This is a genomic window from Arthrobacter tecti (assembly GCF_054511355.1).
Genome location: NZ_JBTNCT010000001.1, coordinates 459983 through 517377, shown reverse-complemented (window position 1 = coordinate 517377; position 57395 = coordinate 459983). Strand labels below are relative to the sequence as shown.

Sequence of the window (57395 nt, the reverse complement as noted above, 5' to 3'; positions counted from 1 at the left end):
AATCCGCAATCTTGAGGAACGCAGCGCGCTGTGGGTTGGAAAGCACCTCGTGATGGCAGGCCGCCTGATCGATGATGACCCCGAGCTCGCCTTCCAGCATGCCCTGGCTGCGAGCAGGCGGGGTGGCAGGCTCGCCGTCGTCCGCGAAGCCGTAGGGCTTACGGCTTACGCAGCGGGCCATTACGGTGAGGCGCTGCGCGAATTCCGTACCTACCGGCGTATTAGCGGTTCCAATGACCATTTGCCCGTCATGGCCGATTGCGAGAGAGGCCTCGGGCGTCCGGATCGGGCGTTGGATCTCGCCCGCTCGGAGGACGCCACAACCCTCGACGCCGCCGGAAAGGTTGAGCTCGCGATCGTCGTCTCCGGGGCGCGGGCTGACCTCGGGCAGCTGGAGGCGGCGGTGGCTGCCCTCGAGATTCCGCAACTGACCAAGAATCGTGCCTTCAGCTACAGCCCCCGACTCTTCCGCGCCTACGCGGATGCTTTGGAGGCAGCAGGAAGAAACGAGGACGCTGCGTCGTGGCGGCGTCAGGCCGAGGTCGCAGAGAACGCGCTCGGAGTCGGAGCGTTCGCGGATCCGGACATCATTGACCTCGTGGGCGACGAGGAAGAGCCGGAGCTTGACCGCAGGGCGGCCGCAGGCACAGTCCGGAGCATCGCTGCGGGGGAACCCAATGCCGATGCCACCCCGCGTGTATCTGACGACTCACACGCAACAGAGGAACCTGTAACAGAGGAACCCGCAACAGAGGAACAGGGCGAAGGGGAACAGGCAGTGGAGACGCCCGCAGAAGAGACGCAGGGCATGCCCAATGTGGCGGATGAGCCGAAGCAGCGTGACAGTGAGCAGTAACAGCGCAGCCACCCTGGTCCAGGGGTTCAAAGCGTTGCTCGCAGACCTCGACGGCGTGGTATACGCCGGTCCTGCGGCGATTCCCGGTGCGGTAGACGCTCTGGAGGAACTAGGGGACGTCGGCGTAGCGCTCGCTTACATCACGAACAACGCCTCGCGGTCCTCCGCCGAAGTCGCAGGCCACTTGCGCGAGCTGGGTGCTCCGGCCGAGGCCCGGCAGGTTTTCGGTTCTGCCCTGGCGGGCGCGGAACTGTTGGCCGGGATCGTGCCCCAGGGCGCCTTAGTGCTCGTTACGGGCAGCGCCATTCTCGCGCAGCACGTGGCGGAGCAAGGCCTGATACCGGTGTCCACAGCCGACCCGCTGCCGGATGCCGTAATTCAGGGTTTTGAGCCCACCCTCGGGTGGAAGGACCTGGCGGAAGCGGCTTTCGCTGTCGCTGGGGGAGCCGTCTGGGTGGCCACCAACACTGATATGTCGATCCCCCAGGCTCGCGGTATCGCACCCGGCAACGGCACGCTGGTTGCCGCCGTGAGCGCCGCGACCGGCAAGCAACCGTTAGTCGCAGGCAAGCCCGAAGCGCAGTTGTTCAGGACGGCAGCAAGCCACCTCGGCGTAGATAAGGCTCTCGTTGTCGGGGACAGGCTTGATACCGACATACTCGGTGGTAACCGGGCCGGTATGGCAACTGCCCTGGTGCTCACGGGAGTGGACACCGTTGAGAGCGCACTCGCGGCGGTATCCGACCAGCGGCCCACCTATCTGCTCGGCGATCTCGGTGAACTGCACAAGCCGTACCCGGTGATTGACGAGGAACACGGTGTCTTCACTTGCGGTGAGTCGAGTGCGCAGGTCCGGGACGGCGTCGTCATAATGGACGGTGAACGGGACAGCGTGGATGCCTGGCGTGCAGCTTGTGCCGCCTGGTGGGCGGCCGAACCACACCAGGACCGGGCATTGTTGCCACCCCTGGAGTTCGTCCGCGAACCGTCGAAGACCTATTGAGCGATTGGAAGCGAGGACCGGATATGGGGCCAGCTGATCCGTTCCCTTCTGAGCAGGGTTCGCTGTTGGAAGGCACACCGCCGACATTCCCCACGTCCGTGCCGGCCACCAATGATGCTGCAGTGAACGAGCTCATGGCTGGGCTGGCAGACATCGCGGATTTGGACCAGACAGCACAACCGGCAGCGTATGAACGTCTTCACGACGATCTGCTTGCCGAACTCAATTCCGACCAGGACTGAACGTGGCACGCCTGGACCAGGCCCTCGTCGCCCGGGGGCTCGCACGCTCCCGGTCACACGCAGCGCAGCTGATTGCGGACGGCCGCGTACGGCGTGACGGAGCAACACTGCACAAGGCCTCCCAGTCCGTCACGGAAACTGACGAATTGCTGGTGACGGACAGTGAAAGCCCCGACTTCCTGAGCCGTGCAGGGCACAAGCTCGACGGCGCGCTGTCCGCCTTCCCTGAGGTGCAGGTGCGGGACCGGAGATGCCTCGACGCGGGCGCCTCCACGGGCGGATTCACGGATGTGCTCCTGCGGCGCGGCGCACGCGAAGTGGTGGCGGTGGATGTCGGGCACGGCCAACTGGTGGAGCAACTGCGCACTCACCCACGCGTATCCGTGCACGAAGGCCTCAACGTCCGTTTCCTCGAATCGGCTGCGATAGGCGGGCAGGTTGACCTGACAGTCGCAGACCTGTCCTTCATTTCGCTGACCCTGGTGATGGAACCCCTGGCACGTGCAACCCGGAACGGCGGGGCGCTGGTACTGATGGTGAAACCGCAGTTCGAAGTCGGGAAAACCGCACTCAGCCGCACGGGTGTGGTGACGGACGAGACCCAGCGGCACGGCGCCGTCGTCGGGGTGGTCCGTTCGGCCATCCGGTTGGGCCTGGAAGTGGAATCCGTGGCGCGGAGTCCGCTTCCCGGCCAGAACGGAAATGTGGAGTTCTTCGTGTGGATAAAGGTGCCGGAGGGCGGAATCGTGCCTAGGATCGAGAAGGACGCAGCGACTCTTGCCCATGACATTGTTGGAGGAAGCGCTGCATTCGCGCCCGTCGGCAATGCGTGATGCCGTCCCCACCTGATACAACGGAACGTGATGACTAGACGCATACTGGTACTCGCCCATACAGGCCGCCACGACGCCATGGCCGCCGCCCAGGAGGCCTGTACCCGCCTGCACGCAGCGGGGCTGTCGCCGGTGATGCGGGCGGAGGAACTGCGCGACATTCAGGCAGAATATGGCATGCTCGCTGCCCCCACGGAGGCGCTGGGATCCGATGTCGAGCTGAGCGATATCGAGCTTGGCATGGTCCTCGGCGGTGACGGGACCATACTGCGAGCCGCTGAACTGGTGCGCGGTACCGATGTGCCACTGCTAGGCGTCAACCTCGGCCATGTCGGTTTCCTCGCAGAGAGCGAACGCGCCGATCTCGCGGAGGCAGTCCGGTGGGTTGTGGACAAGGACTACACCGTGGAAGAGCGGATGGCCATCGACGTCAAGGTGTGGCGCGGAGATCAGCTTGCCGCACAGACCTGGGCACTCAACGAGGCAGCCATCGAAAAGGCAAACCGCGAGCGCATGATCGAAGTGGTCCTTGAGGTGGACGGGCGGCCCGTAAGTTCCTTCGGGTGCGACGGCGTTGTCCTGGCAACACCGACCGGGTCCACCGCCTATGCTTTCTCCTCGGGCGGACCTGTGGTGTGGCCCGAGGTGGAGGCGCTGCTCGTCGCACCGATCAGCGCGCATGCGCTCTTCGCTAAACCTCTGGTGGTGGCGCCGTCGTCGTTGCTTGCGGTCGAAATTCTGACGCGCACCGACGCCGCCGGCGTGCTCTGGTGCGATGGCCGCCGAACCGTGGACCTGCCGCCCGGAGCGCGAGTCGAGGCAACCCGCTCCGAGATTCCCGTCCGGCTCGCGCGGACCCATCAGACACCGTTCTCGGAGCGCCTGGTACGCAAGTTCGAGCTTCCGACCCAGGGGTGGCGCGGACCCATCAGCCATGAGGCGGAAGCAAAGCGATGATCGAGGAAATCCGAATCCGCGACCTCGGCGTGATCGCCGACGCCACGCTGTCCCTCGGTTCCGGTTTCAGCGTTGTCACCGGGGAGACCGGTGCCGGGAAGACGATGGTGCTCTCAGCGCTCGGCCTGCTGATGGGCGCGCGATCCGATGCCGGCGCGGTACGCCTCGGAGCCAAGGGAGCCTCCGCGGAGGCGGTGCTCAGGGTCGATGTCGAGGGCGTTGCGGCCAAGCGCGCGCTTGAGGCCGGAGCGGAGCTGGAGGAGTACGACGACGGCGCCGGCCTCATCCTCGCACGCACCGTAAACAGCGACGGACGCAGCCGCGCCTACGTCGGCGGCAGGTCCGCGCCCGCCGGCGTGCTCGCGGAGGTGGGGGAGAAGCTTGTTGTAGTCCACGGGCAGTCGGATCAACTTCGTCTCCGCGGTGCTGCCGCCCAACGCGAGGCCCTCGACAAGTTCGGTGGGCGTGAGCTCGGTCAGGCGTTGAGGAACTATCAGGCAACGTATCGGCGCTGGCGGGACGTGACCGCAACCCTAGAGGCGCTGCGCAGCGCGGAGCGGGACCGACGACGTGAAGCTGAGTCGCTGCAGGCCGCATTGGAAGAGATCGATACCGTTGACCCGCAGCCGCATGAGGACGAAGCCCTGAAGGCTGAGGCCATGAAGCTCGGCAACGTCGAGGAGCTTCGGACCGCCGCGGCGGCAGCGTACCAGGCGCTGGTTTCCGGTGAATTCCCCGAGGCAGGCGATGCCACCACCCTGGTGGATGCCGCCAAGCGGCAGCTTGTTGCGGTCGGTGCCCACGATGCAGAGCTGGCAGCCCTGTCCGAGCGGCTGGCCGAGGTCGGCTACATCCTTGCCGATATTTCCACGGAATTGGCGGGCTACGCTTCCTCGCTGGACTCCGACGGGCCGGGCCGGCTCGCGGAGGTCGAGGCGCGTCGTGCGGATCTGAACGTCCTGATCCGCAAGTATGCGCCAACAGTTCGCGAGGTGCTCGACTGGGCAGCCACGAGCCGCGAGCGGCTGGACGAAATCAGCGGAGACTCGGACCGGATTGAACTGCTTCAGCAGGAAGCCGCCGAGCTTGAAGCGCAGGTGCTGGATCAGGCCGGTGTGCTCAGCGCACTACGCCGGGCCGCGGCAGAGGTGCTCGCGGCCCGGGTCAGTGAGGAGTTGAGCGCGCTCGCCATGCCGGACGCTGAACTCATCATCGGGCTCACCCCGACGGACACACCGGGCGTCCTGGGGGCCGACGACGTCGGATTCTCCCTCCGTCCGCACGCCGGGTCAGCGCCGCGGCCGCTCGGCAAGGGCGCCTCCGGGGGTGAACTGTCCAGGGTGATGCTCGCGATCGAGGTGGTCCTTGCCGCCGTCGACCCTGTGCCGACCTTCGTGTTCGATGAGGTGGATGCGGGTGTCGGAGGTAAGGCCGCCGTCGAAATCGGCCGTAGACTCGCGATGCTCGCGCGGCACGTGCAGGTGGTGGTGGTGACCCACCTTCCGCAGGTTGCGGCCTTCGCCTCACACCACATCCGCGTCACCAAGAGCACGGCGGCCGACGGCGGGTTCACGGCAAGTGATGTCGAGGTGCTGCCGGAGTCGGAACGGGTTCGTGAACTGGCGAGGATGCTGGCGGGCCAGGAAGAGTCAGCGAGCGCGCAGGCACACGCCGAGGAACTTCTCCTGGATGCAGCGCGGACAGCTGCCAGGTGATAGGCTCGAACTCCGTGGTGCAGCAAACAATCTCCCGGTTCTCAAAGTCCTCCAAGACTACAAAGCACATCTTCGTCACCGGTGGTGTGGCGTCCTCACTGGGCAAGGGACTGACGGCTTCGAGCCTCGGACACCTGCTGAGGGCCCGCGGACTCACCGTGACCATGCAGAAGCTGGATCCGTATCTCAACGTTGATCCGGGCACTATGAACCCGTTCCAACACGGCGAGGTCTTCGTGACCGACGACGGCGCGGAGACGGACCTCGACATCGGCCACTATGAGCGTTTCCTCGACGAGAGCCTCGATGGCTCCGCGAACGTAACCACGGGCCAGGTGTACTCGACCGTCATTGCCAAGGAGCGCCGCGGAGAATATCTCGGCGACACAGTGCAGGTCATCCCGCATATCACCGACGAAATCAAGCGCCGCATGCGGCTGCCCGCGGAACCCACGGGGTCCCGCAAGGCTCCCGACGTCATCATCACTGAAATCGGGGGGACGGTCGGCGACATCGAGTCACAGCCCTTCCTCGAATCCGCGCGCCAGGTCCGCCAGGACGTTGGCCGGAACAACGTCTTCTTCCTGCACGTCTCCCTGGTGCCCTACATCGGCCCGTCCCAGGAACTGAAGACCAAGCCGACGCAGCACTCAGTCGCGATGCTGCGCTCCATCGGTATCCAGCCGGACGCGATCGTCATCCGTTCGGATCGCGAGGTTCCCGACGCGATGCGGGCCAAGATCGGCCGCATGTGCGACGTCGACATCGACGCCGTCGTCAACGCGGCAGACGCGCCGAGCATCTACGACATCCCCAAGACCCTGCACGCGCAGGGGCTGGACGCGTACATTGTCCAGGCGCTCGACCTGAAGTTCAAGGACGTGAACTGGACCAAGTGGAACAAGCTGCTGGATGCGGTCCATTACCCCAAGCACCATGTCGAAATTGCGCTGGTGGGTAAGTACATCGACCTTCCGGACGCTTATCTCTCAGTCACCGAGGCCCTGCGTGCGGGCGGATTCGCCAACAAGGCGAAGGTACAGATCCGCTGGGTCCCGTCCGATGAATGCGCCACGCAGGAGGGTGCCACCAAGGCTCTTGAGGGTGCAGACGCTATCTGTGTTCCCGGCGGATTCGGAATCCGTGGACTCGAGGGAAAGCTCGGCGCGCTGCGGTATGCCCGCGAGAACGGAGTACCTACCCTGGGCCTGTGCCTCGGCCTTCAGTGCATGGTCATCGAGTTTGCCCGCAACGTCGTTGGACTAAAGGGGGCCTCGTCCACTGAGTTCGAACCTGACACCGAATTCCCTGTGATCGCTACCATGGCCGAGCAACTCGACATTGTGGCTGGTGAAGGGGACATGGGTGGAACCATGCGCCTGGGTCTTTGGGATGCCAAGCTGCGGGAGGGCTCATTGATTGCCAAGACGTATGGCCGGACGGATGTCAGCGAGCGCCATCGCCATCGGTACGAGGTCAACAATGAGTACCGTGAGAAGCTTGAAGCGGCCGCGCTAGTGGTCTCGGGGACCACAACGGACGGCAAGCTGGTCGAGTTCGTGGAGTTGCCCGCGCAGACGCACCCGTACTACGTGTCCACGCAGGCACATCCGGAACTCAGTTCCCGCCCCACCCGCCCGCACCCGCTCTTTGCCGGACTGGTGAAGGCGGCGCTGACACGGCGCGGCGTCAAGGCCTAGCAGCCATGGAAGAGGAGCCGCGGACTACGGCGGTAGCTGACCGGCAAAGCCCCCGCAGCCTGCTGGAGACATCCACCGTTTTCGAGGGCAAGGTCTGGGATGTCCTTCGTGAGACTTTCACCCTGAAAGACGACGACGAGCCGATCACCCGCGAGTTCATCCGGCACCCCGGCGCCGTGGCTATCCTGGCGATGGACGAGAAGGAGCGGGTCCTGTTCATCCGCCAGTACCGGCACCCGGTCCGGATGGACCTCTGGGAGATTCCGGCAGGGCTGCTGGACATCGACGGCGAAGATTTTGTTGACGCTGCAGCCCGCGAACTCGCCGAGGAAGCGGACCTCACTGCGGACACCTGGCACGTCCTGACCGATCTCTTCCTTTCGCCGGGATCGTCCAGTGAAGCGCTGCGAATCTATCTGGCGCAAGGCGTCGCCGAAGTGCCGCACGAGGAGCGGCACACCCGTACGCATGAGGAAGCCGAGATTGAACTTGCGTGGGTTCCGCTGCAGGAGGCGGTGGATGCGGTGCTCGACGGGCAGATCCACAGCCCTTCTGCCGCGGCTGCAGTACTCGCGGCGGCCGCCGCAAAGCACGCCGGCTACAGTTCGCTCCGTCCGGCCGATTCAGCGTGGCCGGAGCACCCGAGCCAGCACAGGACGTGGCCCTCGGGCCCTGTATTGCGGGCATGACCACGGCCGAGGGCGTGCAAACGCCCGTCCAGGACGAGCTGCAGACCACTGTGCCCGGCAGGCTGATGGGCGAGTACCTGCAGCACATGCTGGTGGAACGGGGACTCTCGGCCAACACGCTCGCAGCCTATCGGCGGGATCTGCTGCGGTACCAGCGCTTCCTTACCGCGCAGGATGCGCATTCGATCGATGAAGTAACCCGTCAGGTGGTTTCCGCCTTTGCACAGGGCCTGGCAACCGGGGCAGATGGCCAGGCACCCCTGAGTCCCCGATCCGCTGCCCGCACGGTGGTTGCCGTTCGCGGCTTCCATCGCTTCCTGGCGCTTGAGGGAACCACTGCAACCGATCCCGCAGAGGACGTACACCCTCCGGTGGCAGGCCAACGGCTGCCGAAGGCGATCTCCGTGGACGAGGTGACCCGCATCCTGGAGGCCGTGGACACATCCACGCCGGCCGGGCTCCGCGACCGCGCGCTGCTTGAATTCCTCTACTCCACCGGTGCCCGAATCAGCGAGGCGGTGGGGCTCGACGTCGACGACGTTTCTGTTGATGAGGCCTTGGAGGGGCCCGCAGTCGTGCGGCTCTTCGGCAAGGGGTCCAAGGAACGGCTCGTGCCGCTCGGCTCCTATGCCGCCCGCGCCATGGATGCCTACCTCGTGCGCGCGCGCCCACCGCTGGCGACGGGTGCCAACGCGAGGAGCAGCGCGCCCGCACTGTTCCTGAACCTTCGTGGTGGGCGCCTCAGCAGGCAGAGCGCCTGGAGCATTTTGAAGGCAGCCGCCGAGCGCGCCAGCGTGACCGGGGAAGTCTCGCCACACACCCTGCGTCACTCCTTTGCAACACACTTGCTTCAGGGCGGGGCGGACGTCCGCGTTGTGCAGGAGCTGCTTGGGCATGCCTCCGTGACCACTACGCAGGTCTATACACTCGTTACCGCTGATACTCTGCGCGAGGTATACGCCGCAGCACATCCCCGCGCTCTTTAATTGAGGGACCTGTAACCTCATCCGGTTCTCCGGAAACAAGAGGAGTATGAACAGGGAACGGACACCAGGGGGGACAGTGTTGCAGCGATACGATGACGTTTTCGCAGCGGTCCACAGGGAACATCGCGAACGCGTGCTCCACTTCATTCACCGCAGGATCAGCAGCCGTGAGGCGGCTGACGAACTCACCAACGACGTGTTCCGCATAGCCTGGCAGCGGCAGGCCGATGTTGGCGAGGTGACTCCGGCCTGGTTGCTCACCGTGGCACGCAATGTCATCGGCAATGAGTACCGGCGCCGGGAACGCGCACAGCACCTGATGGAGCGGGTCCGTGAATCCGTGGTCATCGCAGCCCGTCGCGGGCATGGCGCCCAGCAACAGGCAGTAGCCGATGCGCTGCTGAGATTGCGCGAGAAGGATCGCGAGATTCTCCTCCTAGCCTACTGGGACGACCTGTCGATCGCTGAGATCGCCGAAGTGCTTGGGTGCAGCAGCCCGGCAGCCAAAGTTCGTTTGCACCGGGCTCGTACCGCGTTTGCACAGATGATGCCTGCCGCCGTCATGGCAGAGGAAGGGGCCTGAAATGGACCGCATTGAGAATTTGATCCGGGGGCTCGATCCGGTTCGCGCCGAGCGGGGCGCCCTGGGCGAGCCCACGGAAGTCATCGCTCCCGTAAGCTCCACCGATGCAGAGGGGCCGGACATGCTGCCGGAAGCCTTCAGCGACGACCGCCCGGTCGTAGTGCCGCTGCGGCGCCGTCGCCGGGTCGTGGTGGGAATTGCCGGTGCCGCTGCCGCAGCCGCGGTGGTAGGCGCCGTCGTCGTCGGCGGGTCGCTTAGAGCGCAGTCTCCGCTGCCGGCAGGAACCACCGACCCCACACCATCCCCGGCTCCGACCGGAAGCGCTTCCGGTGATCCGACGCCGTCAGCCGAACCAACTGACACCCCTGAACCGACGACGACGGCCGAACCAACCGGCGTCCCCACGGGCCCTCCAGCCGCCGAGGGATGCAACCCCTTGGACGTAAGCGTGATCGCGGAACAGGGCAGTGATTTCATGAGCTTGACCCCTCTGACAGGCAACCCGGAGTACTACCCGGTGGTTGGCTGTTCCGAGAATTGGATGGTTATGCAGTTGACCGACGAGGGCTACATGGCAAATCCCAAGGACGGGGGGAACGCCTGGTTCACCGTGGCACAACGAGTTGATGGACAGTGGCTGGTGGACCCGGAAACATACGGTTCAGTTTTGAATTGGGACACGTATGTCCATCCGGATGGACATACGCCGCAGGAAATGATGGACCAAAGATTCGTCGATGCGGGGATTCCGGTTGAGTTGCGGCCGGAGCTGGTAGGCGATGGTCCAGCTTTGTCGGAGCTGCGGGAGTATCACCAGCTACCCGACTTGGGGGTGGTCTTCGAAACCCGGGCCGATTGGGATGTTGTGCCTGCTTCACAGGGCGTGGATCTCGTCAACGCCGCGGGGCAGAAGGTGGCAAACCTGCAGCACTCAAGGTCCAGTGGCCTCGGTGGTGCATGCGCGCAGGATCCGGTGCCGTGGGAGGAAGTGGGCGAGGTGCCCATTTCGGTGACGGGTTCAGGAGGGGCTGAGGTTGATGCCCGGTTTGTGCTTCGCGTGTTCGAGGGCGAGCCTTTTCTTGCCGCACCGTCCCTGATTGCTGCCGACCAGCCTACTTCCGGAGAATCATGCATGCTCTATAACGTGATCAGCGCGCAAGAGACGGGACTATTGTCCCTGACGACCTCGTTCATGCTTTCACCGTATGAACGGGGAAGCGCACTCGAGTTCGACTCGATGGCTGACGCAGAGTCGTACGCGCAGTCTGATGAGTTCGCTCAATTGGCTGCTATCGCGGATAGCATCACCGTTACTGATTGATTCGGCGGTTCGCTGCCGGCGGCAGACGCACCTCGCTTGTTGAACGGCAAGCGAGGTGCGTTTGTCAGGTTCCGTTGCGGTACGGATACCTGTGATCCTTCGCATACGACTGAAAGACCTCCTCTGTGGATCCGCCGCTGTTTTTGAACTCGTCGCTGAGGAAGGCAGCGAGAGAATCCAGTGCATCGTGAAGGAGTGCGGCCGCCATTTTCACCGCGGGCCGCGAGGACTGCCCCGCGTGGTCAGCAAGATCGACAGCGTAGGACAATGAAGCAGGCAAAGACAGATCTTTGTTGGCTTCCCAGAAGTAGTAGGACTCCGAGGTTTGGGTGAGGTCGACCCTGATCTCCACCAGGTCTGCGACGATTGCTTCCAGCGTATTGGTTACGGCAGCAGCATCCAGTTGGTCCAGCTTTGAGGCGTAGCCGGAGTTCTGAAGCAGCGACAGCCGGATCGCGAGCGCACGACGGCGGGCAAGTGCTGGATAAATCTGCATGAACCACGACACTGCGGCCGTTAGCAGGGCGAAACCGGTCAATGCTTCCAACGGCGACAACAACCGGATGACGGGGTCCACCGCGACTACATCACCGTAGCCCAAGGTCGTCAAGGTGACTGCGGATATGTAGAGAGCCTCAGCAGAGTCGTTGTATCGGGAAGGATCAACGCCGGGGGAGTAGCTGAAGCCCTGCGGAATGTGAGGATAGATCAGCAGCGCCCAGCCGACCGCCTGTAGCGCTGCCCAGAAGAAAATGACGGACACCATTGCCAACGGTCCGGCCATCGAGGCGCCCTTGTCGCCCAGACGGCGGACCGTCCGCCAGACTCCCACGACGCACAATCGACTCAGCCTGCCACGGCCACTGGGATGAAGGAGGGTGTGGAAAACCTCTACAAGCCCGAGCAGGACGACAAGGACGCCAAGGATGGACAGCAACCACAACACGTTCGTTCTCCTTACTGCACGGCGATCTGGTCGTTGGGGCAGTCTAACGAGTCATCCGGCGGCCTGCCGACGGCGACCGCTAGCGGTGCAGATCGCACTACACTCAGGAAGCATGGCCCCTCGCCGCGTTGCGCTCTGTTTCCTGTTCCGCGAATCGAAGACAGGACGCGAAGTGCTGCTCGGCCTCAAACGCTCGGGCTTTGGCACCGGACGGATTGTGGCGCTGGGTGGCGGCATCGAATCCGGTGAAACGCCCGCCGAAGCAGCGGTGCGTGAGGCAGCGGAGGAGGCCGGCGTCGTCGTTGGTGTAGCTGATGTGAAAGAGCTCGGGCGCGTGCGTTGGAGATTTCCCTCGGATCCGCTGCTGGACATGGACGCGGTCATCTTCACCGCTGATCGATTCTCCCGGGAAGCAGCGCCCAGCGAGGAAATCGACCCCGCGTGGTATCCGGTGGGGGCTGTTCCCTGGGAGGGAATGTGGGAGGACGCCCAGCGTTGGCTGGGGCACGTACTGCGCGGTGAACCGCTGGACGTCACCGTTACCCTCAACTCCGACAACGAGACCGTACGCACGGCGGTCTTCGGAGAGCACACCGCCTAGGTTTATCCGTTTCGTTCCACCGCCGTTAGAATCGCAGCTCCGAGCTCGACGGGTTTGGTGAACTGGGGCCAGTGTCCCGTGGGAAGGTCCATGTACTCGACGTCCCGGATGCGCCCGAGTTCAGCCACGTAGGGGTGGTCCTGAGCGATCCATTCCACCAGCATTGCCGAAGGAAATTCGCATGCGATGACAGTAGCGGGAACATCGTAGCGGCGTTCGTTGCGGAGTGTCTGCTGATCGCAGGCAACTCCGCGCGGCTGGGGAATGGCCCGCTGTCGGAAGTCCTTCCGCAGCGCGTCGTCAAGATCAGTCAGGTCTGCATCATCGAACACGTCCCACGGCGGCAGCGGAATCTCTTCGCCGTCAGCGGGAAGTTCGTCGTTGATGACGCCGCCTTCGCCAAGCGGGCCGCTGTCCACGTAAACGGCCCGGACCACGCGGTCCGGACGTGCATCCACAACTCCGTGGATGATCGCGCCACCGCCTGAATGCCCCACGAGCACCACCTGACCGTCGATGCCGTCCACAACGGAGACCACCGCATCGATATGTGTCCGCAGCCCGATGCCTGCGCGCGGGGCGTCCTGCCCCTCGAGGCCAGGTAATGTCAACGGATGCACGGCGTGCCCTGCCTCAATGAGCGGCGGCGTGACCTCCGACCACGATGAAGCGTCCAACCAGAACCCGGGAACCAGAATGATATTCATGTCGGGAACCCTACCTTTCAAAGCAAAGCGCCGAAGGGATTGGACCGTTCATTGAGGACAGGTTCGGTCCTGGTTATGAGAGGTGGCGCTCGTCCTGTCCTTCATAGGCGCTCAACGGACGAATCAATGAGTTCGAAGCCCGCTGTTCCATGATGTGGGCGGTCCACCCGGTGATCCTGGCGGCGATGAAGAGCGGAGTGAACATTTCGGTATCGAATCCCATGAGGTGGTAGGTGGGACCGGCGGGATAGTCAAGGTTCGGCTTGATGCCTTTGGCCTCCTGCATCGCTGTCTCGAGGCCCTCGTAGAGTCCGAGAATCTCCGGGCGGCCATAGTGCTTGATCATGTCGTCCAGTGCAGCCTTCATGGTCGGCACCCTGGAGTCACCGCTCTTGTACACGCGGTGGCCGAAGCCCATGACCTTCTTCTTCTGCGCCAGCGCATCGTCCATCCAGGCCTTGGCACGTGCAGCGGCTTCCTGGGTGGACTCGTCCTCGCGGATGCCGATCTCCTCGAACGTATGCATCACGGCCTCGTTCGCCCCACCGTGCAGGGGCCCTTTCAAGGCCCCGATCGCTCCGGTGACGGCCGAGTGCAGGTCCGCAAGTGTGGAGGTGATGACCCTTGCCGTGAAGGTGGAGGCATTGAATGAGTGCTCGGCATACAGAATCATGGACGTGTTGAACGCGTCCACGACCTCCGGAGCAGCCTCCTCGCCAAACGTCATCCAGAGGAAATTCGCGGCGTAGCCCAAATCCTCACGCGGGCCCACCGCGTCGAGGCCGCGCCGGCGGCGCTGGTCATAGGCGACGACGGCGGGGAACGCGGCAAACAGCTCAGTCGCCTTCTCCAATTCCGCCTCGGGGGAGGAGTCCTCCGCCTTGGGGTGGTTGGCGCCCAGCACGGACACGGCGGTTCGGCCGACGTCCATCGGATGGCAGGTCAGGGGCAGCAGGTCAATGGCCGCTTTGACGTTGTCTGCAAGCGCGCGGTGGGAGCGTTCAAACGTCCGGAAGCTTTTCGCTTCCGTCTCAGTGGGCAATTCACCGTGCCACAGAAGCCAGGCGACGTTCTCGAAGCTGACTTCGGCGGCCAGCTCCTGCACCGGATAACCCCGGTAGAGAAGGGAGTTCGACTCCGGATTGACCTTGGACACCGACGTGGTGTCCACGGTGACGCCCGCGAGGCCCTTGTGGATTTGGGTTTCTGTCATGCCTGGGTCTCCTTGGTCTGTGCAGATGAGGTATGGGAGGTGCGTGGGTCAGTGCCCGCCAGGCACCTTGAAGTTGAACACCGAGGCATCGAACCGGTTGTACGCCTCGTAATCGACCAGCTCATAGAGCCGGGCGCGGGTCTGCATCGAGCCGACCGCGGCCTTTTGGGTGCCGTCGGCCTTGATCGTCTCCAGCGTACGCTCCGCCGCCCCCATCGCACTACGCAGGAGGGTAACGGGGTAAATCACCATGTTCACCCCGGCCGACTCCAGCTCAGTCAGGGTGAACAGCTCGCTCTTGCCGAACTCGGTCATGTTCGCCAGGATCGGCACGTCGACGGCGCTGCGGATGGCCTCGAATTCTGACAGGTCGCGCATGGCTTCGGGGAAAATGGCGTCTGCTCCCGCATCAACCAGAGCCTTGGCACGGTCCTGGGCGGCCGCGAGCGTATCCGTACCGCGGATGTCCGTTCTAGCCATGATCAGGAAGTTGGCGTCCCGCCGTGCATCCGCAGCGGCACGTATGCGCTTTGCGGCGGTATCGACATCGACCACGTTCTTCCCATCGAGGTGCCCGCAACGCTTCGGGTTGAACTGATCTTCGATGTGGCAGCCGGCGAGACCGGCGTTCTCAAGCTCCTGCACGGACCGCGCTACGTTCATGGGCTCGCCGAAGCCTGTGTCAGCGTCGACGAGGGCGGGTAGATCGGTCATGCGGGCGATCTGCCCGGCCCGGGTTGCCACCTCTGTGAGAGTGGTCAACCCAATATCGGGCAGGCCGAGATCGTTGGCGAGCACCGCACCGGAGATGTAGACGCCATCGAAGCCCTTGTCTTCGATCAGGCGCGCCGATAGCGGGTTGAACGCACCGGGGAACTGCTGGATCCGGCCGCTGCGAAGTCCGGCCTGCAGGACCTCCCGCTTCTGCCCGGGCGTGACCGAGGAATACAGCATCTAGAACAGCCCCTTCGGTGCCTCGGCCGTCAGGACTCCGGCGGCCGCCGTCAGGTTCAGCTGGTCGAGCTCGCCGGGCGCGAGGTGTGGGAGGCGCTGCACTACGTCGAGGAAGCGCTCCACCTCGGAATCGTCGACGACTCCGGCGGCGAGCGTCCTCAGCTTGGCAATGTACTGTTCGCGGGCGAACGGGCGGGCTCCCAGCGGGTGTGCGTCGGCGACCGCGATCTCGTCCGTGACCACAGTGCCGTCGGTCAGCGTGATTTCCACGCGACCCCCGAACGCCTTCTCGCTGATGTCGAGTGAGTGGTAGCGCCGGGTCCATTCGGCGTCCTCCACGGTGGTGACCTTCCGCCACAACTCGACGGTGTCAGGCCGGCCTGCGCGAACAGGTGTGTAGGAGTCCACGTGATGCCATGCCCCGTCCTGGAGTGCGACGGTGAAGATGTAGGGGATCGAGTGGTCGAGCGTTTCCCGGGATGCAGTCGGATCATACTTCTGCGGGTCGTTGGCACCGGATCCGATCACGTAATGGGTGTGGTGTGAGGTGTGGATCCGGATGCTGCTGACCTTTTCCGGATCCGTGACCTCCGGATGGGAGCCGTGGAGGCGCCGGGCAAGGTCGATCCAGGCTTGTGCCTGGTACTCCGCGGAATGTTCCTTGGTGTAGGTGTCCAGGATGGCGCGCTTCGCTTCGCCGGCCGCAGGCAGCGGCACTTCGTACTGGGCGTCCGGACCGTCCAGCATCCAGGCGATGACTCCGTCCTCACCCTCGTAGATCGGGGTGGGGGAGGTCTGGCCGCGCATCGCCCGGTCTACGGCTTCAATGGCCATCTTGCCGGCGAAGGCGGGGGCGTGCGCCTTCCACGTGGAAATCTCGCCCTTGCGCGACTGCCGGGTTGCCGTCGTCGTATGCAGGGCCTGGCCAACCGCCTGGAAAATGGTTTCGACGTCGAGACCAAGCAGCGTACCAATGCCGGCTGCCGCGGACGGGCCCAGGTGGGCGACGTGGTCGATCTTATGCTTGTGCAGGCAGATTGCCTTGACGAGGTCCACCTGGATCTCGTAGCCGGTGGCGATGCCGCGCAGCAGGTCTGCACCCGAGGCCCCGGTGTGCTGGGCCACCGCGAGGATGGCGGGGATATTGTCGCCGGGGTGTGAATAATCGGCGGCGAGGAAAGTGTCGTGGTAGTCCAGTTCCCGGACCGCCACTCCGTTGGCCCAGGCGGCCCACTCAGGACTTGACTTCTCATCGATCCCGAAGACGGCGGCGCCGCGTCCGTTGGCCGAAACCGCATGGCTTCCCGCCTGTGCGCGGGCGGCGATGATCGGCGCACGGTTCAGTGAGGCAACTGCCACGGAAGCATTGTCGATGATCCTGTTAATCACCATGTCGGTGACATCTACGTCGACGCCAACGGGGTCGGCCGCTACCTCAGCGATCTTCCAGGCGAGCTGGCCGGTACGGGGCAGGTTCTCGTCGCTGCGGTGGACACGGACTTGGTGGTGCTCAACCATAGGCGGTTTCCTCTCGGGTTGTGGATCCAGGGTCGATCCGGGCAGCCAGCAGGTACTGGAGGCTGTTATGGAGATGTACTTTGGTGGATGCTGAGGCGAGATCGGCGTTGCCCTGGGCGATCGAGCGGGCGATCTGCGCATGTTCGGTCGCTGAGGCGAGCAGGCGGGCGGCGTCGTCCCTGGCGAGCCGGCGCACACGTGACAGGTGCGTGCGAAGTTGCTTCTGAGCCTGCACCAGGTAGGGATTCGCGGCCGCTGTGTCAATGGCCGTATCGAGTTCAGCAACCAGCTTGTAGTACTCGTGTTGTTCGCTGGAGGAGCTCCCGATCAGCGCCGGAGCCGACTCAAACTTGGTCGTCAGTGTGTTGAAAACATCCTGATCCCCTCGCTTTGCGGCGAGAACTGCAGCCGTGCAGTCAAGTGAGATTCGAACGGCGAACAGTTCCGAAATCTTCTCCAAAGAAACGTCACTTACAACGACGCCGCGGCCCCGGTGAGCGGCCGTCAAGCCTTCCGCGGTCAACCGCGAGAGGGCTTCACGCAGCGGGGTTCGGGATACGCCGAGCCTTGCGGACTGCTCGAGTTCCCCGAGGACGGTGCCGGGACTCAGACGCCACTCGATGATGTCCGACCGAAGGGTTTCGTAGGCGCGATCACTCGCTCGCGCTGACCCTGCTCTGGACTCCTGCACACCCCCAATGTATACAGAACAGGCTCATAAGGGCAATGGCGCCGCTGCTTCGAGGGGACGCGCGCGGCTTGCTGTATACATTCACGATGCCATCATGCAACCACGACGACGACGGCACACAGGTGAGTGCCGCCGTCGTCGTTGGTGCCTGCCTGTGATCAGGCGTCCTGCGGGTACTTCTCCTGCACAGCCGCCCAGTCCCCGGTCTGCGCGATCGGATCCATCCAGAGGATCTCCCAGGAGTGGCCGTCCGGGTCCGCGAAGGTGCGGGAGCGCATGAAGCCGTAGTCCTGAGGCTTGCCCTCGGTGCCGCCGGCCGCCAGTGCCTTTTCGACGAGCTCGTCGATCTCTTCGGGGGAGTCGACGTTGATTGCATTCAGCACCGCCGACGTCGTCGTGGTGTCGGCGATCTCCTTGTCGGTGAACTGCCGGTAGTGGTCGTGGGTCAGGATCATGATGTAGATGTTCTCGCTCACCACGATGGATCCTGCATTGTCGTCGCTGAACGCCGGGTTCAGCGTCCAACCGAAGCTGGTGTAGAAGTCCTTCGACTTCTGCAGGTCCTTCACGGGGAGGTTGATGAATACGCTGGTCACTGTGCTCTCCTTCTAACGGGTTTCCGGCGGCGTGGATGCTCGCTTACCCAGTAGACGGCGCCTCTCGCGAAAAATCATCGGTTCAGTCACAAAATTCCTGCGAACTTTCCATGAAGTGCCACTACGCTCGGATTCATGCACTCCACGATGGACCCGGAGCGGGTGGAAAAGCCGGTCGCGTCGGTCGAGCAGGACCTTGAAACCTACCGGCGGGAACTGACCGGTTACTGCTACCGCATGCTGGGCTCCGGATCGGAAGCGGAAGACGCGGTCCAGGAGACCATGATCAAGGCGTGGAACGGCTGGGACTCATTCGGCGGACGCTCCTCCACACGGACGTGGCTCTACAGGATCGCCCACAACGTATGCATCGACATGTTGCGCAGCCCGCAGCGGCGCGCGCGCCCGATGGAGCTCGGGCCGTCAACACCCACGTCCGAAGCCGTGCTGGGCGCACCGTTGCCGGAGAGTGTCTTCGTGCAGCCGATCGCGGACGGGTTGGTCATCGATCTGACGGCCGATCCGGCCGACGTCGCGCTCGCAAAGGAATCCATCCGGCTCGCTTTCGTGGCGGCGCTGCAGCACCTGCCGCCCCTGCAACGCTCGGTCCTTATCCTGTGCGAGGTGCTGGCGTGGAAAGCCAGTGAGGCCGCAGCCCTCCTGGAACAGACGGTGGCGGCCGTAAACAGCGCGCTGCAGCGCGCACGGAAGACGCTGGCAGCCCGGCGCGGGCCGTCGTTGATGTCCACTATGGACAGTCGGCACACGGTTCTGCTCGAACAGTACGTCGAGGCCTTCGAGACCTACGACATTGACCGACTGGTGTCGCTACTACGTGATGACGCCGTCCTGTCCATGCCTCCGTTCAACCTGTGGCTCAGCGGGCCGGAGAACTGCGCGGCCTGGTTCCTGGGCAAGGGAATCGTCTGCAAGGACAGCAGGCTGCTGTCTGTGATGGTGAACGGCACCGCGGGATTCGGCGCCTACCACTTCGTTGAGCCCGGCCTGTGGGAGCCCTTCGCCATCCAGGTCATCGAAACGCGCGAGGGCAAAATAGTCGGCCACCACAACTTCCTCTACCCGGAGCTGTTTCCGGCGTTCGGACTGCCGGCGAAGGTGGACGAGCGCTAGCGGCTCCAGGTGTATTCAAGCTCAGGCCGGCCCCGGGTTCCATACCGCGGCATGCGCCGTGCGGACCCGCTGTCGGCCAGGTACTCAAGATACCGGCGCGCCGTTACGCGGGACAGCTCCAATGAGGACGCCACCTCCACGGCTGACACCGGTTCTTTCGCTGAGGAGAGGAAGGACACGACGGCGCGCAGCGTCTCGTCGGAAAGCCCCTTCGGAAGGCTACCCTGCGAGGGCGGCCGCAGTGCCGCAAGGGCGTTGTCGACTTCCGACTGGGTGGTCGACGACGCCTGCGCGTGGAGACTGTCCCGGAACTGCCGGTAGTTGCCCAGTTTCTCGCTGAACGCCGAGTAGGTGAACGGCTTGATCAGGTACTGCACAATGCCTGAGGAGATTGCCGACCGGACCACGGCAAGGTCCCGCACCGCGGTGATCGCAATGACGTCGACGGCACTGCCTGAGCCCCGGATCCGGCGAATGATGTCCAGCCCGTGCAAGTCGGGCAGGTTCATGTCGAGCAGCACCAAATCAATACCACCGACGACGCCGGCACCCGGCTCCCGGCCCCGGCGCAGCATGGCCAGCGCCTCCGAACCGGTACCTGCCGTGCCGGCAAGCTCGAAGCCGGTGAGGCGCTGGACGTACAGCGCATGGGCCTCGGCGGCGATTGGATCGTCTTCGACGACGAGCACCCGGATGGGGAGTTCCTCTGCGTTCTCAACCATGGGCGTCAGCTTCTCAACCATGGGCGTCAGCCTTCCGTCCGTTCGATCCTGCGGTGGGCAGGCTCACCGTGAAGCGGGCGCCGTCGTCGTTGGCTATCCGGACGGTGCCGCCCAGCCTGTTTACCGCCTGCCGGACCAGCGCGAGCCCCAGCCCGCGAGCGCCCGCAGCGCCCTTGGAACTGAAGCCAAGGGTGAAGATCTCTTCCTGCTCGGCATCGGTCAGGCCCGCCCCGCTGTCGGCTACCTCAATGATGATCATGTCGGGTTTATCCGCCGCGGCCCGGATGGACAGCGTGACTGCGCGGTTCTGCGAGGAGGCTGCGGCGTCGAACGCGTTGTCCAGCAGGTTCCCGATGATGGTGACCAGGTCCCTGGGATCCATGCCCTGGGTTTCCAGCCTCCCGGCAACGTCAATGGTCAGGCGCAGGCCGCGCTCGTTCGCCTGGGCGGCTTTGCCGACGAGCAGGGCGGTAATGAACGGCTCATCGATCGCAGCCACCACCTCATCGGTGAGCTGCTGAGACTGCTCCAGGTCCTTCGTCGCGAACTCGAGGGCTTCCGCGCGGCGGTCCAACTCGATCAGGGAGACGATTGTGTGTAGCCGGTTCGCATGCTCGTGCGTCTGGGCGCGCAGGGCGCCGGTCAAGGTGCGCATGGTCTGGACCTCATCGGACAGCGCCTCAAGTTCGGTGTGATCACGGATGGTGGTCACCGTACCCAGCGGTTTGGCACCGGTGTCCGGGATTGCGGGCTCCTGGTTGACCACCAGCACGCGGTCGTCCGTGACGTGGAACTCCCCGCTCGCACGGCGCCCGCTCGTGAGCAGGTCACTGATGGACGGCGGCAGCCCGACGCCGGCGGCGTGCCTCGGGTGGCCGGGAACGGCAGGCGGGAGATTGAGCAGGGACGCTGCCTGATCGTTGTACAGCACCAGTTCACCCCGCGGGTTTGTCAGAACCAGCCCGTCCCGGACGGAGTGGAGCACAGAGTCGTAGAACACGAACATGCGCGAAAGCTGTTCCGTCCCGAGGCCTAGCGTTGCCCGGCGCAGGTGACGGCTGAGCAGCAGTGACACGATCGTGCCCGCCGTCAACGCGCCAAGGGCAATGAGCCAGACCAGGGGAAGCTGCGCATTACGGGCAATGGACACGGTATCCACGGTCACGCCGGCCGAGACGAGGGCCGTGACGTCGTCGTCGTTCGTTAGGACGGGAACGATGGCCCGGACCGACGGGCCCAAAGTCCCCGTGAAGACTTCCACATGCGAGTCGCCGGCGAGCGCCTGATCGACCGAGCCGATGTACTCCCCGCCGATCTCACTTTCGTTGCGGTGCGTGTAGCGGGTGCGGTCGGTATCCATGATCGTTACGAAGTCCACGCCCAGTTCATCCATGACCTGGGTCGCGTAGGGCTGTAGCAGTGCGCTCGGATTGGTGCTCTGCACGGCGTTCAGGACGAACGGATCATTGGCGAAGGTCGTCGCTACATCGAGCATCCGCTGCGAGGCCGCGTCGAACGTGTTCTCCTCGGCATCGAGGTAGAGGACCCAGGAGATTGTCGAGGTCAACGCCAGAACGAAGACGAGCTGCCCCACGAAGAATTGACGGGCAAGACTCCACCTCTTCATCCTCACGCTCCTTTCATCCGTCGACGCCTCGGCTTATCGGCCCCGGCGAACAGTATGAACGCAATGGTGACCCACATCACTGTAACGCCGCACGATAGGTAGCGACCCGGCCAAAGGGCCGCCTACCAGCATAAGGAGTTGCACAATGGCGAAGACGCCAGCACAGGCTGCCTCAGCAGCAGCCAAACCCCGCAAGAGAGTGGACAAGACCCACACGCTCTACATTGCGGTCATCGCGGCCGTCATTCTTGGCGCCATCGTGGGCCTCGTGGCACCCGAGGTTGCCGTCTCACTGAAGCCGATCGGCACGGCCTTCATCGGCCTGATCAAAATGATGATCGCGCCGATCATCTTCTGCACCATCGTGCTCGGCATCGGCTCGATCGCCAAGGCGGCGACCGTCGGTAAAGTCGGCGGCCTCGCACTTGGCTACTTCATGCTCATGTCGACCTTCGCGCTCGGCATTGGCCTCGTGGTGGGCAACATCGTCCAGCCGGGCGCAGGCCTGGATATCTCCGGAGCAACCTATGACGACTCCCAGCTTGCCGAGTCCGAGGGCACCGTTGACTTCCTGCTCGGCATCATCCCTGACACGCTGCTGAGCTCGCTGACCGGAACCAGCATCCTGCAGACTCTCTTCGTCGCGCTGCTGGTCGGTTTCGCGCTTCAGAAGATGGGACCTGCAGGCAGGCCGGTTCTCCGCGGTATCGGGCACATCCAGGCCCTGGTCTTCCGGATCCTCATCATGGTCATGTGGCTGGCGCCCATCGGAGCGTTCGGTGCGATTGCCGCCGTCGTCGGGGAAACCGGGGTCCAGGCGATCGTGAGCATGTTCACTCTGATGGCCGCGTTCTACGTCACATGCATCATCTTCATTGTTGTGATCCTGGGCGGGCTGCTGAAGCTCGTCACCGGCGTCAACATCTTCAAGCTGATGAAGTACCTCGGTAGAGAGTACCTGCTGATCTTCTCAACCTCGTCTTCCGAGGCAGCGCTGCCCCGCCTGATTGCAAAGATGGAGCATCTGGGTGTCTCCAAGCCGGTTGTCGGCGTCACGGTTCCCACCGGATACTCCTTCAACCTGGACGGCACCGCGATCTACCTGACGATGGCCTCACTATTCGTTGCATCAGCCCTCGGCACACCGCTTGCCCTCGGCGAGCAGATCTCGCTGCTGATCTTCATGATTATTGCTTCGAAGGGCGCAGCCGGCGTCACCGGTGCAGGCCTGGCCACGCTGGCAGGCGGACTGCAGTCGCACCGGCCGGACCTGGTGGACGGTGTGGGACTGATTGTTGGCATTGACCGCTTCATGTCCGAAGCACGCGCACTGACCAACTTCACCGGCAACGCCGTCGCCACCCTTCTGATCGGTACCTGGACCAAGGAGATTGAGCGTGGCCAGGTGGACGAGGTGCTCGCAGGACGCCTCCCGTTCGACGAGTCGACCATGAGCGCCGGACACTTCGAGGACGCCCATGCGGACACCGCTGAAGACGGCGCCGAGACGAAGACCGACGTCGCCGAAGCGCACCTCGAAGGGCGCGAGGGAGAGCGCGTAGGCGCAACCCGTTAGAAGGCACGCATCGACTCTCCAATAGGTGACCGTTACAGCAGTCAAACAGTCACCTATTGGGGAGTCGATTGCTTTAATCCGCGGAAGCTTGAACCTCAACTTGAGACTCAAGGCTCGCGCACCGTGACTCCGGTATTTCCACGGCTCAGTGTGGCAGCGGTTGTAACGTGGTGAAGCAAGCGAGCAGTAACTTGTTACTGGACAAGCACTAGACGGAAGCGTGGATAGATACGTGAGTAGCGAACAGGGTTCCACAACTCTGAAGGACGCAACCGACTCAGAGATTGGCCCCACCGGACGTCCGATCACCGAATTTCCCGAGCCGCCGGTCCTGGCCTCGCACGGACCCGCGCGCGTTATAGCGATGGTGAACCAGAAGGGTGGCGTTGGCAAGACCACCTCCACCATCAACCTCGGAGCTGCGCTCGCCGAAGCCGGCCGCCGCGTCCTCCTGGTCGATTTCGATCCGCAAGGCGCGCTCTCCGCAGGGCTCGGCACCAACCCGCATGAGCTGGACGTCACCGTCTACAACGTCCTCATGGACCGCAAAGTCAATATCGAGGATGCTATCCAGCGAACCGGCGTCGAGAATATCGATTTGCTGCCGGCCAACATCGATCTCTCCGCAGCCGAAGTGCAGCTGGTCAACGAGGTAGCCCGCGAGCAGGTCCTGGACCGTGCACTGCGCAAGGTCGAGGACAACTACGACGTCATCCTGATCGATTGCCAGCCGTCCCTCGGCCTGCTGACCGTCAACGCACTCACTGCGGCGCACGGCGTCATCATCCCGCTGATCTGCGAGTTCTTCGCGCTCCGTGCCGTAGCCCTTCTGGTCGAGACGATCGAAAAGGTCCAGGACCGCCTCAACCCGCGCCTCCATGTGGATGGCGTGCTGGCCACGATGTATGACGCGCGGACCCTTCACAGCCGCGAGGTCATCGCCCGCCTGGTTGAGGCGTTCGGCGACAAGGTGTTCCAGACGGTCATCAAGCGCACCATCAAGTTTGCTGACGCCACGGTCGCCGCGGAACCGATCACCTCCTATGCGGGCAACCATGCGGGGGCTGACGCATACCGGAACCTTGCGCGTGAACTCATCTCGCGCGGCGGCGCTCCCTAGCGGGGCCACCCCTGCCAATGGTGCAGGAAGCCAACGACGACGGCGCCTCCTCCCTCACGCCCGAGGCCGCCGGAACCGTCCGCTTCGAAGTCCGGCTCGATAACTTCAGTGGGCCCTTCGACCTGCTGCTGAGCCTGATCTCGAAGCATGAACTGGATATCACCGAGATTGCCCTCGCCAGGGTCACGGACGAATTCATCGGGTATATTCGTGCGCTCAGTGCGGCCGGGGATGATTTTTCACTTGATGAAGCGAGCGAGTTCCTCGTCATCGCCGCCACCCTGCTGGACCTGAAGGCCGCGCGGCTGCTGCCATCCGGTGAAGTAGAGGACGAAGAGGACATCGCGCTCCTTGAGGCCCGCGACCTGCTGTTTGCCAGGCTCCTGCAGTACAAGGCCTTCAAGGAAATCGCGCGCTTCCTGGGGGAGCGGCTCGTCGAGGAAAGCAAGCGTTTCCCCCGCGATGTGGCACTGGAACCCGAGTATGCGGCAATGATGCCGGAACTCTCATGGCGAATGTCTCCGCCGGACTTTGCTGCGCTCGCTGCCAAGGCGCTTGAACCGCGTGAGCCTGCCCCTACGGAAGTGGGCATCGGGCACCTGCACGCTCCGGCGGTGAGCGTACGTGAGCAGGCGGACATCCTCGGGCACCGGCTGCAGGAGCATGGAACGCTGTCATTTCGTCAGCTCACTGCAGACGCGGACTCCCTGCTGGTGGTGGTAGCGCGCTTTCTGGCACTCCTGGAGATGTTCCGCGATACGGTCATCACGCTGGATCAGGCAGCGCCGCTGGGGGAGCTGACCGTGCGCTGGTCCGCCGGCGAGCGGGAATGGGACGCGTTGAGCATCAGCGAGGAGTACGACGTGGATGTGCCTACGCAGGACAAGTTGCCGGTTGCTGCGAATCTAGAGAAAGGAGAAGCACGTGAGTGAGCAGACGGAGGAAGCAGTCCTGGGCGCCGGTGCTGTGGATGTCGGCTCCCTGCCCGGCGGGGTCCCGGCAGCGGTGGAAGCGGTCCTCCTCGTCGTCGAGGAGCCGGTGACCGAAATCCAGCTGGCCGCGGCTCTGGAGGTGCCGGTCGCTGAGGTCCGGGAGGCCCTCGAAGCGCTGCGGGCGGAGTATGACGGCTATACTAATCAAGGTCCAGATACCGGATCACCACGACGCCGGGGTATTGAGCTTCGAAATGTCGCAGGCGGATGGCGGTTTTTCACGCGCGGCGACTTCGCCGCCGTCGTCGGACGCTTTGTCCTGGAAGGCCAGAGTGCGCGTCTTTCGCAGGCAGCCCTCGAGACCCTCGCGGTGATTGCATACCGGCAGCCGGTATCGCGTTCGCGGGTGTCGGCTATCCGTGGAGTGAACGTGGACGGCGTGGTGCGGACACTCGTTCAGCGGGGGCTGATCGTTGATGTCGCCAATGATCCGGAGACCGGCGCCGTGCTCTACGGGACCACGCCGCTTTTTCTGGAAAGATTGGGTATCGGCACCGTGGCTGATCTGCCGAAGCTTTCACCGCATTTGCCCGGTCTTGAGAACCTGCAGGACTTCGACGAGACCACATACTAACCACAGCTAAGGATTTTCAATGACACAGGCGCCCCGCTCCGGATCCGGAAGGAACCGCGCCGGCCGTAACAGTGCCCAGGACCCATCGGGGAAGACCGGGCAAAACCGGGATGACGCGAAGACCGGGCGTGCCGGCAAGGGAACGGCCAGTGGGAAAGGCGCGCCGAAGGCTGCGGGCAAGGGGCAGAAGGGCACGGCTGGAACCGGTCAGAAGGGCTCGGCTCCGTTCGCGAAGGAACGGTTCGGCCGCAGTCTTGGCCCCGTGCACCGTCCCCGCCGGCCCAAGGCGCCTCCCGTTGACCGGCTGGATGTCCACGATCCGGATGGTGTCCGCCTTCAAAAGGTCATGGCCTCCGCCGGCGTCGCATCCCGCCGCGTATGCGAGGACATGATCCGCGAGGGCCGCGTTGAGGTGGACGGAAGCATTGTCACTGACCTCGGCGTGCGCGTGGACCCTGAGAAAGCGGCTATCCATGTGGACGGCATTCGTCTCCAGCTCAACGAGACCATGGTCTACTACGCATTCAACAAGCCCAAGGGCGTTGTTTCCACGATGGAAGACCCCGACGGCCGCCCGTGCATCACTGATTTCCTGAAGAACCGCAAGGGCGAGCGCCTCTTCCATGTCGGCCGTCTCGACGTCGCAACCGAGGGCCTGCTGCTGCTGACCAACGACGGCGAACTGACCAACCGCCTCACCCACCCTTCCTTCGAGGTGCCGAAGACCTACCTCGTGCAGGTCCGCGGTCCCATGGCACACGGACTCGGCGCCCAGATGAAGGAAGGCATCGAGCTTGAGGACGGCATTGCGAAGGTTGACTCCTTCCGGCTTGTGGACTCAACCCCGGGCCACGTGCTGGTGGAGGTAGTGCTGCACTCCGGCCGCAACCGCGTAGTCCGCAGGTTATTCGACGCCATCGGGCACCCCGTGGAGCGGCTTGTCCGCACCCAGTTCGGCCCCATCCGGGTCGGCGATCAGCGTCAGGGCAGCATCCGCGTACTTGGCCGTCAGGAAGTTGGGCACCTCCTGGCCGCTGTGGAGCTGTAGGCGATGACCGTAGTCAATAACGGCGGCACCCATCTGTCCGGGCCGGTGCTGGTCATCGGGACGGGTCTGTTGGGCACAAGTATCGGACTGGGTCTGCGCCGTCGGGGTATCGACGTCGTACTCTCCGACATTTCGCCGTCCACCCAGGCCGTTGCACAGGACATCGGCGCCGGGCGCACGATCGCAGAGGCCGGGCTTGGTTTTGCCCCTGAACTGGTTGTCGTTGCCGCACCTCCGGATGTGACCGGCACGCTGGTCCTGGACGCCCTCGCAACCTACCCGGCCGCCGTCGTCGTCGATATTGCCAGCGTCAAGGACGCTGTGCTTGCCGAAGTGCGCAAGGAGTCCGACGACGACGCCCTCTCGCGTTATGTGGGCACGCACCCGATGGCAGGGCGGGAGAAGTCCGGGCCGGTGGCTGCGCGGGCTGAGCTGTTTACCTCCATGCCGTGGGTGATTTGCGCGGCCGCAGAAAGTGCGCCTCAGTCCGTCCGTATCGCCGAGGCGCTGGCGATTGACCTCGGGGCGGTCGTAGCGCGAATGTCGGCCGAGGAGCACGATCAGTCGGTGGCGGTGATCTCGCATCTGCCGCAGGTGCTCTCTTCGCTGCTCGCCAGCAGGTTGCAGGACACGCCGGCTCACGCGCTGTCGCTGGCCGGTAACGGGCTGCGCGACGTGACGCGGATCGCGGCGAGCGATCCCCGGCTGTGGGTGCAGATCCTGTCCGCCAACGCCGGGCGCCTGGTGGAGATTCTGTACGGTGTCCGTGAGGATCTGAACCGGCTGATCGGCACGCTGGAGAATCCGCTGGGCGAAGGCGCGCGGCTGGATATGGCGCAACTGATGTCCGAGGGCAATATCGGTCAGGCGCGGATTCCCGGGAAGCACGGCACCCCGCCTGAGGCATTCGCGAAGCTCACCGTTCTGGTGGATGACGTGCCCGGCCAGATCGCGCGGTTGCTGACTGAAATCGGGGACACCGGCATCAACCTTGAGGACCTTCGGCTTGAGCACTCGCCCGGACGGCAGGTAGGGATGGCAGAGGTTTCGGTGCTGCCCGGCAAGCGCCATGAGCTCACCGATTTCCTGACGAGCCGTGGATGGAAGGTGGTCCAGTGACTGGAACTCTTGAGTATTTTCGACTGGGCAAATCGCTGGTCGTGGCCATCGACGGGCCTTCGGGCTCCGGCAAGTCCAGTGTCAGCCGGGAGACCGCCCGCCGCTTGCATGCTGCGTACCTCGATACCGGTGCGATGTACCGCGCGGTCACTCTGCACTGCCTGGAGAAGGGCATCGATTTCGCCGACGCCGGCACTGTGGAGCGGGCAGCCCGCGAACTTGACCTTGTGATCAGCACCCGGCCGGACACCGAATCGGTGCTGGTCAGCGGCATCGATGTCACGGACGCGATCCGCGAGCCACACGTATCCGGGGCGGTAAGCGCCGTCGCAACCACCCTCGGTGCGCGCAGCGAGTTGATCCGCAGGCAGCGCCAGATCATCGCCGACTCGCACCACCGGATTGTCGTGGAGGGCCGGGACATCACCACAGTCGTCGCGCCCGAAGCAGAGGTCCGGATCCTGCTGACGGCGTCCGAAGAAGCGCGGCTGCGACGCCGCGGGGTCCAGTTGGGCGGAACACAGACTGCCGCGCAGTTGAAGCAGCAGGTACTGGTGCGCGATGCGAAGGACTCATCAGTGGTGAACTTTCAGCAGGCAGCCGATGGTGTGGTAACCGTTGACTCATCGGACCTGGATTTTGAGCAGACAGTGACGGCGGTGCTGGAGGTTGTCAGCACCGTTGCACACCAATAAGGACGAAGGATCGCGATCATGAGCGAGAACCAGACCGGGCTTGACGAAGAGTACGAGCCGACAGGCGACGACTCCGTTGCCGAGCACACCCACGCCCTGGATGAGGCGGAGGCCGAGCGCCGCGCCGAGTCGCTGCGCGCCGGGCTGGCCGAGTACGAGCTCGACGACGAAGATGCGGCCCTCCTCGCGCAGGAGTTGGGAGATTACGACGACGAAGCCTCCGTGCGGCTCGATCCCGTGCTCGCAATCGTCGGCCGTCCGAATGTTGGCAAGTCTACCCTCGTGAACCGTATCCTCGGCCGCCGCGAAGCAGTTGTGGAGGACACCCCGGGCGTCACACGCGACCGGGTCATGTACTCGGCGACGTGGAACGGCTCCAACTTCACGCTGGTGGATACGGGTGGTTGGGAACACGACGCCCGCGGAATCCACGCCCGCGTGGCCGATCAGGCGGAGGCCGCCGTCGACCTCGCCGATGCCGTGTTATTGGTGGTCGATGCGACCGTGGGCGCCACGGCGACTGACGAAGCCGTAGTCCGGATGCTGCGCCGCAAGAAAAAGCCTGTCATCCTCGTGGCCAACAAGGTCGATGACATTCAGAACGAGGCCGACGCTGCGGCCCTCTGGTCCCTCGGTTTTGGGGAGCCGATGCCGGTTTCGGCACTGCATGGCCGTGGAACGGCAGACATGCTGGACAAGGCAGTCGAGGTGATGCCGGAGTTCTCCGAGCACGGGGGGCTGGAGCGGTCCGGCGGTCCGCGCCGCGTGGCGTTAATCGGACGTCCGAATGTCGGCAAGTCTTCCCTGCTGAACAAGCTGGCCGGTACCGAACGCGTTGTTGTGGACCCGCTTGCCGGCACCACGCGTGACCCGGTGGACGAGATGATCGAGCTCGGCGCCCGGGTATGGCGCTTCGTTGACACGGCGGGCATCCGGCGCCGCGTTCACATGCAGCAGGGTGCTGACTTCTACGCTTCGCTGCGTACGCAATCGGCCCTCGAGAAGGCCGAGGTGGCCGTGGTGCTGCTGGCGGTCGATGAGGTGCTGAGCGAGCAGGACGTCCGCATCCTGAATCTGGCCATCGAATCCGGCAGGGCGTTGGTTCTCGCTTTCAATAAGTGGGACCTGCTCGACGACGAACGCCGCCGGTACCTGGAACGCGAGATCGAGCAGGACCTGGCGCACGTCGAGTGGGCTCCGCGGGTGAACATCTCCGCAAAGACCGGGTGGCACAGGGACCGTCTGGTGCCGGCGCTGGACCGGGCGCTTGAGTCCTGGGACAAGCGCATCCCCACCGGCAAGCTGAACGCCTTCCTCGGGGAACTGGTGGCGGCCTACCCTCACCCGGTACGTGGCGGTAAGCAGCCCCGGATCCTGTTCGGGACGCAGGCGTCTTCGCGACCACCGCGCTTTGTGCTGTTCACCACGGGGTTCCTGGATCCCGGGTACCGACGGTTCATCACGCGCCGGCTCCGTGAAACGTTCGGTTTCGAGGGGACGCCGATTGAGGTTTCGATGCGGGTCCGCGAGAAGCGTGGGCGCAAGAAGTAGCTTTTTTGGAGGGTCCCGGTTCGTGCCTCATGGTACGGATAGGATAGGATTCTTCAGGTGGTTCGGACGGAAATGTCCGGGCCGATCGGGATGTGGCGCAGCTTGGTAGCGCACTTGACTGGGGGTCAAGGGGTCGCAGGTTCAAATCCTGTCATCCCGACAGATGAAAGCCGCTCAGCACCGGGAAATAGTCCGGATGCGAGCGGCTTTTCTGTGTCGGTTACCCGAATCCGGGTGTGCTCACGCTGTAATCGCTTGTTCGATTTCCTTCGACGAGAGACGGCGCTCTCCCACGTAGTACAGCACGGAATCCGCCGGAAGCTGAGTGTCCCAGCCGGGGTTGATGACCGATCCTTCGTGCTGAACGGCCAGCACCGTGGTGGTGAAAGTCCGTCCCAAGGCTGCCTGGACCTCTCCGAAACGAATACTCGAAGGCGTTCCAGGTAAAGGCGTGCTGTAGGTGTTGCGTCCGCCGTGGCTCATGAGGTCTGCGTAGACAATAGCGATGCCCGGGTCCTGCAACTCTTCAGTCGCCAAACGGGGCGAGTGCCACTGGACGCAGCGGACGTCGTCGTCGACGTAGGAGAAGTTGCGGGCACGGCTCATATCGCGGAGGGTCACGACGGTGTGCGCGTCTGGGTTCACGTGGGTCACCGCGACGGTGAGCGCCAATGCTTCATTGTCGTCCCGGGCATCGATGAGTATCCGTGCGGCGCGGTGCACACCTGCGCGTCGCAACACGCTTTCCTCTGACAGGTCACCGCGGACGAATCCGAGATCCGGCTGTTCGGGCATCGGATTCTGCTGCACGTCTTCCCACACGCACAGCGCAACCGGGTGCGTTTCATCGGCAGTTATCTCGCGGACCAGGCGTTCGGTACGTCCGGCGGTATAACCGACGATCACCAAGTGGTCCGAGAGGTTCAGATCCAACTGACCCTTCATGCGTTGTCCCTTCGCATTGTCGATCGCCGAAGCGATCCTGGTGAAGAGGGTCGTCAGTGTGACGATGCCTCCGATGATGACGTAGACGCCGACAAGGTGCCCACCGACGGTGGTGGGAAAGAAGTCGCCGTACCCGACAGTCGACGCCGTGACCATGAACCACCACCAATAGTTCTCGACAGCCGTGATGGTGTTGGAGGAGGGCTCTGCCCAGATCATCAATGGCCAACTCGTGAGGAAGACTGTGACGATGATGAGCGCGGGCAATCCCCAGGTGTGGGCGCGACCAAGTCGGCGGATCAGGCGGGACAGTACAAACGGCACCGTGGATAGTCCTTCCTTGTGGTCGGGCACACCGTTTGACCCTACGCTGAATCCCGCGGCCGGGTCACCTGAATGCCGCTTGAGGGGCCTCGACATGAGAAATTTGGAATATGAATAACGCTCAGCCCCGGCCGGCTCGTCCTCAGCACGTCTTCGAGGTGATACGCCGCGCTTGGGTAACCCCGCATCTTGCGCGTATTACGTTGGGCGGCGCCGGATTCGACACCTTCGAACCCAAAGCGGTGACTGATAGCTACGTGAAGCTGCTGTTTGCCAGGCCCGAGCTCGCTCTCGAACCTCCCTACGACCTCGCGGCCCTTCGCGCACAACTTCCGCCTGAGGATGTACCGGTTACGCGCACCTACACCGTGAGGCGGGTTAACCACACTGAACGCATTCTGGACATCGACTTCGTTGTCCATGGAGATGAGGGCCTTGCCGGTCCGTGGGCTGCGCGGGTTCAGCCGGGGGAGCGCATCGCGCTGATGGGGCCTGGGGGGGCCTACTCACCGGATACAACGGCGGATTGGCATCTATTTGCCGGCGATGAATCAGCGCTTCCTGCGATCGCGGCCGCGCTGGAGGCGTTGCCCGCGGAAGCTGTCGGGGTCGCGTTCCTCGAGGCTGGTGGTCCTGACGATGTGATCAACTTACAGAAGCCCTCCGGCGTGGATGTGGTGTGGGTTGAGCGGGGGAAGCGGGACGATTTGACGAAGACGCTGCTCGCTTCGGCGGTGAAATCGTACGAGTGGCCCGTCGGGCGGGTTCAGGTCTTTGCACATGGCGAGCGGGAGTCTATGAAGGCGTTGCGAGATGTCTTCCTGAAGGAGCGGGGACTGGGCAAGGACCAGTTGTCGCTCTCGGGTTATTGGGCTGCCGGCCGGACGGAGGATCGTTTCCAGGCAGAGAAGCGTGAGCCGATCGGCGTGATCCTGCCGTCCTGACGGCGCGTCGACGCGCCAGTCCTCGGCTAGTTGGCGGGTGGTGCAGAGTATGTTTGGGAGCATGGCATCCGAGGCAATAGTTTTATCCGTTGATGGGCCGAACGGCACCCGCGAGGTCCGCATTTCCAGTCCGAGCCGCATCATGTGGCCGGATCTCGGGCTGACGAAGCTCGATCTCGCCAAGTACCTGGTCGATGTCGGGGACGCTTTCATCACGGCCAATGGTGGCAGGCCGCTCGCCTTGCAACGCTTCGGCGACAGCATCGACGGGGAGCAGTTCTTCTCGAAGAACCCTCCGAAAGGTGCCCCGGACTACATCCGCTCGGTCAAGGTGGTTTATCCGAGTGCGCGCTCGCACCCGCAGCTGGTTATCGATGAGCCGGCCGCCGCGGTCTGGGCAGCGCAGATGAATACCGTTGTTTTCCATCCGTGGCCTTCGCGCGCCGAGAATTCGGACAACCCCGACCAGCTGCGGATCGACTTGGACCCGCAGCCGGGAACAGATTTCGACGACGCCGTCCCCGCCGCCATCGAGCTACGGAAAGTCTTGGCGGAGGTGGGCCTCAACGCATTCCTCAAGACCTCCGGCAACCGGGGGATTCATGTGTATGCGCCGATCGAGCCGGTCAAGGAGTTCCTTGATGTCCGGCATGCCGTCATCGCTGCGGCGCGTGAGCTGGAACGGCGCATGCCAGACAAGGTCACCACATCGTGGTGGAAGGAAGAACGCGGCGAGAAAGTCTTCGTGGACTTCAACCAGGCGAATCGCGATCGGACTATCGCCGGTGCCTACAGTCCACGGGCACTGGCTCATGCTCCGGTCTCGTGTCCAATAACGTGGGATGAGTTGGAGAAAGTGAACCCGAGCGATTTCACGATTCTGACCGTTCCGGACCGGCTGAAGTCGGTCGGCGACCCATGGGCCACCTTCCACGAGGAGCCAGGGACGATCGATACTCTGCTCGAGTGGTGGCAGCGTGACCTTGATTCCGGCTTGGGGGAACTGCCCTTCCCGCCCGACTACCCGAAGATGCCGGGCGAGCCGCCCCGAGTTCAACCGAGCCGGGCGAAGAAGGACAAGTAACGACTACTGGCAGCCCCAAGCTGAAGGATCTTCTTCGCAGGTTCCATCGACGAGGCGGTTGTCGGAACGCCAGATGCTGATCGGGTGCGGTTCCGATTCCACGGCTGCTTGTCCCGCGATGGGGATCCAGGGTCCGCCGTTGACGGAGTAGTCGCCGTTGAATCGTGTGGTGAGGACGAGGTTGTAGTCTCCGGTTTCCTCGTAGACGTGGCTGGTTGGTGTTTCGACCATGAGCCAGTCTTCTTCGGGGACGGAGTTACCTGCCGTCATGGTCGTCCTGGTGGTGCCGTCGCCGTAGTTCCAGTCGTATTCGACCGGCCAAGCGCGGATCCGGACGTCGTCTCCGAGCGTCTCGAATGCGAATTCCTGCTCTTCGACGTTCGCCCAGACGTTGTTGTGTCCGCCGAGCAGGCCGAAGTTATTCGGCTCCGAGACTACTTCGGCCGCGATGATCGGCTGGCTCTGGAAGTCCTCAAGCGTTATGACTACTGGAGGGTCCGCGGGCTCGCCACCGTTCGGCGGTTGCGGAACGGGACTATTGGGGTAGATGCATGTCGTCTCACCGGTAGCAGTTTGTGTTGGAGGCGAGGTTGAACTGTCGACTGCAATCCACTCAACCATTGCGCCATCCTCTGCCGCGTTACATGGGGCATTGATCCGTACGCAATCCCCGGGATCGAGGAAGCTACCAACGCCTTGAAGGCATACGCGCTCATAGGTGTAGGTGATGTTCGATGGCGCAACGGGACTGTTCGTGTCGGCTACTGCGCCCATGTCTGGTTCGTTAGCGGTTTGTGCCGGATCACCACCGGCCTCTTCCGTCGTTTGATTAGTAGCAACTATTTCGCTGCCGGCAACGACTCCTTTAGCAGCTTCGTCCTCCTTCGCGTTTGCGGGTGACAAGGAAGTAGAAGCCAAGACGCAAACAATTGCGCTCAGACCCAGAAACCGCCAGATGATGGAATTCATCATGACGAGACGTCCACTGTTCCGAAGTCGAGCATCAACCATGCGCCCGTCTCGTAAACAGCGATTGTTCTGCGCAGGACGGGCTCGCCAACGGCAGGCATCGTTTCCTCAACGTCTCCATTTCGGTTGAGGACGGACAGTTCGTCTTGCTCGATTGTTATATATGAATCGACCGAACCCGATGCTGTCTGTCGAAACTTGGTTTCGTAACTCTCGAGGCGGACCTGCCCGCCGATCTGCCATCCGCCGTTCGCGTATGTATCCTCCGTGGTGCCGGCAATGACGTGGCAAGTCTTACAGCCGTCGTCTGTTACCGCCCAAAGGGGTTCGAAGTTGTTCGTTGCCTGGGCGTAATTCAACAGCTCGAACCACCACCCCGTGAACGCCTCAAGCCCCTCGATCGAGTTCTCATCCGCCAGCGCAGGCTTCTCGGGGACCGGAATGTTCACGGCGGGCCCGGCCTCGGACGCGGGAGACGGCGTGGGCGAAGCAGGAGCAGAAGGTGATGCAGATGAAGAGGCAGGCGCAGAAGCAGAAGCGGACGCCGAATCAGAAGAGGAAGTGGCATCAGGGTCACCACCCTGACACCCCGCAAGTACAAGAACAGAAAGTGCCGCACCCGCAAAAGTGCTGACCACGCGAGACTGAATCATGAATTCCCCGACCATTGGATTACCTGGACCGCAACCCATCCTAGCCAACCAGGGACCGCCGATTCAGTTATCCACAGGAGAAGTCAGGCGAGGACCTTACTGAGGTCGTACGCGGCAGGTATCTCCAGTTGCTCGAAGGTGCAGGAGCGCGCTTCCCGGTCCGGCCGCCACCGTTCAAACTGGGCGGTATGCCGGAACCGCTCGCCCTCCATCTGGTCATATCGGACTTCCACCACCCGCCGTGGATGCAACCGTACGTATGACACGTCCTTGGCAGAAGCGAACCGGCTGCGATCCGTCTCGCCGCGCACAATCTCACCGGAATCGTCCCGTATGACATCCGGTTCCAGCTCATCGACCAACTCGAGCCGCCGCTTGTCCGAGAACGCGGAAGCGCCGCCCACGTTGCGCAACTCGCCGTCGTCGTCGTACAGGCCAAGCAACAGCGAACCGACACCCTGACCGCTCTTATGGACCCGGTATCCAACCACCACAGCGTCAGCGCTCCGATGATGCTTCACCTTCAGCATGCGCCGCTTATTCGGCTCATACGCCGCAGCCAGGGGTTTGGCTACAACGCCGTCCAACCCGGCCCCCTCGAACTCGACGAGCCAGCGGCGGGCAAGTTCGACGTCGTCCGTCACCTGCGACAGATGGATGGGCGCCGCGAAAGACTCCCCGATGCCCTCCAACGCTTTCCGCCGCTGGGCGAAGGGCACCTCCAACAGGTTGTTGTCGTCGATTCCCAACAGATCAAAGGCAATGAACGACGACGGCGTCTGCTCCGCCAGCAGGCGCACGCGGCTCTCCGCGGGGTGAATGCGCTGGGAGAGCGCCTCCCAATCGAGGCGCTCCGCCCCCTGCTCACCCTGCCGGACGACTATCTCGCCGTCGACCACGCACCGCTCAGGCAGGTTCTCCAGGAGGGCTTCCACCAGCTCGGGGAAGTACCGTGTGAGAGTCTTTGATCCCCGGCTTCCGATCTCGCACTCACCGTCCGCGATGTGAATGATCGCACGGAAGCCATCCCACTTCGGCTCATAACTGAGCCCGCCCGCAACACTGTCCGGCTCCGGAACTGCGTCCATTGCCTTGGCGAGCATGGGCTGAATCGGGAAAGGCACGTCAGTCATTCTCCGATCCTGTCCTATCGCCGCTGAATTCGCTACGCAGGCACGCGCGCTACGAAGATCGACTCCAACGACGACGGCGTAACGGGGGAACGGTCCCAGCCGCCGTAGGTGCTTCCAACCTCGAATCCCGCCGACTCCAGCGCGCCGCGAACCGTCTCCTGCGAGGGGAAACGCAGCGTGCTGGGTGTGATGATCTCCTCGCCGCTACCGAGGAACCGGTGCGTCATCTCGAAGGTGACATGCTCTCCGTCCACCTGCAGAGTCGAAGCACTCCACTCGATCTCGCCGACGCCCTCCACCATTGCCCGCCGGCGCGAGAGCTGCGGTGTCCACCGCTCCCACGCACGTGCGAGCGGATTCCGGGTCTCGAAAGCCAGCTGGCCGCCGGGCCGGAGGTGATCGAACGCCCGCCTCAGGAACGCGTGCATGGAGTCATCGTCGAGGAAGACCTGGAAGGCGTGTCCGGTCATGGTGATGAGATCGAACCGCGCAGCGAGGTGCATCTCGCGTGCATCGGCGCAGACCCATTGAACCTGACCGTGCGTATCGTCCCGCCGTGCCGCGTCAAGCATGGGCGCCGCCGGGTCGAGGCCCACCACACGGTGCCCGGCGTCGGCCATCGCCAACGCAAGCACGCCCGTGCCGCAGCCAGCGTCGAGGACATCGAGTGGTCCGTAGCCGGCCAACTCCACGTAGAAGCGCACGTCTTCACGTTCGCCGTTGATCGGGTCATAAAGGGCGACCAGGCGTTCGTCGATGTAGTGCTCGTCAAGTTCCGTGTTACGCCGGGTACCGTCCATTCATTCACCGTACGGGATCCGCAGCGGTGGGCAGTGACGCACGGCACGGGGCATGTGCATATACTCGTTCGTAAGGCCCCCGATCGTAAGAGAAGGGGCCACTCTTTAAGTCGCAATCATAGCCCGGCGCCCCATGAAAGGCCGATAATGAGCAACGTTCCCGAAGACCTTCACTACACCGCTGAACACGAGTGGGTGACGTCGCCCGACAACAACGGAGTTGTGCGTGTTGGCATCACAGACTTTGCGCAGGACGCGCTCGGCGACGTGGTCTACGTCCAGATGCCTGAGGGCGGCTCGAAGGTGTCCGCCTCTGACGTTGTCGGCGAGGTGGAATCGACCAAGAGCGTCAGCGACATCTACGCCCCCGTGGCCGGAGAGGTTGTCAACCGCAATGAAGCGCTCGACGGCGACCCCGCCCTCATCAACTCGGACCCCTACGGTGATGGCTGGCTGATGGAGATCAAGGTCGAGGACGGCTCGGTCGTGGAGGAACTTCTCAGTTCTTCCGAATACGCTCAGCAGGTAGGCTAGACTCACCGGCTTAGGCAATGGAAAAGTGGCCAGCCGGGGAACCGGTCGGCCACGCATTTTGGGGAAGGAAACATCAATGGTTGGCGAGAACAACGCAGCCGCTAAGGACGCTTCGGGATCGCACGCGCCGTCACCGGAAACCACTACCATCGGGCTGCCTCCGCAAACTGCCTCTACTGCCGTGGAACCGCGGCTGACCAGCGAAGAGCTTGCCGCTGTTGCTGCACTGCCTGCCGGATCAGCCCTGCTGATCGCCCACACGGGCCCCAACGCAGGCGCGCGCTTCCTGCTGGATGAGGACGTCACCACGGCCGGGCGCCACCCCAACGCAGACATCTTCCTGGACGACGTAACGGTGTCCCGTAAGCATGCCGAGTTCCGGCGCGGCCCCGAGGGCTTCCGGGTGGAGGACGCCCGAAGTCTGAATGGAACCTACGTGAACAACGACCGCGTGGACAATGTTGTCCTGCGCAATGGCCATGAAGTGCAGATCGGCAAGTTCCGGCTCACTTTCTACGCCGCAGGTAGCTTCTCGCAGCCGCAGGGCCAGGCCTAGGGGAGTACATGCCCTCCTCCCAACCGTCCCGGCGACCCGTAGGCCTCGCTCCAGAGCGTGTCAGCGGGAATGTCCTGAACATTGGGGAAGTCCTCACCGAACTGGCCGGGGACTTTCCCCAGATCAGCGCATCCAAGATCCGCTTTCTCGAAGAAAAAGGGCTCATCACCCCGCAGCGGACCAGGGCGGGTTACCGCAAGTACACCCCTGTCGACGTCGAACGCTTGCGTTTCGTTCTTGCCCTGCAGCGCGACCAGTATCTGCCGCTGAAGGTGATTAAGGATTACGTTGATGCCATCGACCGCGGGGAGCGTCCGGAGAGCCTTCCCGGCGGCCTCAGCCTTGCGCCCCGCATGGTTTCGGACCAGCTCGCGCGTGAACTCGAATCGCATGCCAGGTGCCTCACCCGTGAAACGTTAACCGCCGAGGCCGGAGCCCGTCCCGAGCTGATCCGCGATCTGGTCTCGTTTGGGCTCATCGCCGAAGTCGACGGCCGTTTCGATGAGCATGCACTCAAGATCACCCGCGCGTGCGTTCAATTGGAAGCGCACGGCATTGAACCCCGCCATCTTCGTCCCTTCCGTGCTGCCGCTGATCGCGAACTCGGTCTGGTGGAGCGGGTAGTTGCTCCCGTCGCCTCCCGCCGCGACGTTGCCTCCAAGGCACGCGCCGCTGAAACGGCCCGCGAGATCAGCGAATTGTGCCTCAACCTCCATAGCGCCCTCGTCCAGGGACAGATTGCACGGATGGAAAATTAGGAGGCGGACATGCTCGAAGTGGAAGTGGTCGGCGTGCGAATCGAATTGCCGTCCAACCAACCGCTGGTCCTCCTGAAAGAGTCAGCCGGCACCCGTCACATCCCGATCTGGATCGGTGCACCCGAAGCAAGCGCCATTGCTTTCGTGCAGCAGGGAATCGTGCCGCCCCGTCCGATGACCCACGACCTCCTGGTCAGCGTCATTTCAGCTCTCAAGCACAGCGTCACGGAGGTGCGCCTGGTGCGCGTGGAGGACACCGTTTTTCACGCCGAAGTAGTGTTCGACGACGGCACAACCGTGAACTCCCGCGCCTCTGATGCCATCGCCGTAGCCCTGCGTGTTCCATGCCCCATCTACTGTGCACCCCAGGTCATGGAGGACACAGGGGTGGAAATCACGGAAGCGGAGGACGACGACGGCGAGACCACCTCCGCAGAGGGCCAGGCCAACGCTGAGCGCGAGTTGAAGCAGTTCCGCGAATTCCTGGCAGACGTCGAACCGGAAGATTTCGAACGGTGAGCAGGGCGACACGCGCACATTGTTATGAGCGGCATCTTTGACCTCGGGTTCCCGGGGATCTAACGTCGAAGCAGACAGTTCCCATTGCACTCACCGGAAACTCAGGGCACACTTACATCAAACCCTGTGGACCTCGGCTTGTGCCACTTCCCCCCGGGAACCAGAACGAGGAGGCAACACGTGAGTCCGAAAGGCGACGCCGGTACGGGTTCCAACGCGGCCGCTGCAGGTGCAGCCATTCCGGTGAGTGCGCAGGGCCTGCTCTTCACCGAAGACCTCCCCGTTCTGGATGAGGACGCCGGCTACCGCGGCCCCACCGCTTGCAAGGCGGCAGGTATCACTTATCGCCAGCTCGATTACTGGGCCCGCACAGGCCTTGTGGAACCAGCCGTACGCGGTGCATCGGGTTCGGGATCCCAGCGCCTCTATGGTTTCCGGGACATCCTCGTCCTGAAAGTCGTCAAGCGACTGCTGGATACCGGTGTTTCGCTTCAGCAGATCAGAAGTGCGGTTGAGCATCTACGTGAGCGGGGGGTCGAGGACCTGGCGCAGATCACGCTGATGAGTGATGGTGCTTCCGTCTATGAGTGCACTTCGGCCGACGAAGTCATCGACCTCGTCCAGGGCGGACAGGGCGTGTTCGGAATCGCCGTCGGTCGCGTCTGGCGGGAAGTCGAGGGTAGCCTCGCTGCACTGCCAAGTGAGCACGCCGCAGACCAGGATTTCCCCGATGACGAGCTGAGCAAGCGGCGCGCGGCCCGAAAGATCGGCTGACGCCCAGCCATATGCCCCGCCTTAGTGCGGGGCATTTTCATGGAATCCGCAATCAGCCCACGATCGAGTCAGTAGCAATCGCTAAAATACCGGCGAAAGGTAGTCATTTCTGCTGAGTCGATGCGGGGCGGGGTCCAGACGGCAACTACCGACGGGCTACCCGGCTGCGCATGCGTCCGGAGTCCAGAAGCGCGCGGAGCAGATCGTCGAAGTATCCCGCAGCCTGCTTTGCCGATTCCCCCGGCCAGTGATGGACCGCGTGAGCGGCGCCTTGAATCTGCTGCCAGTTGGCCTGCTCCGAGATGGTGGGGCTGAGCAGAAGGTCGCCGAACATCTGCTTCATCTCATTCAGCCGGAATGTGTGTTCGTTCGACCCTGTCCGGACCCGGTTGGCGACAATCCCCGCCGGTGTGAGGTTGGGCGCGAACTCGTTCTTGAACAGTTCGATGGCGCGCATGGTTCGTTCAGTCCCGGCGACGGAGAACAGACCAGGCTCAGCAACCAGCAGTACCCGGTTGCTCGCCGTCCACGCCATGCGGGTGAGGCCATTCAGTGAGGGTGGGCAGTCCACCAGCACCAGCCGGTACCCCTCGACACGTTCCAGCAGGGTGGCCAGACGCTTCAGGTCCCGCTTCCCGAGGTCAGGGCGGTCATAGATCCCGGAGTAGGAGGAGCCCATTGCGACGTCGAGCACGGGGGCTGACTTGTTGGAACTGCGTTTCTGCGCTGTGCCTACCCAACCGCTGGGGACGACATTCGAGGCGAGGTCGCCGCGGCGTGCGTTCTTGAGTAGGCGACCGATGTCCACCTGGCTGTCTGCCTGTACGCCGAGCCCCGTAGTTGCGTCCGCGTGCGGGTCCAGGTCAACTACAAGCGTGGGAATCCCGGCCGATAGTGCCGCGGACGCCAGTCCCAGGGTGACCGAGGTCTTGCCGACGCCACCTTTGAGGCTGCTGATGCTCACTACTTGCACTTGATGAACCAATACCTAACGTTTTGAGGTGCCATGTACCGCAGGGTCCAGTCTTCCGGATCGAAGTCGCCGCCCACCTTCTCATCATAGGTGGACCCGTACGGCAGACGAACACGGCTCGGCGGCCGCAACGAACACGGCGATGCTTAATTCAGGAGCCAACCGTTACCGGCATGCGGACACGAATTACTGTGCGCCGATCGACAATATGTAGGCTGGGGACGCTAAGTTGTCGTTCCGTTGAACCAGCAAGGATGCAGGAGAGCAATGTTCTCGAAGATTCTGGTAGCTAACCGTGGCGAAATCGCCATTCGTGCGTTTAGGGCGGGCTACGAAACAGGCGCCAAGACAGTTGCGGTTTTCCCCTACGAGGACCGGAACTCCATCCACCGCCAGAAAGCGGATGAAGCCTACCTCATTGGGGAAAAGGGCCATCCGGTGCGTGCGTACCTGGATGTGGACGAAATTGTCCGTGTCGCCAAGGAAGCCGGGTGCGACGCCATTTATCCCGGTTACGGTTTCCTCTCCGAGAACCCGGGTTTGGCCCGTGCAGCAGCCGACGCCGGTATCACCTTCGTGGGTCCGCCGGCAGATGTGCTTGAGCTGGCCGGCCACAAGGTACGTGCGTTGGAAGCTGCGCGGAAAGCCGGCATTCCGGTACTGAAGTCCTCGAAGCCGAGCGCGGACCTTGAGGAACTCATCGCTGCTGCGGACGAAATCGGCTTCCCCATTTTCGCCAAGGCGGTTGCAGGCGGCGGCGGTCGCGGCATGCGCCGCGTGGACTCCCGTGACGCGCTCCGGGAGGCGCTGGAATCGGCGATGCGTGAAGCCGATTCGGCTTTCGGCGATCCAACGATGTTCCTCGAGCAGGCAGTACTGCGTCCACGGCACATCGAGGTTCAGATCCTGGCCGACGCCGAGGGTAACGTCATGCACCTGTTCGAGCGGGATTGCTCGCTGCAGCGCCGTCACCAGAAGGTCATCGAGATTGCCCCCGCGCCGAACCTCGACGAAGGTATCCGGCAGGCGCTCTACCGTGACGCCGTCGCGTTCGCCAAGGAACTCAAGTACGTGAACGCCGGAACGGTGGAGTTCCTGGTGGACACCGTCGGAGAGCGTGCGGGTCAGCATGTGTTCATCGAGATGAACCCGCGTATCCAGGTGGAGCACACGGTGACCGAGGAAGTCACCGACGTCGACCTCGTGCAGTCGCAGCTGCGGATCGCGGCCGGTGAGACTCTAGCGGACCTCGGCCTGTCACAGGAGACCGTCCACCTCAAGGGTGCCGCGCTCCAGAGCCGCATCACCACCGAAGATCCCGCCAACGGGTTCCGCCCCGATGTCGGGAAGATCACCGCTTACCGATCGGCCGGCGGCGCCGGTGTGCGCCTCGACGGCGGAACTGTGTACGCGGGTGCGGAGATCAGTCCGCACTTCGACTCAATGCTGGTGAAGCTCACGTGTCGCGGACGAGACTACGAATCCGCTGTCCGCCGTGCCCGGCGCGCGCTCGCGGAATTCCGGGTCCGCGGTGTGTCCACAAACATCTCTTTCCTGCAGTCCGTGCTGGATGACCCTGCGTTCATCGCCGGTGATGTGGCGACGTCCTTCATCGACGAGCGTCCCGAACTATTGACCGCGCGCGTCCCGGCGGACCGGGGAACCAAGCTGCTGAACTGGCTGGCTGAGGTCACGGTGAACAAGCCGCATGGTGAGCTGACCGTGGAGTTGGACCCTGCGGAGAAGCTGCCGGTCATAGCTGACGAGAACTACCAGCCGGGCTCGCGGCAGCGGCTGCAGGAGCTCGGACCTGAGCGGTTCGCGGCCGAACTTCGGGCGCAGACCGCACTGGCAGTCACTGACACAACGTTCCGCGATGCCCATCAGTCACTCCTGGCCACCCGTGTGCGCACCAGGGACCTGGTTGCTGCCGGTCGGGCAGTTTCCAGCCGTCTGCCGCAATTGCTTTCGGTTGAGGCGTGGGGCGGTGCCACCTACGACGTCGCGCTTCGGTTCCTCGGCGAGGACCCGTGGGAGCGCCTCGCCGCGCTGCGGGCGGAAATGCCGAATGTCTGCCTGCAGATGCTGCTGCGCGGCCGCAACACGGTCGGGTACACCCCGTATCCCGAGGCCGTAGCCTCCGCCTTCGTGAAGGAGGCCGCTGCCACCGGTATTGACATCTTCCGCATCTTCGATGCGCTCAACGATGTCTCCCAGATGGAGCCGGCCATCCGCGCGGTCCGGGAGACCGGCACTGCGGTGGCGGAGGTGGCGCTTTGCTACACCTCCGACATGCTGGACCCCGAGGAGAAGCTTTACACCCTCGAGTACTACCTGGAGCTCGCGCAGCGGATTGTCGATGCCGGCGCACATGTCCTCGCGATCAAGGACATGGCCGGGTTGCTTCGTCCGGCCGCAGCAGCCAAGCTCGTGACGGCGCTGCGCGAACGGTTTGACCTACCGGTACACCTGCACACACATGACACCGCGGGCGGCCAGATGGCCACTCTGCTTGCCGCGTCTCACGCAGGGGTCGACGCCGTCGACGTCGCCAGTGCGTCACTCGCCGGCACAACCAGCCAGCCCTCGGCCTCGGCGCTGGTGGCCGCGCTGGCTCACACCGAACGTGACACCGGCATGTCCCTGGAAAATGTGAGCTCCCTGGAACCGTACTGGGAGGCCGTTCGCCGCGTCTACGCACCCTTCGAGTCCGGACTTCCAGGACCCACAGGCCGTGTCTACCGGCACGAGATTCCCGGCGGGCAGCTCTCGAACCTGCGCCAGCAGGCCATCGCGCTGGGCCTCGGTGAACGGTTCGAAGCCGTCGAGGACATGTACACGGCCGCTGACCGCATGCTTGGCCGCCTGGTCAAGGTCACGCCGTCGTCGAAGGTAGTCGGTGACCTCGCGCTCCAACTGGTCGGATCCAATGTCGACCCTGCAGCGTTCGAGGAGAACCCGCAGAACTTTGACATCCCGGATTCCGTGATCGGCTTCCTCAGCGGGGAGCTCGGGGACCCGCCGGGCGGCTGGCCGGAACCGTTCCGGACCAAGGCCCTGCAGGGCCGCACAGTGAAGGTCCGTGACGCCGAACTCAGTGACGAGGACCAACAGGGCCTCGACGGAGACTCTGCAACCCGCCGGGCAACACTGAACAGGCTCCTGTTCGCCGGACCCACCAAGGACTTCGAGAACACCCGGAACACCTACGGAGACGTCTCCGTGCTGGACACCCGCGACTACCTGTACGGCATGCAGCAAGGCAGCGAGCATGTTATTCCGCTGGAGAAGGGCGTCCGGCTCATCGCAACGCTTGAAGCCGTTTCCGATCCGGATGAGAGGGGCATGCGCACAGTGATGTGCACGCTCAACGGGCAGATGCGCCCCGTTGTTGTCCGCGACCGCAGCGTCCATACCGATGTGAAGGCCGCTGAGAAGGCCGACCCGGCCCAGCCGGGGCATGTCGCGGCTCCGTTTGCCGGCGCCGTCACCCTCGGGGTTGCTGAGGGCGAAACTGTCCAGGCGGGCGACACGGTTGCCACCATCGAGGCGATGAAGATGGAGGCGGGCATCACCAGCACATTAGGAGGCACGGTCAAACGGCTGGCCATTGGAGCGGTGGAGCAGGTGCAGGGCGGCGATCTCCTGCTGGTCATCGACCCTGCCTGAGCCCGCCTGCACGCAGTGTGAAAGCCTGCGCTATCGTGATGCATAAGCTCAGCGGCAGGGAGAGAGATCCGGGCCGCCGGGCGCCAGTGCAGGCTGCGCATCCGCAGCGCATCACCCGACCGTGAGGAACCATGGCCAACGACAAGAAGCCGGCTACACCGTCCGCTGAGAACCAAACCCAGCGAGGCCCGGACGAAGCTGTGGCCGGCGGGGATCAATCCGGTCCGGAGGCATCGGAGTCGTCGGAGTCGTCCAAGATCGCGGATGAGTTCGGTGATGATGCAGGTGCGCCGGAAGCGGAAGGTGCACAGGAAGCGGCAAGCGCGCCCGATGCACAAGACGCTCCGGAAGCGACAGACGGCGAGCCCGCCGAGGACGCTGAGCCCACTCTGAGCTCGGAAGCAAGCGAGCCTTACGTCGGCAATGCCTCCGAAGCGCAGGCTAACGGCCACTTCGTTGTGCAGGCGCCCCAACCCGATCGGTTGCCGCACATCGGCATAACCGCTGCAGCGGACGGACAGATGCCGGGACAACACCCCACTGAGGCGGCGGACCTGACCATAGCCGACAGCGACATCCGGCTATCCGAGGATGAAGAAGGTTCAGGCTGGACGCCCTCGGCCGGCCGTCGGCCGGACACCGGTAGGCCTTCGGCAGGCTTGGCCGGCGCTCCGGATCGCAGCGCGAGGCGCGAGAAGGAAGAAGGTCCGGAGCCGGCGTCGTCGCTCACTGCCGACCGCCTGCTGGCTTCCCGGCAGCGGCCTCCGGTGGGAGGTTGGAGATCATGGCTGTACAAGGTCACGCTGGGCTACCTCAACCTCGGAGACTCCGACGCCGTCCGCATCCGCCGCGCCCTCGAGCACCGGATCGGCGTGCGACTGGGGGAGCGGACCCGCTATGTTCCGGTCCTCTCGCGCAAGGGCGGAGTCGGTAAGACCACGGTCACCACGCTGCTGGGTATGGCGCTTGCCGATATCCGCGAGGACCGCATCATCGCGATGGACGCGAACCCCGACCGCGGCACACTCTCCGACCGTTCGCCGGGCCGGGCTGAATACACTGCCCGCCAACTGGTGCAGAACCGGTTCATGGTGGATTCCTTCGCACAGCTTTCCAGCTACGTAGCGCGGGACGGTTCGCGGCTGCACGTGCTCGCCTCGGATACGGATCCCACGGTTGCGCAGGCCTTCGACGACGCCGACTACCGGGCGGTGACGGATATCCTCGGTCGGTACTACTCGATCGTGCTCACCGATTCCGGAACGGGAATGGTCCATTCGGTGATGAAGGGCACACTGGAGAAGGCCGACGCCGTGGTGCTTGTGTCCGGCGGAAGCGTCGACGAAGCCCGCCTGGCGTCCGAGACCCTCTCATGGCTTGAAGCCCATGGTCGGCACGACCTCGTGGCGAAGGCGATCGTGGTCATCAACCTGTCCTCGGGCAGCCGCACCGAAGTCAACGTCAATGAGATCGAAGAGCACTTCCGCTCCCGCGTCGGCACGGTCATCCGCATCCCGTATGACCGGCATCTGGCCGAGGGGTCGCGGGTTGAGCTGGCTAAACTGCAACCGCGCACGCGGGACGCCGTAACGGAGCTCGCAGCCCTCGTCGTCGACCAGCTGCACTGATCCGCATGACGCATTACGATCTGGCCATCATTGGCTCGGGCTCAGGCAACACGCTGATCACGCCGGAATGGGACGGCAAGAAAATTGCCATCATCGAAGGCGGCACCTTCGGTGGTACCTGCCTCAACGTAGGCTGCATTCCCACCAAGATGTTTGTCTACCCCGCGGAGCTGGCCCGCGCCGCGACCGACGCCGGCAGGCTTGGCGTGGACGTGCAACTCACAGGGGTGCGCTGGGCAGAATTACGGGACCGCATCTTCACCCGGATCGACAGCATCTCGGAGGCGGGCCGCACCTACCGCGGCGCTGAACTGGAGGACGTGGACCTCTATGAAGAGGAGGTGCGGTTCACCGGCGACCGGACGCTGACGACCGCGTCAGGAGAGGTAATCACCGCCGATCAGGTGGTGATAGCAGCCGGTTCACGCGCCGTCGTCCCGGACATTCCCGGGCTTGACCTGCCGCAGGTGCACACCTCGGACACAGTCATGCGCCTGCAGGAGCTGCCCCGCCGGATGCTGATTATCGGCGGGGGATACATTGCCGCTGAGTTCGCGCACATCTTCTCCTCGCTGGGAACCGACGTCACGCTCGCCGTCCGGTCGGACTTCATGCTGCGCAGCCTCGATGACACGGTGTCGGAGCAGTTCACCGAGAGCGCGCGTGCTCAGTGGAAGCTGCTCACCGGGCACCAGGTGTATCGGGTCAGCAGCAACGGTGACGGTTCCGTTACCGCCGATCTGGCCGGGCCGGATGGGACCGCGCTGGAGGTTGAGGCCGACGTCGTTCTGGTCGCGACGGGACGAAAGCCGAACAGCGACAGGGTCGGGGCAGCGGAGGTCGGTTTCGACCACGCTGAGGACGGCAGGGTGGAAGTCGACGTGTTCCAACGGGTAACGCGACGCGGAGAACCTGTCGAAGGAGTGTGGGCGCTCGGCGATGTTTCGAGTCCGTTCCAGCTCAAGCATGTAGCCAACCACGAGGCGCGGGTGGTGACGCACAACCTGCTGCATCCAGATGCCCTGCACGCGAGCGACCACCGGTACGTGCCGGCCGCGGTCTTCACACGTCCCCAGATCGCCACAGTCGGCCTCACCGAGGAGCAGGCACTCGAACGGGCGGAGAGAACCGGGTCCAAAGCCCTTGTAGCAGTGCAGCAGTACGGTTCGACGGCGTACGGCTGGGCAATGGAAGACACCAGCGGATTCGTGAAGCTCATTGCGGAAGAAGATACCGGCACTATTCTCGGCGCGCACATCATGGGCCAGGACGCATCGAACCTGATCCAGCCCGTCATTCAGGCAATGCACTTCGGGCTGGACGCTTTCACCATGGCTCGCGGACAGTACTGGATTCACCCGGCGCTTACCGAGGTGGTGGAGAACGCCCTGCTTTCGCTGAAGACGCCCTCCACCGAGGGTTAACTGACCCGCGGAGCCTTCGGCTGGATGTAGATTTCCTCGACGAGCGCCGCGTAGTCCTTGAGAACCTGCGCCCGCTTGATCTTCATCGAAGGCGTGAGGTGGCCGCTGGCCTCGGTGAAATCCTGATCGACAATGCGGAACACCTTGACGGCCTCGGCCTGTGACACCGATTCGTTGGCGTGGTCCACCAGCGCCTGAATTTCGGCCTGTACCGCCGAATGCCGGGCTGCTTCCGCCACAGTGGTCCCTGCCGGAAGGTGATGCCGCTCCAGCCAGCCCGGCAGTGCTTCCTCATCCAGGGTGATCAGTGCCGCGATGTACGGCCGTTGGTCGCCCAGGACCACGCACTGGGACACAAGCGCATTGGCGCGGATTGTGTCTTCGAGCTGGGCAGGGATGACGTTCTTGCCACCTGCGGTGACGATGATTTCCTTCTTGCGCCCCGTGATGCTGAGGAAACCGTCGTCGTCCAGTTGGCCGATGTCACCCGTGTGGAACCAGCCGTCCGTGAACGCCTCCTCGGTCAGATCAGGCCGCTTGAAGTAGCCCTTCAGCACGCAGACGCCCTTGGTGAGGATCTCGCCGTCGTCGGCTATCTTGACGGCGTTGCCGGGCAGTGGAGCACCGACGCTACCGATCTTGATCTTCTGCGGGGTGTTCACGGCGATCGGAGCAGTGGTTTCCGTGAGCCCGTAGCCTTCCAGCACCATGAGGCCGATTCCGTGGAAGAAGTGCCCGAGGCGGTCGCCAAGTGGAGCTCCGCCAGACACTGCGTGCTGCACCCTCCCACCCATGGCCGTGCGGATTTTCCCGTACAGCAGCCGGTCAAACAGTGCGTGCTTGGCCTTCAGCGCAAAGGGCACCTTCCCGGCCTGCTCCGCCTTGGACCAGGCGATGGCAACGTCAGCGCCTGCGTGGAAGATCTTGCCCTTCCCGCCGTCTTCCGCTTTGAGCATGGAGTTGTTGTAGACCTTCTCGAAAACGCGTGGGACAGCCAGGATGAAGGTGGGCTTGTAGCTCTGCAGATCGGGCAGCAGGTTCTTGACGTCAGGGGTGTGCGCCACGGTTGCACCGGCCGCGACGCAGAGCACCGAAATGAACCGGGCGAAGACATGCGCGAGTGGGAGGAACATGATGGTCTGCGCGCCCTCATGGGCTACCTCGGGTAGAGACGCGGCAGCGTTCTCCGAGAGTTCGACGAAGTTGCCGTGCGTAAGCTCGCACCCCTTGGGCTTCCCCGTGGTTCCGGAGGTGTAGATGATGGTGGCGACGTCCTCGAGACCGGCGATGAGCCGCCGTTCCTCCAGCGCCGCGTCATTGATGTCGGCTCCCGCCGCCCTCAGCGGGTCCAGGCCGTTGCCGTCGAACTGCCAGACGTGCTTGAAGGCTTCCAGCCCTTCAGTAGTTACTGCCTGGCGCACCACGTTCTCATGCCGTCCGGACTCGACGAATGCAGCGACTGCGCCGGAATCACCGAGAATCCACCCGACCTGCGACGGGGAGGAAGTCTCATACACCGGAACGGACACGGCACCGGCGAACCAGATCGCGAAGTCCACCAGCGACCACTCGTAGCGGGTACGGGCCATGATCGCGACCCGGTCCCCAGCCTGCACACCCGAAGCCATCAGCCCCTTCGCAAGGGCACGGACATCGGAAAGAAAATCAGTTGCACTCACGTCGGACCACTGACCAGCAGCGTCCTTGGTGGCAAACAGGGCAGGGTTGCTGGCTTTCTCGGCCTGCTTCACGACGAGGTGCGTAGTGTTGCTGTCCCGGGGGACCTGCACTTTGGCCGGAACGCTGAATTCGCGCACGGGAATCTCCTTTGATTTTCGTCACATCCTGCGAGATTTCCCTAGCCTATAGCTTTTCCGCGCGTTCTTACTCTCCAGTAATGTACGAATCGGTAACGGTGTCAGGGCAGGCACGGCACAGCGCGTTCCCACTACGACGGCGGGAGGTCCACACTGGATGAAAACGGAACCAACAGGCAGCGCACCGCCGCAGAAGCTCCGCGATCCCTTCGGAAATCAGCGGCGTCCGCAACCGCGGCTGATGCCGGGGACCACCCGCTACGCGCCGAGGCCCCTGCGCGGCCGCGGGCTTGCCATCGGCATCGACATCGGCGGCACCAAAGTCGCGGCCGGCGTGGTGGATCCCGACGGCGTGATCGTCGCCTCTGCGCGACGGGAGACCCCGGGGCAGGACCCACGCAAGGTTGAAACCGTGATTGTGGACCTCGTCCGCGAACTGGGACGCGGACGGCGTATCCGCTCGGTGGGCATAGGTGCCGCCGGCTGGATGGACCTTGACAACGGCACAGTCCTGTTCAGCCCTCACCTGGCATGGCGTAACGAACCGCTGCGGGCGAACCTCGAGAAGATGCTTCGCCGCCGGGTTACCGTGCTCAACGATGCTGACGCTGCGGCCTGGGCCGAGTGGCGGTTCGGTGCAGGCCGGGATGAACCTCGACTGGTCTGTATCACTCTCGGCACGGGGATCGGGGGAGCGATGATTATGGACGGCGTCCTCGAACGTGGCCGCCACGGGGTGGCGGGCGAATTCGGGCACCAAATCATCGTGCCAAACGGGCACCGGTGCGAATGCGGAAACCGTGGATGCTGGGAACAGTACGCTTCCGGCAACGCGTTGGGACGCGAAGCACGCGAGCTGGCTACTGCGAACTCGCCCGTGGCCCAGACAATCCTTCGCGAGGTGCACGGTCGGGCGGAATCGATAACAGGGTCGGTAGTCACCCGGCTTGCGCTGCAGGGGGACCCTGCATGTCGGGAACTTATAGACGACGTCGGGCAGTGGCTTGGACTGGGCATCGCCAACCTGGCGGCAGCGCTGGATCCGGGCACCTTCGTGATCGGTGGCGGGCTCGGCGCTGCCGGCAGCCTGCTGATCGACCCTGCGCGCCGGTCCTTCGAACGCAATCTCACCGGCCGTGGCTTCCGGCCGGCAGCGGTCATTACGACGGCGGCGCTGGGCCCGGAAGCCGGGCTGGTCGGGGCTGCCGATCTCTCACGCATCAGGTCCGGGCCGTTACTTCGCCGCGGCTACGGTGCGGCGCCCGCCGCACGCCGTGGCGAACGCAGGTGACCACGTAGTTGCGGAGGGGAAAGCTCAGACCGCCGCGCCGTCGTCGTCGTAATCCCGGGTTTTGGGGAGCCGGAAGATCAGGAAGACCACGCTGGCAATGAATACCGCAACGACCCCAAGCATCACGGAGGTGGGTGCAGAGCGCCAGAACATTGCAATCAGCAGCAGGGAAACAGGACCTCCCACCGCCCCCAGCCACGCCAGGACCACCAACGGATCCCCGACGCCGAGCGCGGGAGGCTCGGGAGGCTGGTAGGTGTCGTCTTCCTCATCTTCGACGGGGGAGTAGTCGCGGGGGCCGGTTACGGCGGCTCCGGGTTGGCCTTCGAAGATTGTGCGCACCCGTTCATCCCGAGACCTGGAGTCAGTCGGGGAGCCGGTGTCGGGCAACTCGCTGCTGGGGGTTTCCTCCAGCCGAGCCACCAGATCCTGCCACACGGCGTCGTCGGTGGACTCGTTCGGGTCCTGGGCTCGGGGGCTCATGCGCTGGTACCTGCCGTCACGTGCTCGATGAATGCTGCGGAGCGCTCAAAGATGAGCTCCTGGTCGTGGTCCATGGTGGCCACGTGGTAGCTGTTCTCCAACCGTACTATCTCCAGGTCCGCACTGCCGATGCGCTGTTGGAGAACATCGATGCTGCTTTCCGGCACGATCGCGTCCACATTCGACCTGAACACCAGCGTCGGAGCGGTGACCTGCGGCAGTCGCACGGTGGTGTCACGGAAGAGCTGTGAAAGCTGGTGGACGGCGGCAACCGGCGTTCGGGTATACGCGCCTTCATAGACGCCCTGCTTCTTGATGTCATTGGCGATCGGAGGCACAGACCGGAGGAAGTACTTGAGGAGCCCGGCATAGCGGGCGCGGGGATCGGCGAAAGTAAGCCCGGGATTTACGACGACGACGCCGGCCACCGGTTCCAGCGCCGCCAACCTGAGTGCCAGGGCACCGCCCATTGACAATCCGGCGACCACGACGGCATCGCTCTCCCGTGCCAGGTCCCGGTACGCAGTTTCAATCTTCCCATACCACCGCCGCCACGGTGTGCGGGCAAGTTCCTGCCATGTGGTTCCATGTCCCGGCAACAACGGGAGGCGTACCGCGAACCCCTGGTCCGCGAGATATCTCGCCCACTCCAGCAGGCTCACCGTTGATCCAGTGAAACCATGGCTGAGCAACACACCGGTACGCGCGCGTGCACCCGCTCCGTGGGAAGAGAACGCAGCGATCTCCGAAGGATCCGTCATGAACCCCATGGTGTCACCGCCTCACGTCCGCTGCCAGTGACACCCGCACAAAGGGCACCCGTAGAGTAATGTTCCAAGAAGCCCGTTGGCGGACACACGACTATGGTTGGCCTGTACTGTCCGCGCACGCGGCGTAAGAAGAACGCCCACGCAGGAAGGCTGGCAGAGTGTTCTACTGGATCATGAAGCGGATCATCGTCGGTCCACTTGTGAATCTGCTGTTCAGGCCCTGGGTCAAGGGGATGGACAATATCCCGCCGACCGGCGCAGCGGTACTGGTGAGCAATCACCTTTCCTTCTCGGACTCCATTTTCCTGCCCCTGTCTGTACCGCGTCCGGTGGTGTTCCTTGCCAAGTCCGAATACTTCACGGGGCGGGGAGTGAAGGGGAAACTCACGGCCGCCTTCTTCCGGTTGACCAACCAGTTGCCCATGGACCGCTCCGGCGGCGCGGCATCAGCCACGTCGCTGTCTGCCGGCGAAGAGGTGCTGCGGTCGGGTGGCCTTCTCGGCATCTACCCAGAAGGGACCCGGAGCCCTGACGGGCGCCTTTATCGCGGCAAGACCGGCGTTGCCAAGCTCATCCTCGCAACCGGCGTGCCGGTCATTCCGGTAGCGATGATCGGCACGGACAAGGTCCAGCCGATCGGCCGCAGGATTCCCAACATCCGCCGGATCGGCATCATTGTGGGAGAGCCGATGGATTTTCGCAGATACGCCGGGCTGGGAGAAGACCGCTTCGTTCAACGCTCAGTCACCGATGAGATTATGTACGAGCTCATGCGGCTCTCCGGCCAGGAGTACGTTGATGTGTATGCCAGCAGCGTGAAGGAGCGCCTCGCGAATGCGAAGTCCGCGGGCAAGAAGGCCCCCCGCGCCGTGGATCCAAAGCGCAGGGCGGCCGTCCGGCTGGAGGGTTCCTCCGGCAGTGAGGCCGTTCCGCCCTCGGACTCCGCGTTGCCGCCGAGCGTTGAGGGACCTTTGCCCGGCGAGATTCGCACCATCGGCCGTGCAACGGACAACCCTTCCCCGGACGCAGAGCAGCCCGGGGAAGCCCCGGATAAGGACAGCGGCCGGGACAGTCGCGCTATGTGACGGGATGGACCCTGCTGCGTGACACCCTGTTTCCGTTGGCGCCCAGCCTAACGAGTAGGCTTAAGCGGTGACCGAAACAACTGTGACCCCTGCTCCCACCCTGTCATCCACCGATCACGGGTTGGACAACTGGCGGGAGTTGGCGATTTCGCAGCAGCCCAGTTGGCAGGACGCCGCGGTGCACCAGTCCGCGTTGAAAGAACTGTCCACGCTTCCCCCGTTGGTTTTCGCAGGCGAGGTGGACGTACTTCGCGGACGGCTCGCCGATGCCGCGCAGGGTAAGGCATTCCTGCTCCAGGGCGGGGACTGCGCTGAAACCTTCGCGGGTGCTACCGCCGACCGCATCAGCGCCCGCGTGAAGACCATCCTGCAGATGGCCGTTGTGCTCACCTACGGGGCATCCCTGCCTGTAATCAAGATGGGACGCATGGCCGGGCAGTTCGCGAAGCCCCGCTCATCCAACGATGAAACCCGCGAAGGCATCACCCTCCCCGCCTACCGTGGCGACATGGTGAACGGCTACGAATTCACTCCCGAAAGCCGCGGGCACGACGCCTCCCGCATGGTGCGCGCCTACCACACCTCGGCCTCCACCCTGAACCTCATCCGTGCGTTCACGCAGGGCGGCTTCGCCGATCTACGTCTGGTTCACCACTGGAACAAAGGATTCACCGCCAATCCGGCGCACTCCCGCTACGAATCACTGGCCCGGGAAATAGACCGGGCCGTTCATTTCATGGAAGCTTGCGGAGCGGACTTCGACGCACTGACGCGCGTGGAATTTTTCGCTAGCCATGAAGCACTCCTGCTGGACTACGAGCGGGCGCTCACGCGGACTGACTCCCGCACCGGCCTGCCATACGACACCTCGGCGCACTTCCTCTGGATCGGTGAACGCACCCGGGACATTGACAGCGCGCACATCGACTTCCTTTCCAGGGTCCGCAACCCGATCGGCGTGAAGCTTGGCCCGGGAACATCCCCCGATGACGCACTGGCGCTGATCGACAAGCTCGACCCGAACCGCGAACCCGGCCGCTTGACCTTCATCACGCGGATGGGGGCCAAGAACATCCGCGAAAAGCTGCCGGAACTTGTGTCCCGGGTGACAGGCTCCGGCGCACAGGTCCTCTGGGTGACAGACCCGATGCACGGCAACACCGTGACCTCGCCAAACGGCTACAAGACGCGCAACTTCGATGACGTCATGGACGAAGTTCGCGGGTTCTTCGAGGTCCACAGCTCGCTGGGGACGTTCCCCGGCGGTCTGCACGTCGAAATGACGGGCGACGACGTCGCCGAGTGCCTGGGCGGGGCGGACCCTGTGGACCAGGAGGCTTTCCTGGAACGCTATGAGTCTGTGTGCGATCCCCGGCTCAACCACATGCAGTCCCTCGAAATGGCGTTCCTCGTGGCGGGGGCACTTTCCTCGCGCTGACCCTGAAAATCCTCCGGGTTGAACCTGCGCGCACCTGGTTCGGTTGTTCAGGTCACCGTAATGGTTACGGTGGAACCCTCCGGATGTTCGCCGGTCAGGTCCTGGCCGGCCACGAGGCCCAACACTGAACTACCGAACGCGTAGTTCACCTCGACGTTGAAACCGGCTGCTTCCAGCTTCTCGATCGCCACCGTTTCCGGGTCGGAGAAGACGTCGGGCACCATCACAATGCGCGGGCCTGCAGAGATGGTCAGTGTTACTGCCTGGCCGCGGGTCAGTTGGCCACCGGCAGGACTTTGAGTCAGCACGGATCCAGCCGGAACGTCGACATCGTTCACCTGTTCGTCGGCGATTTCCGCGGTTAGGCCGGCCGCCTCGAGTACAGCCACCGCCTCATCCTGGGGCAGGCCCAGTACCGAGGGAACATCGACCGGTTCCGGCCCTTGGGAGACTGTCAGGTTGACGACCGTCCCTGCAGGCAACTGAACGCTGACAGCGGGATCTGATGCGATGACCACACCCGTCGGGACGCTATCGCTGAATTCTCGGGTTACCTCGCCTACTCCGAACTCAGCTGCAACCAGGGCACCCGCTGCGGCCGCTTCCGAAAGGCCAACGGTTTCGGGAACGGCAAACAGTTCGGGTCCCAGTGAGACGAGTAGCTGCACACCTTCCCATCGCCGGATCTCCGTGCTTGCCGTCGGCTCGCTGCCGATGACAAGCCCTTCGTCCACGGAATCAGAATAGACTTCCTCCGCCGTGGAGGAGAGGCCAGCCTCGGTCAGCAACGCCTGAGCCGCGGTGACGGGGCGGCTGGACACATCCGGAACGGCCACGAGTGCGCCCGGTCCCACACCGAAAAACCATCCTGCCGCGGCGGCGAGGAAGACGAGCAGCGCGAGCAGGAGGACCAGGAGCACATTCCTGCGTCCCCTATTGCCCGGCCGAAGCGTCTTTTCCGGCCGCTGCGCTGCCCGCGCCTGTTCCTTCTGGTATGCCTTGAAATCCCGGCGCGCCAACTTCTCCCGCGCGGCTGCGTCAAGCTGGCGCTCGGGCCCCGAGCCGGCCATCGGTGTCGAACCCAGCACCGTGGTTGCATTCGACTCACCGCGAAGAACGGTGGTGGGGGAGCCCTGTGCCGTCACCACTTCCGTGGGATGGGAATGGTTGTCCACCACCTCGGTGTACTGCACTCCGGATTCCAAGACTTCGGTGTGGTTAGCCGGCTGGCGATGAGGCACGGAGTGCGACGCACCACCCGCGCGGGGCGCAGCAGACTGCTGGTCATGACCGAAGTCGAGTTCCGCGTCACTGAGCGTGGTGCGGATGTGGCGCAATTCGCCCAGCAGCGCATTGCCGTCGATGGGGCGTTCTTCCGGGTCCACCGCGGTGCACCAGAGCACGAGCTCGTCGAGGTCTTCGGCGAGACCGGGCATCGTGGCCGAGGGTGCTGGGACTCGGGAATTCACGTGCTGGAAGGCCACCTGGATGGGTGCTTCCCCATGGTAGGGCTGGCTGCCGGTGAGCAGCTCGAACAGCATGATGCCTGCGGAATAGATGTCGCTGCGCGCATCCGCTGCTCCGCCGGACACCAGTTCGGGTGGGAGATAGGCAGCCGTTCCCACCAGGGTTCCGGTGTTGGTGCCCGCGGACACCGCACGGGCAAGGCCGAAGTCTGCGATCTTGATGCTCCCGCGCTCCGCCAGGAGCACGTTCTCGGGCTTCACATCCCGGTGAATAAGCCCGGCGTCATGCGCAGCGGCGAGGCCCTCGACCACGGGATCGAGCATCGCCAGCGCCTGGCGCGGTGTGAGATGTCCACGTTCCCGGAGAAGGTCCCGCAGGGTGCGGCCCGGCACGTACTCCATGACGAGGTACGCAATGCTGTGCTCCGGGCCCTCTTCGACGCCCTGGTCAAGAACACCGACGACGTGCGGGTGCGACAGCCGGGCTGCAGACTTCGCTTCACGCTCAAAACGCTCAAGGAACCGCTCATCCTCTGCCAGGTGGGGGTAAAGCACTTTCAGCGCCACGTCGCGCTCAAGTCGCTGGTCGGTGGCGAGGTAGACCGTGGACATGCCCCCTCGTGCAAGGCGTGAATGAACCCTGTATCTACCGTCAACAACGGTATCCACCAGTGGGTCCTTCAGCCGCTCGCGCACTCTTCGATACTAAGTGAAACAGCGGCCGGTGCGGACACCAACACAGTGTTGACGCAGCATCGGCCGCTGTCCGCGGCTATACAGGGCAGGGGCTCAGCGGAAGTTCTTCTGATGAGCCTTGATTGCCGCCACGTAGTTCTTGGTGTCAGCGAACATCCCGTGCGTCTGAACCGAATACTGGCCCTGGTAGTAGGAAGCGATCGCATCGTCCAAATTGGGGCTGGAGCGGATCAGGGCGCGGATAATCGCGACGCCGGCAGTTGCGTTGTCATACGGATCCAGGAGATTCAGTTTGCGACCCACCAGATCGGAAGCCCATTCGCCCGACATGGGAATGACCTGCATGGCTCCGATCGCATTGGCGGGGGAGACCGCCCGCTGGTTGAATCCGGACTC

54 protein-coding genes and 1 tRNA gene (2 of these 55 running past the window's edge) are annotated in these 57395 nt (G+C 63.8%); 35 read left to right on the top strand and 20 right to left on the bottom strand.

The genetic code is table 11. The annotated features are described in order from the left end of the window. From ACX80C_RS02350 to ACX80C_RS02300, 11 genes are all read left to right on the top strand, one after another. Positions 1-856, top strand: the 3' portion of a protein-coding gene (locus tag ACX80C_RS02350; protein ID WP_459324606.1) for a hypothetical protein. 14 nt of this gene lie to the left of the window's left edge; the window shows 856 of its 870 coding nt (coding positions 15-870); the start codon falls outside the window, past its left edge; it ends in the stop codon at positions 854-856. Continuing rightward, on the top strand, positions 846-1859 hold the full coding sequence (locus tag ACX80C_RS02345) for an HAD-IIA family hydrolase (RefSeq protein ID WP_459324605.1): 1014 nt from the start codon (positions 846-848) through the stop codon (positions 1857-1859). The genes ACX80C_RS02350 and ACX80C_RS02345 overlap by 11 nt, the downstream gene beginning before the upstream one ends. A gap of 23 nt (positions 1860-1882) precedes the next feature. Next, entirely contained in the window at positions 1883-2101 is a 219-nt protein-coding gene (locus ACX80C_RS02340; protein WP_459324604.1) for a hypothetical protein, read from the top strand. 2 nt (positions 2102-2103) lie between these two features. Continuing rightward, positions 2104-2934: a TlyA family RNA methyltransferase gene (locus ACX80C_RS02335; RefSeq protein ID WP_459324603.1), complete on the top strand. Its 831-nt coding sequence runs from the start codon at positions 2104-2106 to the stop codon at positions 2932-2934. A 30-nt stretch (positions 2935-2964) separates the two neighbouring features. Then, the gene (locus ACX80C_RS02330) at positions 2965-3891 is read left to right on the top strand and encodes an NAD kinase (protein ID WP_459324602.1); all 927 of its coding nucleotides are present in this window, start codon (positions 2965-2967) and stop codon (positions 3889-3891) included. Further along, positions 3888-5606 (top strand): DNA repair protein RecN, encoded by a 1719-nt coding sequence (gene recN / locus ACX80C_RS02325; protein WP_459324601.1) that lies wholly within the window; start codon positions 3888-3890, stop codon positions 5604-5606. Before ACX80C_RS02330 ends, recN begins: the two co-directional genes overlap by 4 nt. Further along, the gene (locus ACX80C_RS02320; protein WP_459324600.1) at positions 5603-7306 is read left to right on the top strand and encodes a CTP synthase; all 1704 of its coding nucleotides are present in this window, start codon (positions 5603-5605) and stop codon (positions 7304-7306) included. Before recN ends, ACX80C_RS02320 begins: the two co-directional genes overlap by 4 nt. 5 nt (positions 7307-7311) lie before the next feature. Beyond that, positions 7312-7995, top strand: a complete 684-nt coding sequence (locus ACX80C_RS02315) for an NUDIX domain-containing protein (protein ID WP_459324599.1) — start codon at positions 7312-7314, stop codon at positions 7993-7995. Next, on the top strand, positions 7992-8981 hold the full coding sequence (gene xerD / locus ACX80C_RS02310; RefSeq protein ID WP_459324598.1) for a site-specific tyrosine recombinase XerD: 990 nt from the start codon (positions 7992-7994) through the stop codon (positions 8979-8981). The genes ACX80C_RS02315 and xerD overlap by 4 nt, the downstream gene beginning before the upstream one ends. Positions 8982-9057: 76 nt before the next feature. After that, positions 9058-9564: an RNA polymerase sigma factor gene (locus ACX80C_RS02305; protein WP_459324597.1), complete on the top strand. Its 507-nt coding sequence runs from the start codon at positions 9058-9060 to the stop codon at positions 9562-9564. Between the two features lies 1 nt (position 9565). Beyond that, positions 9566-10885: a hypothetical protein gene (locus ACX80C_RS02300; RefSeq protein WP_459324596.1), complete on the top strand. Its 1320-nt coding sequence runs from the start codon at positions 9566-9568 to the stop codon at positions 10883-10885. Positions 10886-10949: 64 nt separating this feature from the next. Here the strand turns inward: ACX80C_RS02300 and ACX80C_RS02295 are convergent, their stop codons facing one another. After that, entirely contained in the window at positions 10950-11831 is an 882-nt protein-coding gene (locus ACX80C_RS02295) for a potassium channel family protein (protein WP_459324595.1), read from the bottom strand. Between the two features lie 112 nt (positions 11832-11943). Here ACX80C_RS02295 and ACX80C_RS02290 point away from each other — a divergent pair, with 112 nt between their 5' ends. Then, on the top strand, positions 11944-12432 hold the full coding sequence (locus ACX80C_RS02290) for an NUDIX domain-containing protein (RefSeq protein WP_459324594.1): 489 nt from the start codon (positions 11944-11946) through the stop codon (positions 12430-12432). A 2-nt stretch (positions 12433-12434) separates the two neighbouring features. Here ACX80C_RS02290 and ACX80C_RS02285 read toward each other — a convergent pair whose 3' ends face one another. The 6 genes from ACX80C_RS02285 to ACX80C_RS02260 form a co-directional block, all read right to left on the bottom strand. Then, positions 12435-13139, bottom strand: a complete 705-nt coding sequence (locus tag ACX80C_RS02285; RefSeq protein WP_459324593.1) for an alpha/beta fold hydrolase — start codon at positions 13137-13139, stop codon at positions 12435-12437. 73 nt (positions 13140-13212) lie between these two features. Then, positions 13213-14352, bottom strand: coding sequence for a bifunctional 2-methylcitrate synthase/citrate synthase (locus ACX80C_RS02280; protein ID WP_167992311.1), 1140 nt, complete (start codon positions 14350-14352; stop codon positions 13213-13215). A 48-nt stretch (positions 14353-14400) separates the two neighbouring features. Next, entirely contained in the window at positions 14401-15306 is a 906-nt protein-coding gene (prpB, locus tag ACX80C_RS02275) for a methylisocitrate lyase (RefSeq protein WP_459324592.1), read from the bottom strand. Beyond that, positions 15307-16824 (bottom strand): MmgE/PrpD family protein, encoded by a 1518-nt coding sequence (locus ACX80C_RS02270; protein WP_459324591.1) that lies wholly within the window; start codon positions 16822-16824, stop codon positions 15307-15309. Beyond that, complete coding sequence (locus ACX80C_RS02265) at positions 16817-17515, bottom strand: GntR family transcriptional regulator (protein ID WP_459324590.1); 699 nt, start codon at positions 17513-17515, stop codon at positions 16817-16819. The genes ACX80C_RS02270 and ACX80C_RS02265 overlap by 8 nt, the downstream gene beginning before the upstream one ends. A 158-nt stretch (positions 17516-17673) precedes the next feature. Further along, the gene (locus ACX80C_RS02260) at positions 17674-18111 is read right to left on the bottom strand and encodes a VOC family protein (protein ID WP_459324589.1); all 438 of its coding nucleotides are present in this window, start codon (positions 18109-18111) and stop codon (positions 17674-17676) included. Positions 18112-18246: 135 nt separating this feature from the next. Between ACX80C_RS02260 and ACX80C_RS02255 the strand changes: the two genes are divergently transcribed. Continuing rightward, entirely contained in the window at positions 18247-19242 is a 996-nt protein-coding gene (locus ACX80C_RS02255) for a sigma-70 family RNA polymerase sigma factor (protein ID WP_459324588.1), read from the top strand. Here the strand turns inward: ACX80C_RS02255 and ACX80C_RS02250 are convergent. Together ACX80C_RS02250 and ACX80C_RS02245 are read right to left on the bottom strand one after the other, a co-directional pair. After that, positions 19239-19985 carry a response regulator gene (locus ACX80C_RS02250; protein ID WP_459324587.1) on the bottom strand — a complete coding sequence of 249 codons (747 nt, stop codon included), beginning with the start codon at positions 19983-19985 and terminating at the stop codon, positions 19239-19241. The genes ACX80C_RS02255 and ACX80C_RS02250 overlap by 4 nt on opposite strands. Beyond that, positions 19978-21591: a sensor histidine kinase gene (locus tag ACX80C_RS02245; RefSeq protein ID WP_459324586.1), complete on the bottom strand. Its 1614-nt coding sequence runs from the start codon at positions 21589-21591 to the stop codon at positions 19978-19980. The genes ACX80C_RS02250 and ACX80C_RS02245 overlap by 8 nt, the downstream gene beginning before the upstream one ends. Before the next feature lie 145 nt (positions 21592-21736). Here ACX80C_RS02245 and ACX80C_RS02240 point away from each other — a divergent pair, with 145 nt between their 5' ends. The 9 genes from ACX80C_RS02240 to ACX80C_RS02200 all read left to right on the top strand — a co-directional run bounded on the left by ACX80C_RS02240 (position 21737) and on the right by ACX80C_RS02200 (position 30426). Continuing rightward, the gene (locus tag ACX80C_RS02240) at positions 21737-23167 is read left to right on the top strand and encodes a cation:dicarboxylate symporter family transporter (protein WP_459324585.1); all 1431 of its coding nucleotides are present in this window, start codon (positions 21737-21739) and stop codon (positions 23165-23167) included. 232 nt (positions 23168-23399) lie between these two features. After that, positions 23400-24287 carry a ParA family protein gene (locus ACX80C_RS02235; protein ID WP_459324584.1) on the top strand — a complete coding sequence of 296 codons (888 nt, stop codon included), beginning with the start codon at positions 23400-23402 and terminating at the stop codon, positions 24285-24287. A gap of 17 nt (positions 24288-24304) precedes the next feature. Continuing rightward, positions 24305-25219, top strand: coding sequence for a segregation and condensation protein A (locus ACX80C_RS02230; protein WP_459324583.1), 915 nt, complete (start codon positions 24305-24307; stop codon positions 25217-25219). Beyond that, positions 25212-25853 (top strand): SMC-Scp complex subunit ScpB, encoded by a 642-nt coding sequence (scpB, locus tag ACX80C_RS02225; RefSeq protein ID WP_459324582.1) that lies wholly within the window; start codon positions 25212-25214, stop codon positions 25851-25853. The genes ACX80C_RS02230 and scpB overlap by 8 nt, the downstream gene beginning before the upstream one ends. Positions 25854-25872: 19 nt before the next feature. Further along, positions 25873-26901, top strand: coding sequence for a pseudouridine synthase (locus ACX80C_RS02220; protein WP_459324581.1), 1029 nt, complete (start codon positions 25873-25875; stop codon positions 26899-26901). Positions 26902-26904: 3 nt separating this feature from the next. Continuing rightward, entirely contained in the window at positions 26905-28020 is a 1116-nt protein-coding gene (locus ACX80C_RS02215) for a prephenate dehydrogenase (RefSeq protein WP_459324580.1), read from the top strand. Further along, positions 28017-28715, top strand: a complete 699-nt coding sequence (gene cmk, locus ACX80C_RS02210) for a (d)CMP kinase (RefSeq protein WP_459324579.1) — start codon at positions 28017-28019, stop codon at positions 28713-28715. The genes ACX80C_RS02215 and cmk overlap by 4 nt, the downstream gene beginning before the upstream one ends. An 18-nt stretch (positions 28716-28733) precedes the next feature. Continuing rightward, the gene (der, locus tag ACX80C_RS02205; protein WP_459324578.1) at positions 28734-30266 is read left to right on the top strand and encodes a ribosome biogenesis GTPase Der; all 1533 of its coding nucleotides are present in this window, start codon (positions 28734-28736) and stop codon (positions 30264-30266) included. An 86-nt stretch (positions 30267-30352) separates the two neighbouring features. Beyond that, positions 30353-30426, top strand: a tRNA-Pro gene (locus ACX80C_RS02200). An 80-nt stretch (positions 30427-30506) separates the two neighbouring features. Here the strand turns inward: ACX80C_RS02200 and ACX80C_RS02195 are convergent. Further along, positions 30507-31565: an ion channel gene (locus tag ACX80C_RS02195; protein ID WP_459324577.1), complete on the bottom strand. Its 1059-nt coding sequence runs from the start codon at positions 31563-31565 to the stop codon at positions 30507-30509. An 80-nt stretch (positions 31566-31645) separates the two neighbouring features. Between ACX80C_RS02195 and ACX80C_RS02190 the strand changes: the two genes are divergently transcribed. Further along, positions 31646-32479 (top strand): siderophore-interacting protein, encoded by an 834-nt coding sequence (locus tag ACX80C_RS02190; protein ID WP_459324576.1) that lies wholly within the window; start codon positions 31646-31648, stop codon positions 32477-32479. A gap of 61 nt (positions 32480-32540) precedes the next feature. Continuing rightward, positions 32541-33563, top strand: a complete 1023-nt coding sequence (ligD, locus tag ACX80C_RS02185; RefSeq protein ID WP_459324575.1) for a non-homologous end-joining DNA ligase — start codon at positions 32541-32543, stop codon at positions 33561-33563. Between the two features lie 3 nt (positions 33564-33566). On the opposite strand, the gene ACX80C_RS02180 is transcribed toward ligD, so the two are convergent. From ACX80C_RS02180 to ACX80C_RS02165, 4 genes are all read right to left on the bottom strand, one after another. Then, a complete protein-coding gene (locus ACX80C_RS02180) occupies positions 33567-34337 on the bottom strand; it encodes a hypothetical protein (RefSeq protein ID WP_459324574.1) in 771 nt (256 codons plus the stop codon). A gap of 194 nt (positions 34338-34531) precedes the next feature. After that, a complete protein-coding gene (locus tag ACX80C_RS02175; protein ID WP_459324573.1) occupies positions 34532-35185 on the bottom strand; it encodes a DUF6318 family protein in 654 nt (217 codons plus the stop codon). Positions 35186-35268: 83 nt separating this feature from the next. Further along, positions 35269-36318, bottom strand: a complete 1050-nt coding sequence (locus tag ACX80C_RS02170) for an ATP-dependent DNA ligase (RefSeq protein ID WP_459324572.1) — start codon at positions 36316-36318, stop codon at positions 35269-35271. A 32-nt stretch (positions 36319-36350) separates the two neighbouring features. Beyond that, positions 36351-37118, bottom strand: a complete 768-nt coding sequence (locus ACX80C_RS02165) for a class I SAM-dependent methyltransferase (RefSeq protein WP_459324571.1) — start codon at positions 37116-37118, stop codon at positions 36351-36353. Between the two features lie 147 nt (positions 37119-37265). On the opposite strand from ACX80C_RS02165, the gene gcvH reads away from it, so the two are divergent. From gcvH to ACX80C_RS02140, 5 genes are all read left to right on the top strand, one after another. After that, positions 37266-37652: a glycine cleavage system protein GcvH gene (gene gcvH, locus ACX80C_RS02160; protein WP_459324570.1), complete on the top strand. Its 387-nt coding sequence runs from the start codon at positions 37266-37268 to the stop codon at positions 37650-37652. A 76-nt stretch (positions 37653-37728) separates the two neighbouring features. Beyond that, positions 37729-38208 carry an FHA domain-containing protein gene (locus tag ACX80C_RS02155; RefSeq protein WP_459324569.1) on the top strand — a complete coding sequence of 160 codons (480 nt, stop codon included), beginning with the start codon at positions 37729-37731 and terminating at the stop codon, positions 38206-38208. An 8-nt stretch (positions 38209-38216) separates the two neighbouring features. Beyond that, complete coding sequence (gene ftsR, locus ACX80C_RS02150; RefSeq protein ID WP_459324568.1) at positions 38217-38966, top strand: transcriptional regulator FtsR; 750 nt, start codon at positions 38217-38219, stop codon at positions 38964-38966. A gap of 9 nt (positions 38967-38975) precedes the next feature. Next, positions 38976-39485 carry a bifunctional nuclease family protein gene (locus ACX80C_RS02145; RefSeq protein WP_459324567.1) on the top strand — a complete coding sequence of 170 codons (510 nt, stop codon included), beginning with the start codon at positions 38976-38978 and terminating at the stop codon, positions 39483-39485. A gap of 180 nt (positions 39486-39665) precedes the next feature. Next, positions 39666-40259 (top strand): MerR family transcriptional regulator, encoded by a 594-nt coding sequence (locus tag ACX80C_RS02140; protein ID WP_167992375.1) that lies wholly within the window; start codon positions 39666-39668, stop codon positions 40257-40259. 145 nt (positions 40260-40404) lie between these two features. Here ACX80C_RS02140 and ACX80C_RS02135 read toward each other — a convergent pair whose 3' ends face one another. After that, the gene (locus ACX80C_RS02135) at positions 40405-41232 is read right to left on the bottom strand and encodes a ParA family protein (protein WP_459324566.1); all 828 of its coding nucleotides are present in this window, start codon (positions 41230-41232) and stop codon (positions 40405-40407) included. Between the two features lie 267 nt (positions 41233-41499). Here ACX80C_RS02135 and ACX80C_RS02130 point away from each other — a divergent pair, with 267 nt between their 5' ends. The 3 genes from ACX80C_RS02130 to ACX80C_RS02120 all read left to right on the top strand — a co-directional run bounded on the left by ACX80C_RS02130 (position 41500) and on the right by ACX80C_RS02120 (position 47953). Beyond that, positions 41500-44901 (top strand): pyruvate carboxylase, encoded by a 3402-nt coding sequence (locus tag ACX80C_RS02130; protein WP_459324565.1) that lies wholly within the window; start codon positions 41500-41502, stop codon positions 44899-44901. Positions 44902-45032: 131 nt separating this feature from the next. After that, entirely contained in the window at positions 45033-46529 is a 1497-nt protein-coding gene (locus ACX80C_RS02125) for a MinD/ParA family ATP-binding protein (RefSeq protein WP_459324564.1), read from the top strand. Between the two features lie 5 nt (positions 46530-46534). Next, the gene (locus ACX80C_RS02120) at positions 46535-47953 is read left to right on the top strand and encodes a mycothione reductase (protein ID WP_459324563.1); all 1419 of its coding nucleotides are present in this window, start codon (positions 46535-46537) and stop codon (positions 47951-47953) included. Here ACX80C_RS02120 and ACX80C_RS02115 read toward each other — a convergent pair. After that, on the bottom strand, positions 47950-49770 hold the full coding sequence (locus tag ACX80C_RS02115; RefSeq protein WP_459324562.1) for an AMP-dependent synthetase/ligase: 1821 nt from the start codon (positions 49768-49770) through the stop codon (positions 47950-47952). The genes ACX80C_RS02120 and ACX80C_RS02115 overlap by 4 nt on opposite strands. A gap of 241 nt (positions 49771-50011) precedes the next feature. Between ACX80C_RS02115 and ACX80C_RS02110 the strand changes: the two genes are divergently transcribed. Then, positions 50012-51061: an ROK family protein gene (locus ACX80C_RS02110; RefSeq protein WP_459324629.1), complete on the top strand. Its 1050-nt coding sequence runs from the start codon at positions 50012-50014 to the stop codon at positions 51059-51061. Between the two features lie 24 nt (positions 51062-51085). On the opposite strand, the gene ACX80C_RS02105 is transcribed toward ACX80C_RS02110, so the two are convergent. Both ACX80C_RS02105 and ACX80C_RS02100 read right to left on the bottom strand, forming a co-directional pair. Beyond that, the gene (locus ACX80C_RS02105) at positions 51086-51544 is read right to left on the bottom strand and encodes a hypothetical protein (protein WP_459324561.1); all 459 of its coding nucleotides are present in this window, start codon (positions 51542-51544) and stop codon (positions 51086-51088) included. Then, positions 51541-52305, bottom strand: coding sequence for an alpha/beta hydrolase (locus ACX80C_RS02100; RefSeq protein WP_459324560.1), 765 nt, complete (start codon positions 52303-52305; stop codon positions 51541-51543). Before ACX80C_RS02100 ends, ACX80C_RS02105 begins: the two co-directional genes overlap by 4 nt. A gap of 167 nt (positions 52306-52472) precedes the next feature. Between ACX80C_RS02100 and ACX80C_RS02095 the strand changes: the two genes are divergently transcribed. Both ACX80C_RS02095 and ACX80C_RS02090 read left to right on the top strand, forming a co-directional pair. After that, positions 52473-53399, top strand: coding sequence for a lysophospholipid acyltransferase family protein (locus ACX80C_RS02095; RefSeq protein ID WP_459324559.1), 927 nt, complete (start codon positions 52473-52475; stop codon positions 53397-53399). Between the two features lie 67 nt (positions 53400-53466). Then, entirely contained in the window at positions 53467-54837 is a 1371-nt protein-coding gene (locus ACX80C_RS02090; protein ID WP_459324558.1) for a class II 3-deoxy-7-phosphoheptulonate synthase, read from the top strand. A 47-nt stretch (positions 54838-54884) separates the two neighbouring features. Here the strand turns inward: ACX80C_RS02090 and pknB are convergent, their stop codons facing one another. Both pknB and ACX80C_RS02080 read right to left on the bottom strand, forming a co-directional pair. Continuing rightward, on the bottom strand, positions 54885-56972 hold the full coding sequence (pknB, locus tag ACX80C_RS02085; protein WP_459324628.1) for a Stk1 family PASTA domain-containing Ser/Thr kinase: 2088 nt from the start codon (positions 56970-56972) through the stop codon (positions 54885-54887). Positions 56973-57092: 120 nt separating this feature from the next. Beyond that, positions 57093-57395, bottom strand: the final stretch of a protein-coding gene (locus tag ACX80C_RS02080) for a LysM peptidoglycan-binding domain-containing protein (RefSeq protein ID WP_459324557.1). The gene runs 1272 nt beyond the window's last position; only the last 303 of its 1575 coding nucleotides appear in the window; the start codon falls outside the window, past its right edge; the stop codon is at positions 57093-57095.

Excerpts from the sequence above, each read along its gene's own strand:
- ACX80C_RS02125 (WP_459324564.1), top strand. The coding sequence starts at position 45,033 with ATGGCCAACGACAAGAAGCCGGCTACACCGTCCGCTGAGAACCAAACC.
- ACX80C_RS02100 (WP_459324560.1), bottom strand. The coding sequence starts at position 52,305 with ATGACGGATCCTTCGGAGATCGCTGCGTTCTCTTCCCACGGAGCGGGT.
- ACX80C_RS02175 (WP_459324573.1), bottom strand. The coding sequence starts at position 35,185 with ATGATTCAGTCTCGCGTGGTCAGCACTTTTGCGGGTGCGGCACTTTCT.
- ACX80C_RS02105 (WP_459324561.1), bottom strand. The coding sequence starts at position 51,544 with ATGAGCCCCCGAGCCCAGGACCCGAACGAGTCCACCGACGACGCCGTG.
- xerD (WP_459324598.1), top strand. The coding sequence starts at position 7,992 with ATGACCACGGCCGAGGGCGTGCAAACGCCCGTCCAGGACGAGCTGCAG.
- ACX80C_RS02230 (WP_459324583.1), top strand. The coding sequence starts at position 24,305 with ATGGTGCAGGAAGCCAACGACGACGGCGCCTCCTCCCTCACGCCCGAG.
- der (WP_459324578.1), top strand. The coding sequence starts at position 28,734 with ATGAGCGAGAACCAGACCGGGCTTGACGAAGAGTACGAGCCGACAGGC.
- ACX80C_RS02215 (WP_459324580.1), top strand. The coding sequence starts at position 26,905 with ATGACCGTAGTCAATAACGGCGGCACCCATCTGTCCGGGCCGGTGCTG.
- ACX80C_RS02155 (WP_459324569.1), top strand. The coding sequence starts at position 37,729 with ATGGTTGGCGAGAACAACGCAGCCGCTAAGGACGCTTCGGGATCGCAC.
- ACX80C_RS02240 (WP_459324585.1), top strand. The coding sequence starts at position 21,737 with ATGGCGAAGACGCCAGCACAGGCTGCCTCAGCAGCAGCCAAACCCCGC.
- ACX80C_RS02165 (WP_459324571.1), bottom strand. The coding sequence starts at position 37,118 with ATGGACGGTACCCGGCGTAACACGGAACTTGACGAGCACTACATCGAC.
- ACX80C_RS02190 (WP_459324576.1), top strand. The coding sequence starts at position 31,646 with ATGAATAACGCTCAGCCCCGGCCGGCTCGTCCTCAGCACGTCTTCGAG.
- ACX80C_RS02170 (WP_459324572.1), bottom strand. The coding sequence starts at position 36,318 with ATGACTGACGTGCCTTTCCCGATTCAGCCCATGCTCGCCAAGGCAATG.
- ACX80C_RS02245 (WP_459324586.1), bottom strand. The coding sequence starts at position 21,591 with ATGAAGAGGTGGAGTCTTGCCCGTCAATTCTTCGTGGGGCAGCTCGTC.
- ACX80C_RS02180 (WP_459324574.1), bottom strand. The coding sequence starts at position 34,337 with ATGGGCGCAGTAGCCGACACGAACAGTCCCGTTGCGCCATCGAACATC.
- ACX80C_RS02110 (WP_459324629.1), top strand. The coding sequence starts at position 50,012 with ATGCCGGGGACCACCCGCTACGCGCCGAGGCCCCTGCGCGGCCGCGGG.
- ACX80C_RS02285 (WP_459324593.1), bottom strand. The coding sequence starts at position 13,139 with ATGAATATCATTCTGGTTCCCGGGTTCTGGTTGGACGCTTCATCGTGG.
- ACX80C_RS02300 (WP_459324596.1), top strand. The coding sequence starts at position 9,566 with ATGGACCGCATTGAGAATTTGATCCGGGGGCTCGATCCGGTTCGCGCC.
- ACX80C_RS02340 (WP_459324604.1), top strand. The coding sequence starts at position 1,883 with ATGGGGCCAGCTGATCCGTTCCCTTCTGAGCAGGGTTCGCTGTTGGAA.
- ACX80C_RS02120 (WP_459324563.1), top strand. The coding sequence starts at position 46,535 with ATGACGCATTACGATCTGGCCATCATTGGCTCGGGCTCAGGCAACACG.
- recN (WP_459324601.1), top strand. The coding sequence starts at position 3,888 with ATGATCGAGGAAATCCGAATCCGCGACCTCGGCGTGATCGCCGACGCC.
- ACX80C_RS02330 (WP_459324602.1), top strand. The coding sequence starts at position 2,965 with ATGACTAGACGCATACTGGTACTCGCCCATACAGGCCGCCACGACGCC.
- ACX80C_RS02130 (WP_459324565.1), top strand. The coding sequence starts at position 41,500 with ATGTTCTCGAAGATTCTGGTAGCTAACCGTGGCGAAATCGCCATTCGT.
- ACX80C_RS02290 (WP_459324594.1), top strand. The coding sequence starts at position 11,944 with ATGGCCCCTCGCCGCGTTGCGCTCTGTTTCCTGTTCCGCGAATCGAAG.
- ACX80C_RS02250 (WP_459324587.1), bottom strand. The coding sequence starts at position 19,985 with ATGGTTGAGAAGCTGACGCCCATGGTTGAGAACGCAGAGGAACTCCCC.
- ligD (WP_459324575.1), top strand. The coding sequence starts at position 32,541 with ATGGCATCCGAGGCAATAGTTTTATCCGTTGATGGGCCGAACGGCACC.
- prpB (WP_459324592.1), bottom strand. The coding sequence starts at position 15,306 with ATGCTGTATTCCTCGGTCACGCCCGGGCAGAAGCGGGAGGTCCTGCAG.
- ACX80C_RS02220 (WP_459324581.1), top strand. The coding sequence starts at position 25,873 with ATGACACAGGCGCCCCGCTCCGGATCCGGAAGGAACCGCGCCGGCCGT.
- ACX80C_RS02280 (WP_167992311.1), bottom strand. The coding sequence starts at position 14,352 with ATGACAGAAACCCAAATCCACAAGGGCCTCGCGGGCGTCACCGTGGAC.
- gcvH (WP_459324570.1), top strand. The coding sequence starts at position 37,266 with ATGAGCAACGTTCCCGAAGACCTTCACTACACCGCTGAACACGAGTGG.
- ftsR (WP_459324568.1), top strand. The coding sequence starts at position 38,217 with ATGCCCTCCTCCCAACCGTCCCGGCGACCCGTAGGCCTCGCTCCAGAG.
- ACX80C_RS02315 (WP_459324599.1), top strand. The coding sequence starts at position 7,312 with ATGGAAGAGGAGCCGCGGACTACGGCGGTAGCTGACCGGCAAAGCCCC.
- ACX80C_RS02255 (WP_459324588.1), top strand. The coding sequence starts at position 18,247 with ATGCACTCCACGATGGACCCGGAGCGGGTGGAAAAGCCGGTCGCGTCG.
- ACX80C_RS02270 (WP_459324591.1), bottom strand. The coding sequence starts at position 16,824 with ATGGTTGAGCACCACCAAGTCCGTGTCCACCGCAGCGACGAGAACCTG.
- ACX80C_RS02145 (WP_459324567.1), top strand. The coding sequence starts at position 38,976 with ATGCTCGAAGTGGAAGTGGTCGGCGTGCGAATCGAATTGCCGTCCAAC.